This window comes from Pseudonocardia sp. NPDC049154 (assembly GCF_040648315.1).
Classification (GTDB): Bacteria; Actinomycetota; Actinomycetes; order Mycobacteriales; family Pseudonocardiaceae; genus Pseudonocardia.
Genome location: NZ_JBEZDN010000019.1, coordinates 1 through 55,832 on the forward strand (window position 1 = coordinate 1; position 55,832 = coordinate 55,832).

The window sequence follows — 55,832 nt, forward strand, 5'->3', positions numbered from 1 at the left end:
CCACCTAGATCTTTTATTTTTTTTGTCTCTTGTTTACTTAGTGTGGATATCCGTCGCCGCCGCCGGCCCCCCCGCGGCCCCGGGGGCCCGCACGACCCGACCGCCGCCGTGCGGGCGAGCGCGGCGAGCGCCGCCAGCCCGGGCTCACGGGCGAGGCCGACCTCGCCGACGGTGTCCAAGGCGCGGCGCAGGGGGCGGTGCCGGCCGGAGAGCAGCAGGGCGGGACCGGCGTCGCGCAGGATCTCGGTGGCGACGAGCGCGTCCCCGCTGCGGGCGGCGTGCTCGGCCGCGGCGTCGGGCCGGCCGGCGGCCGCGTACCAGCGCGCGGTGGCGGCCTCGAGCCGCGCCGGCGTCCCGGCCGCGTACCGGCGCAGCTCCCCGACCAGGTGGTCGCGCAGCAGCGGCTCCACCCGGTGGACCTCCCGGCCGCGGCCCGCGGCGCGCACGAGGCCCGTCCGGTGCTCGACGGCGTCGAGCACCCCGCCGGCGTCGGCCCGGCCGGTGAGGACCGCGGCGAGCCCGGTCGGCACCGGGTTGACCACCCCGACCCGGCGCAGCACGTCGAGCTCGGTCTCGTCGAGGCCGGCGAGCGCCTCGCCCTCGAGGTAGTCGGCGACCAGCGGGTGCTCGCCGGAGAAGCCCTGCGCGGCCTGGGGGTCGGTCGGGTCGGCGCAGGCCGCGGCGGCCAGCCGCACGGCGGCCGGCCAGCCCGCGGTGCGCGCGTGCAGCACCGTGACCTCGGCCGGCGTCAGCCCCGGCGCCACGGCGCGGAGCAGGTCCTCGGCCTCGTACGGGGTGAACCGCAGCAGGTCCGGGCCGATCTCGCGGAGCCGCCGCGCCACCCGCAGCCGGGCGAGGCCGAGCGGCGGCTCGCCCCGGTCGCACAGCACGACGGCCAGGTCCGGCCGCCGGTCGCGGAGGAAGGTGCGCAGCCCGTGCAGGCTGGCGGCGCCGGTCAGCTCGCCGACGTCGTCGAGCACCAGGCGCGGCGGTCGCGGCAGGACGTCGAGCGCGGCGGTCAGCGCGGCCAGGAACTCCGGGCCTCCGGCCGCGGGCCACCCGTGCCCGTCCCGCAGGCGGCTGGACGGCGGGACGGTGGGGCACCGGGCGAGGGAGGCCAGGACGGCGGACCAGAGCCGGCGCGGGTCCTCGTCCTCGGCGTCGAGCCGCACCCACGCCGTCCCGGGCCCCGGGCTCGCCCGCACCCAGTCCGACACGGCCAGCGTCTTGCCGAAGCCCGCCGGCCCGCGGACCAGGCCCACGTCGACGATCCGGTCGAGCGCCGCCCGCACCGCGGCCCGCGGGACGAGCTGCGGCGGAGGGGCGGGAACTCGAATCTTCGCCTCGGGCACCGGATGCATGGACGTCACCCCCGCGCAGGCCGGCACGCTTCTCGACCGGCGATGTCGGTCCATGCTGGACCGGCCGGTTCCGGCACGGCGCCCAGCGACGGGCCCCGGCACGGCGGGACGAAGGTCCCCCTTCAGGACCTTCCCCGGAGGAGCGGACGGCTCCGAACGGCCCAGTTCCGCGCGGTTCGTCCGGTTCGTCCGCTCAGCCGGGTCGTCGTTGCGCGGAATGCCCGCGGAGCACGCGGACCATGCCCGCGATCGCCTCGCCCGGGCCCGCCGGCGCCACGGCCGCGGGGGCCGCGCCCGGTGACTCGACGGGCACGCGCACGCGCAGCGCCCCGGGCAGCACGCGGAACCGCAGCGGGGGCGGCAGCCGCAGCGCCTCGCCGTCGACACCGACCTCGACCAGCGGTTTGTCGGAGTCGACCTCGAACTCCGGCGCGCTCCACTGCCGGTACCCGTGGAAGGAGCGCAGCCGCCCGGTCGCCTGCGCGGCCAGCATCTCGGTGACGTCCCGGCCCTTCTGCACCCGCACGGTGACGAGGCCGAGCACCCCGCCGTCGAGCCGCGCCCGGGTGCCGAAGCCGTCGAGCCGGTCCAACCGGTAGTCGCCGTTGGACACGAGCACCATGGCCACCGATCCGTCGACCTCGCCGTCCGGGCCGCGGAAGCGCAGGTGCGAGCCCTCGGCATCGGGTCCGAGCAGGTCGGGAGCCATGCGGGCGGTCGTCGCGAGCTTGGCGTCGCGATAGCCCTCGGACTGCACCACGCCCGCGTACACGCCGAGCGAGGCGTTGTTGACGAACACCCGGTCGCCCAGCACGGCCAGGTCGATGCGCCGCTCCAGGGCCGGCCCGAACGCGTCGAGCGCGACCACGACGTCCTCGCGGTCGAGGCCGAGGTCGAGTGCGAAGTGGTTGCGGGTGCCCGCCGGGATCACGACCAGCGGCACGTCGTGCTGCCGGGCGACGTCCGCGACCAGGGCCTGGGACCCGTCGCCACCGGCCATGCCCAGCACGTCGGCCCCCTCGGCGACCGCCGCCTCGGCGAGCGCCCGCAGGTCGTCGCCCGGCTCGAGGACGACGGGGGTGACGCCGCGCCGCAGGGCCTCCTCCTCGAGCCCGAACCGGGCGACCTTCCCGCCGCCCGAGCGCGGGTTCATGAGCAGCACCCCGTGCCCGGCCGCCGGGACGGACTTCATCCCCGACGGCTCGGGCACGAGGTCGCGGCCGAGGGCGACCCGGGCGAGGCTCGCCGCGACCAGGACCAGGACGACGACGGCCACGGTGCGCAGCAGCGACGCCGTCACCACCAGCAGGACCACGCCGACGAGGGCCAGCACCGCGACCGTGGAGGCCGCGATCCGCCACGCCCCGCGCCGCACGAGCGCGGTCCAGCCCGCGGCGACCGCCAGGCCCACCAGGATCGGGGCCGCGACGACCCGTAGCGGGTCCTGCAGGAGTGCCAGGATCACAACCACGACCGCGGCGATCGCCGCCAGCAACGCGCCCGCGGCCGCGAGCCGCCGCCCCGCGCCAGGTCGTGCGCCCTCTGCGGTCCCGGCCATGACCGGCCTCCCGTCATTCCACGAACCAGATCTCGGCCAGGTCGGCCGCGACCAGGCCGCGCTCGGCGGCGATCCGCTCCAGCGCCTCGGCGAGCATCGAGGAGAGGACCACCACCGTCTCCGTGAGGCCGGGTTCGCCGGCCTCGGCCAGCACCGCGGCGGCCACGGCGCGGGCCCGTTCGGTGCCCTGCTCGGCGTTGACGTCGTCCGACAGCACGGCCAGCACCGCCTCGAACGCCCACACCCGGGCCTGTGGCGGGGAGACCACGCCGAACACCTCGTCTCAGACGGCTTCGTGCTCCTCGACGAAGACCTCTCGCAGCTTCTGCTCCTGCTCGTGGGAGAGGTTCGTCGAGATCAGCTCGGCCTGCGTGCCGCGGAACTCGTCGAGCACCTTGTCCTGCACGACGCGCGAGGTCATGAGGAACAGCGCCGAGGTGCCGGGGGTGACCTTCTCGCGGACCTCCTTGATGAAGCGGTCGTCGATGCCGACGTCCGACATGGAGCCCGCGAGGGCGCCCATCGCCGCACCGACCGCCATGCCCAGCAGCGGGACGAAGAACAGCAGGCCGAACAACAGGCCCCAGAAGCTCCCGCCCAGCGCACCCGCGCCCTTCATGCTGTGCAGCTGCTCGGTCTTCGGCTTCTTGCGGTCCTCGGGCCACGAGACGAGTGCCGCGTCCTCGAGCGTCAGCAGCTCCTGCTTCTGCAGCCGTTCCACCAGGTCCAACGCGCGCCGCGCGCCGCCGGGGTCGTCGAACTTCCAGACGGTCAGGGTCGCCATGGATCCGCCTCTCCTCGATGTCGTCGGAAGAGCGACTGTCGTGGCCGCCGCCGGACCGGGCCTCACCCGCGGGGGGCGAACCTCGGCGGGTGCACGATGGGGCCATGCACTTCCGCCACCTCGGCCGCTCCGGCATGCAGATCTCCGAGATCACCTACGGCAACTGGCTGACGCACGGGTCGCAGGTCGAGAACGACGTCGCGACGCAGTGCGTGCGCGCCGCCCTCGAGCACGGGATCACCAGCTTCGACACCGCCGACGTCTATGCCAACGGGCGCGCGGAGGAGGTCCTCGGCGCCGCGCTCAAGGGCGAGCGGCGCGAGTCGCTGGAGATCTTCACCAAGGTCTACTGGCCGGTGGGACCGCGCGGGAAGAACGACCAGGGGCTGTCCCGGAAGCACGTCCTCGAGGGCATCGACGGGAGCCTGCGCCGGCTCGGGACGGACTACGTCGACCTCTACCAGGCCCACCGCTACGACCGGTTCACCCCGCTCGAGGAGACGATGCAGGCGTTCGCCGACGTCGTGCGGGCGGGCAAGGCGCTCTACATCGGCGTCAGCGAGTGGACGGCCGACCAGATCCGCCGCGCCCACGCCCTGGCCGTCGACCTCGGGATCTCCCTGGTCTCCAGCCAGCCGCAGTACTCGATGCTGTGGCGGATCGTCGAGGACGAGGTCGTGCCCACCTCCGAGGAGCTGGGGATCGGGCAGATCGTGTGGTCGCCGATCGCGCAGGGCGTGCTCACCGGCAAGTACCTGCCCGGCGAGGCCTGGCCCGAGGGCTCGCGCGCCACGGACGAGAAGGGCGGCGGCGACGCGATCAAGCGGTTCCTCGCCGACGACACCCTCGCCCGGGTGCAGAAGCTGCGGCCGATCGCCGGCGACCTCGGGCTGACGATGGCCCAGCTCGCCGTGGCGTGGGTGCTGCAGAACCGCAACGTCTCCGCCGCCCTGGTCGGCGCCTCCCGGCCGGAGCAGGTGGAGGAGAACGTGAAGGCCGCGGGCGTGCGCATCCCGGCCGACGCGATGGCCGCGATCGACGATGTCCTCGGCGAGGCCGTCACCCGCGATCCCGCGCTGGTCGCGCGCTCCACGCCGAAGCGGCGGCCCGTCTGATGGACCTGGGGATCGCGGGCCGCAGCGCCGTCGTCTGCGCCTCCACCCGGGGGCTCGGCCGGGCGTGCGCCGAGGAGCTGGCCCGGGCCGGGTGCACCGTCGTCGTCAACGGTCGGGAGCAGGCCGCCGCCGAGAAGGCCGCGGCCGAGATCGCCGCCGCGACCGGGGCCGAGGTGATCCCGGTGGGGGCGGACCTCGACACGCCCGACGGGCCGGACCGGCTGCTCGCCGCGGTGCCGCAGGTCGACGTTCTGGTCAACAACAACGCCGGGCCGCCCTTCCGGGACTTCCGCGAGGTCGACGAGCAGGCGCTGCTGGCCGGCGTCCGGTCCAACATGGCCACGCCGATCCGGCTGGTCCAGGCCGTCGTCGACGGGATGGTGGAGCGGAGGTTCGGCCGGATCGTCAACATCACCTCGGGCTCGGTGAAGATGCCGCTGGCCGGGCTCGACCTGTCCAGCGGCGCCCGGGCCGGCCTGACCGGGTTCCTCGCCGGCGTCGCGCGGTCGGTGGCGCACGCGAACGTCACGATCAACTTCATGCTGCCCGGCTCCTTCGCCACCGACCGGCTCGCGGCCGGGCAGAAGGTGGCGGCCGAGCAGCAGGGCGTCGGCGTGGAGGAGATCGCGGCCGACGGGCGCGCGACGATCCCCGCGCGCCGGTTCGGCGAGCCCGTGGAGTTCGGCGCCGCCTGCGCCTTCCTCTGCTCCGCACAGGCAGGCTTCATCACGGGCCAGAGCCTGCTGATCGACGGCGGCGCCTACCCCGGAGTGCTGTAGGAGGCACCGCCGTTCCTGATCGTCGGGAGTGGAGCGGGATCCGCGCTGAGCGCGGGTTCCGCTCCACGACCGCTGATCATGACCCGTCCTGCGGGTCGCGTCGGAGCGGTTGCTGCACCGCAACCCCTTCCCGTGGGCGCCGCCTGCCGATGTCCGAGGCCTCCGGAGTCGCCTGGGTCACATCCCGGGAATGGTGATCCAGGCCGCCCCGGTTGCCGCGGACATGAGGATCGGAATCATCGGGGCGGGGTACATCGGCGGCACGTTGACGCGGCGGCTCACCGCGCTGGGGCACGAGGTGCGGGTGGCGAACTCCCGCGCCCCGGAGACCCTGGCGGAGCTGGCCGCGGAGACGGGTGCGACGCCGGTGTGGGCCCGTGAGGCGGCGGTCGACGCGGACGTCGTGATCGTCAGCATCCCGCAGAAGAACACCCCGGACCTCGAGCCCGGCATCGTCTCCTCGGCGAAGCCGGGGGCGCCCGTGATCGAGACGAACAACTACTACCCGCAGCAGCGCGACGGCCGGATCGACGCGCTCGAGGACGGCACCCCCGAGAGCGTGTGGGTGGCCGGGCTGCTCGGCACGCCGGTGTACAAGGTGTTCAACGGCATCTACTGGAAGCACCTGCTCGAGCGGGGGAACCCGCGCGGCACCGAGGGCCGGATCGCGCTGCCGATCGCGGGTGCGGACGGCCCGGGCAAGGACACCGTCTTCGCACTCGTCGACGAGCTCGGCTTCGACCCGGTCGACGGTGGTTCGCTCGAGGAGTCGTGGCGTCAGCAGCCGGGCACCCCGGTGTACGGCAAGGATTACGACGTCGAGCGCACCCGCAAGGCCCTCGCCGAGGCCACCCGCGAACGCCCGGAGGAGTTCCGCGCCGCCTGACCGCGCCGGTTCGCGGGTCGCACACAACCGCGGAACGCGCGCGGAATGGCACTCGCGGTGCACGAATCACCACTCCCGCGTGACCGTCCTCGACTTTTCGGGGAATCCGTGGAGAATCGGGGCAACCCGCGAGTACGGCGATCGGACGTGAACGATGGCGAAGATAACGAATATCACCCTGGTGGACGACCTCGACGGCGGACAGGCGGACGAAACGGTCACGTTCACGCTGGACGGCAAGGAATTCGAGATCGACCTGAGCGCGAAGCACGCGTCGGAGCTCCGGGAGGCGTTCGCGCCGTTCGTGAGCGCCGCGCGCCGGTCCTCGTCCGGCCCCGGGCGCAGGAACTACGCTCGGGTTCCCTCCTCCCCGGGCAAGACCCGTGAGGAGAACGCCGCCATTCGTGAGTGGGCGGTCTCGGCCGGGTTCCAGGTCTCCGAGCGGGGCCGTATCCCGTCGAACGTGCTCGAGGCGTACGGGAATCGCGGCACCGCGGCTCCGGCACCGGAACCCGCGCCCGAACCGACGCAGGAAGCCACCTCGGAAGCCAGTGCGGAACCGCAGGCGGAATCCGAGGCGAAGCCGAAGCGGCGCACCCGCAAGAAGGTCGCCGCGGCGAGCTGAGGAACGGCGCCCGGGAACGCACCGAATGAAGGGCCTCCGACCGCGGGTCGGAGGCCCTTCCGCGTGCGGGGGTTGAGCGGCCCCGTACCGGTAATGCCCTTCCGGACGAGGGAAGGGAGCACGATGCCGGAGCGAGCAGGAGCGTCCGAGCGCACCGTGGTGGTGGTCGGCGCGTCGGGCAATGTCGGGACCGGGCTGCTGCGGGTGCTGAAGGACGTGCCCGACGTGCGGGTGCGCGCGGTGTGCCGGCGGCCGCCGCCGCCCGTCCCGCCCTACGACGAGGCCGAGTGGCACACGATCGACCTCACGACGGCGGACGCCGAGCGGCGGCTGACCGACGTGTTCACCGGCGCCGACGCCGTCGTCGACCTCGCGTGGGCCATCCAGCCGGTGCGCGACGAGGCGGCACTGCGGCGCACGAACGTCGACGGCACCGCGGCCCTGCTGCGCGCGGTCCGGCGGTCCGGGGTCGGCCATCTGGCGTTCGCGTCGTCGCTCGGGGCCTACGCGTCCGCCCCGCAGGACCCGGCCCGGCCGGTCGACGAGAGCTGGCCGGTCACGGGGCAGCCGCGCTCGGCGTACAGCCGCGACAAGATCATCGCCGAGCGGATGCTCGACGCGTTCGAGCGGGACAATCCCGGTGTGGCCGTCGCGCGGGTCCGCCCGACACTGGTGGTGCAGCGCGAGGCCTCGCGCGAGATGGCCCGGCTCTTCCTCGGCCCGATCGTGCCGCGGGCGTCGTTCGGGCTGCTCGCCGCCGGCAAGGTGCCGCTGTTGCCGGTCCCGAGCGACACCGTCCTGCAGTTCGTGCACGCCGACGACCTCGGCCGGGCGATCGTCGCGATCCTCGACCGCCGGGCGCGGGGCGCGTTCAACATCGCCGCCGACGCCCTCGACGCGCACGAGCTCACCGCACTGGTCGGCGCGCGGCCGATCCCCCTGCCGCACGACCTGGCGCGGATCGTGATCGGCCTGCTGTTCCGGCTGCACGCGCTCGCGCTGTCCCCGGGCTGGTTCGACGTCGCCGTCCGCACGCCGGTGATGGACACCGGCCGGGCCCGGCTGGAGCTCGGCTGGGAGCCGAAGGTCGGCACCGCGGAGAGCGTCCGGATCCTGCTCGACGGCCTGATCGACGACGCCACCACCCTGAGCCCCGCGCTCGCCGTCGGATGAACGGTCTGCTCGCCGTCGTCGAGGGGCTGCGGGAGCGCGCGGTCACGGACGACCCGGAGGCGGAGGCCGGCTGGACGGTCGACGAGCACGTGCACGAGCTGGGGACCGAAAGGCCGGGTGAGCCCGTACCGGACGGGATCTGGGAGCGGGCGACGGCGCTGGTGCGGGACTACGACTTCACGCCGCCCGAGCTCCTGCGCGCGGCGTACCTGCGCGACTCGGAGCTGCTCGGCCGGGACATCCTGCTCGACGGGCGGTTCGGCCCGCTGCGCTTCCTCATGGGCGTGCGGATCACCGAGGTGGTCGACCGCGCCGACGAGGACGGCTGGCGGATCTGGGGCTGGGCCTACGCGACGCTCGACGGGCACCTGCAGCGCGGGCAGGTGCTGTACCGGGTGGCCAAGCACCGGGCGTCCGGACGGGTCGAGTTCCGGGCGAGCGTGCGCTGGAAGCCCGATCCCCGGCTCGGCCCGGTCTTCGGGCTCGGCTGGGGTCTGTTCGGGCGGCGCAGCCAGCTGCGCTTCTACCGGCGGATCGGCGAGCGGGTGCGGGAGCGGGCGGTCCTGGAGCCGCCCGGGCGGCGCACCTCGGGAACGGGCCCGCTGGTGCTGGTCCCCGGCGACGCCCGCCCGGACCCGTGGGACCACGCGCGCCTCCGCGTCGCCCACCCCGTCCGCGGGCGACGGCTCCTGCCGCCGGCGGCCGACCGGACCTGACGACCGGCCGCCGGACGGGTCTCAGAGCGCGGCGCGCACCACGTCGGCCACCGGGGTGAGCGGGCGGCCGAGCAGCTCGGGCAGGTCGGTGCTCTCGATGTCGAGGTCCCCGCGGGCGATGCTCTCGTCGAGCGCGACCACGAACCCGGCCGTGCCCTCGTCGAGCCCCGCGCCGGTGAGGATGCCGGTCAGCTCGGCGGGGCTCACCGGCCGGTACTCGACCTCCCGGCCGCTGACCTCGGTGATCGTGCCCGCGAGCTCTTTGAACGTGAACGGTGTGCCGGCCAGCTCGTAGGTCCGGCCCGCGTGGTTCTCCCCGGTCAGCACGACCGCGGCGGCCTCGGCGTAGTCGCGGCGCGCGGCCCCGGCGACCCGCCCCTCCCCGGCCGCGGCGACGATCGCGCCGCGGGAGAGATAGTCGGCGAGCTGCGCGGTGTAGTTCTCGACGTACCAGTTGTTGCGCAGCAGCGTGTGCGGCACGCCGGAGGCGGCGAGCAGCTCCTCGGTGGCCTTGTGCTCGGGCGCGAGCGGGCTGCCGGTGGTGTCGGCGCGCGTGATGCCGGTGTACGCGATCAGGCCGACGCCGGCCTCCTTCGCCGCGTCGATCACGTTGCCGTGCTGCTCCGTCCGCTTGCCGACCTCGTTGCCCGAGACCAGCAGCAGCCGGTCGACGCCGGCGAGCGCGCTCCGCAGCGTCTCCGGCTGCGCGTAGTCGGCCGTCCGGACCTGGACGCCGCGGGCGGCGAGCGCCGCCTTCGCCGGGTCCCGGACGACCGCGATGACGTCCCCGGCCGGGGCGCCCTTCTCGAGCAGGGCCTCGATCGCCAGGGCGCCGAGGTGGCCGGTCGCTCCCGTGACTGCGTAGGTGGTCATGTGCCGTCGCCTCCTGAGTGGTGTGCGCTTCGATAGTACTAACTATTCGTAAGCGCAGTTGTTCCCGTCAGCGCGGTATCCTGAGAGCGTGACCACGCGAGTCCCGGACCCGGCAGCCGCCTGCGCCCCGTCCGACGAGCTCGTGACCACGGTGTTCGCCCGTCACTGCGCGTCGCGCACGGCGCTGGAGGAGATCGGGAGCAAGTGGGGCATCCTCGCGCTGCTGGCCCTCGGCGAGGGCGCCTACCGCTTCAACGCCCTGCGCCGCCGGGTCGACGGCGTGAGCGAGCGGATGCTGTCGCAGACGCTGCAGACCCTCGAGCGGGACGGGCTGGTCACCCGCGAGGTGCACAGCACGATCCCGCCGCGGGTCGAGTACTCACTGACCGGCCTCGGCGAGAAGGTGGCCGACAGCCTGCGCGGCCTCGCGGACCTGCTCGAGGGGTCGGTCGCGGAGATGTCCGCGGCCCGCGCGCGCTACGACGCCCGCACCGACTGACAACCGGTCAGGAGGACGCCCGGGCGGCCGAGGCCGCGAGCCACGAGGCGATCTGGGTGCGGGAGGTGAAGTCCAGCTTCCGCAGGATGCGCTCCACGTGCCCGTCGACCGTGCGCGGGGAGATCGTGAGCTCCCGGGCGATCGCCTTGTTGCTCAGCCCCGCGGCGATCAGCGCGGCGATCTCGTTCTCCCGCGAGGTCAGCGGCGAGGCCGGCGGCGAGGTGAGCGGCGAGGCCGTAGGCCCCGGACCGGCCGGCGCCCGGCCCGGCCCGCCGCGCACCCCGAGCTCGATCCCGAGCCGCACGGCCTCCTGCAGGCCGACCCGGCCGTACCCGGCACGGAGCTCCGCCGCCCGCGCCACGCCCAGCTCGCGGTCCACCAACCCGGCGTGGCGCCGGGCCTCCGCACCGGCGTGCGGGCCGAAGGCGTCGAGCGAGGTGCCGAGGCGCCGCCACACCGAGCCCGAGATGCCGGACAGCGCGGCGGCGTCGGCCGCCCGCCCCCCGGCCGCCACGATCCACGAGCACACCTCGATGCACAGCGCGGTGCACACACCGTCGCGGAAGTCCTGCTCGATCCGCATCGTCCGGGCCACGGCCTCCTCGGCCCGCGGGAGGTCGCCGAGGTGAAGGTGGCTGATCGCGGCGACCCAGTGGGCGTACCCGCGGTTCCACGACTCGCCGTCCGCCGACGCCCGCTCGACCACCGCCGCGCAGGTCCGCAACGCCTCCGCGGGCCGGCCGGCGTAGGTCTGGGCCATCGCGAGCTGGAAGGCGGCGGTGAGCTCGGAGCCGACGTCGCCGACTTCCCGGTGGATCGCGATCGCGCGCTCGTAGAGCCGGGCGGCCGCCGGCAGGTCGCCCTCGAACAGGTCCAGCAGGGCCCGCCAGTGCGCCGCGTGCCCCTGCATGGCGCGGTCCGGGAGGGCGTCCGCGATCCCGGTGCACTCGGCCAGGTAGGTCCGCGCGACGGCCCGGTCGCCCTGGATCAGCGCGACCCATGCGGCGGCCCACAGCGCGTGGCCGCGTTCGGGCAGGCCGGGGTCGAGCCGCTCGAGCAGGCGTTCCAGCCAGCGCCGCCCGTAGGTCAGGAAGCCGCCCGCGATCCAGTGGTAGCGCAGCAGCACGGCCAGCCGGGCACCCGCGGGCGCCTCGCCGGGGGTGTCGACGGACCAGGCGAGCGCGGCGATCAGGTTGGGGTGGTCCTCGCGCAACCGCGCCAGGTCGGCGGCCTGGTGCGGGCCGCACCAGCGCGCCACGGAGCTGCGGGCCCGGTCGATGAAGTGGTCGCGGTGCCGCCGCCGGACCACGCCCTCCTCGCCCGAGCCCGCGAGCAGCTCCGCCCCGTACTCGCGCAGGGTGACGAACTGGCGGTAGCGCAGCCGCTCCCCGTCCCGGTCCGCGACCACGGCGGACTTGCCGACGAGCCCGTCGAGCGCGTCGAGCAGGCGGTCCGCCGTCAGCTCGCCGAACCCGCACACGCCCTCGACGGTCTCCAGGTCCACGGCCGCCGGGAACACGGAGAGCCGGGCCCACAGCAGCCGTTCGTCCGGGCCGCACAGGTCGTGGCTCCAGTCGATCAGCGCGCGCAGCGACCGCTGCCGCGGGTCGACGGCGGGGTCCGAGCCCGCGAGCCGGGGGAAGCGCCGGTCGAGCCGCTCCACCACCTGCGACACGGACAACGACCGCAGCCGGACGGCGGCGAGCTCGATCGCGAGCGGCAGCCCGTCGAGCCGCCGGCACAGGGCGACGACGGCGGCCCGGTTCTCGGGGGTCACCGCGAAGTCCGGGAGCACCGCGCGGGCCCGGTCGACCAGCAGGCGTACCGCCGGGACGTGCTCCAGGGACGAGTCGCCCTCGGCGTCGGACTCCTCGGGGACGGCCAGTGGCGCGAGCAGGTGGACCTGCTCGCCGCGGACGCCCAGGGGCTCCCGGCTGGTGGCGAGCACGGTGAGCCCGGGCAGGGCGTCGAGCAGCCGGACGATCAGCAGGGCGCTGGCCTCGAGCTGGTGCTCGCAGTTGTCCACCACGAGTAGCGCCGCCGCGCCCGAGAGGTGGTCCACGACCCGGTCCACGGCGTCGCGGTTGGACTGGTCCGGCACCCCGAGCGCGGTGGCGACGGCCGGGGCCACCTGCGTGGGGTCGGTGACGCTGGCGAGCTCCACCACGAGCACGCCGTCGGGGAAGTCCGCGGCCTCGGCCACGGCGAGGGCCGTGCGTGTCTTGCCGACCCCGCCGGGCCCGGTGACGGTGACCAGGCGGCCGGCGTGCAGCTCGGCGTGCAACCGGTCCACCGCCAGACGGCGGCCGACGAAGCTGGTCAGCCGCGTGACCGCCGGTCGCAGACCCCGTCCCCGGAGGGCGGCGGGAACCCGCGCGTCCCCGACGACGTCCGCCATGACGCCTCCTGACCGTCGCGCTACGGGGATCACGAGCATCGCACGGAGGGACGCCCGGACGGGGGCACCCGCGCCCGGACGGGTGTACCCGGGTGGCCACCCCACGGGGTGTGCCGCCGGAGTGGGGTGATCTCGCGCTGTCGGGGCCCGCCCTGCCCCCGCCACTCTCGGCGGCAGCGCCCACCCCGCCCGACCAGGGCCTGCGCCCCCGGCGGACGGAGGCGCCCACCCGAACCCATCCAAGGAGGCTGGATCCCGTGGTGACTTCCCCTGCCCCGGACACGCGCGACGCGATCGTCGTCGGAGCCGGGTTCGCCGGCCTGTACGCGGTGCACGTCCTGCGCGACGACCTGGGTCTCGACGTGATCGCGTTCGACGCCGCCGGCGACGTCGGCGGCACGTGGTACTGGAACCGCTACCCCGGCGCCCGCGTGGACATCGAGAGCGTCCACTACTCGTACTCGTTCGACGACGACCTCCAGCAGGAGTGGCACTGGAGCGAGCGGTTCTGCGCCCAGCCGGAGATCCTGCGCTACCTCGAGCACGTGGCCGAGCGCTTCGACCTGCGCCGCAGCATCCGGTTCCGGACCCGGATCACCTCGCTCACCTGGGACGACGGTGCGTCGCTGTGGACGGCCACCACCGACACCGGCGAGACCCACCGCGCCCGGTACGTGATCTCCGGCGCAGGCACGCTCTCGGTCCCGAAGAAGCCGGAGTTCCCGGGGATCGAGGACTTCGCGGGCGAGGTGTACACGACCGGCAACTGGCCGCACGAGGAGGTCTCCTTCGCGGGTAGGCGGGTCGGGATCGTCGGGGTCGGCTCGTCGGGCATCCAGGCCATCAGCGAGATCGCGAAGACCGCCGGGCGCCTGACCGTGCTGCAGCGCACGCCGAACTACGCCACCCCCATCGGCAACCACCCGACGGACCCGGCGCAGGAGGCCGCGGAGAAGGCCGGGTACGCCGCGATCCGCGCCGCCTCCCGCGACCACTTCCTCGGCGTCCCGTACTCGGACGTGCAGCCCTCGGCCCTGGCGGTGACGCCCGAGGAGCGGCGGCGGGTGTTCGACGACCGGTGGGACCGCGGCGGGTTCCGCCTGTTCATCGACTCCTTCGGCGACATCCTGTTCGACCGGGCGGCCAACGACACGGTCGCGGAGTACATCCGGGACCGCATCCACGAGCGCGTCGACGACCCCGCGGTCGCCGACCTGCTGGCCCCCGAGGGCTATCCGTACGGCACGAAGCGCCCTCCGCTGGAGACCGACTACTACGAGGCGTACAACCGGCCGACGGTCAGCCTCGTCGACGTCCGCACGAACCCGATCGACGCCGTCACCCCGCGCGGGGTCCGGCTCGCCGACGGCACCGAGCACGAGTTCGACGTCCTCGTCCTGGCCACCGGGTTCGACGCCTGCACCGGGCCGCTGCTCGCGATGGGCGTCACCGGCCGGGACGGGCTGCGCCTCGCCGACCACTGGGCCGACGGGCCGCGCACCTACCTCGGCCTGATGGCCGCCGGCTTCCCGAACCTCTTCATGATCACCGGTCCGCAGAGCCCGTCGGTCCTCTACAACATGCCGCTCGCGATCGAGGACCACGTCGACTTCACCGCCGACGCCCTCCGACACCTCCGCGCGACCGGGCGGGCGGTCGTCGAGCCCACCGCCGAGGCGGAGGAGGAGTGGGTCGCCCACACCGAGGAACTGGCCCGGGCGACCCTCCTGCCCGACTCCCCCACCTCCTGGTACATGGGCCGCAACGTGCCGGGGAAGCCGCGCCGGGTCCTGGTCTACCTGGGCGGGGCGCCGGCCTACCGCGCGAAGTGCGACGAGGTCGTCGCGCGGGGGTACGAGGGGTTCCGGCTGTCCGCCGGCGCCGACCACACCGCCGACCGCGCGGTCGCGCAGGCCTGAGAGGACCGACGATGCCTCTCGACCCCGCCGTCGCCGCCCTGCTCGACGGGCTCGCCCGCACCGGCTTCCGCTCCTTCGAGACGATCGGGGTGGATGCCACCCGGCAGGCCGTCGACTCGTTCACGGCGCTGCAGAAGCCGCCGCGCGAGGTCGCGGCCGTCGCCGACGTGTCCTACGGCCCCGATCCCGCCCACCGCGCTCGGGTCTACGTGCCGCCGGGCACCGGGCCGTTCCCCGTGGTGGTGCACGTGCACGGCGGCGGGTTCGTCGCCGGCGGCCTCGACGTCGTCGACGAACCCGCCCGTGCCCTCGCCCTGGACGCCTCGGCCGTGGTCGTGTCGGTGACCTACCGGCGCGCCCCCGAGGCGCGGTTCCCCGCGGCGCACGACGACGTCGTGGTCGCCCTGCGCTGGACCGCGAAGGAGATCGCCGCGCACGGCGGCGACCCCGACCGGATCGCGGTCATGGGCGACAGCGCCGGCGCGAACCTCGCCGCGGCCGCGGTCCTGCGGGCGCGCGACGACGGCGAGCCCCCGGTGCGCTCCCAGGCGCTGCTGTACCCCCTGGTCTCCCCGACCGCCGACACCGCCTCGCGGCGGGAGTTCGCCGAGGGCTACCTGATCCATCTCGACGCGCTCGCCTGGTTCGGCGCGCAGTACGTGCGCGGACCCGCCGATCTCGCCGACCCGCGGCTGGCCCTCGACACCGGCGACCTGGCCGGGCTGCCGCCGACGCTGGTCGTGACCGCCGAGTTCGACACGCTCCGGGACGAGGGCGAGGCGTTCGCGGCGCAGCTGCGGGCGGCCGGGGTCCCGGTCACCACCCGCCGGGTCGAGGGGCTCGTGCACGCGCTCTACTGGGCCTCCGCCGCGGTGCCCCGCAGCGCCGAGATCCACGCCGCCGTCGTCGCGCACCTGCGGACGACGCTGTGAGCGTCTAGAAGAACCCGTCCCGCACGACGGGCGGGGTCCGCGGCGACCAGCCCAGCTCGGTCGAGATCGCGGTGGCGGTCTCGACCAGCAGGGGCACGGTCTCCTCGCGGAGGCGCTCCGGGGCGAGCCGGCCGGCCGACGTCGAGGAGGCCAGGGCGGCGACCACGGCGCCGGTCCGGTCCCGCACGGGCGCCGACGCGGAGAGCAGCCCCTCCTCCAGCTCGCCGTCGACCATCGACCAGCCCTGCCCGCGGACCTCGGAGAGCGCCATCCGTAGCTCGGCCGGGTCGGTGATCGTCCGCGAGGTGTGGGCGCGCAGCGGCGCCTCCTCGAGGAAGCGGGTGATGCGGGCCGGGCCCGCCCAGGCGAGCAGCACCCGGCCCATGGACGTGGCGTGGGCCGGGACGCGGGAGCCGACCGCCACGTTGATGTTCATGATCCGCCGCACCGGCACGCGCGCGACGTACACGGCGTCGAACTCGTCGAGCTCGGCCAGCGAGGCGGACTCGCCGGTGCGTTCGGCCAGCCGGAGCAGGTGCGGCTGGGCGAGCTCGATGCGGGCGTTGGTGGCGGTGTAGTGCTGCCCGATGGTGAGCACCCGCGGGGTCAGCGACCAGCGGGTTCCGTGGTTCTCGACGTAGCCGAGCCGCTGCAGCGTGAGCAGCAGGCGGCGCACGGCGGGGCGGGAGAGCCCGGTCTTCGCGGCCAGCTCGGCGAGGGTCGGGGTGGTCATCTCCTCGTCGAAGGCGAGCAGCACCGCGAAGCCCCGTTCGAGGCTCTGGACGTAGTCCCGTTCGGTGCCTTCCGCACTCACAGGTCCCCATCCTTCCGTACCGCTCTCGGGAACGAGGGCTTGACCGCCCGACGTGTCCTGAGGCACTCTCCAACCCGTTGAACGCAAAGCGTGCAGCTTGTACGCAGAGCGTACGCCCACCGCACAGGGAGGTGCGCGATGACGGTTCCGCCCCGGGAACTGCGCAACGCCTTCGGCCGGTTCGCCACTGGTGTCACCGTGGTGACCTGCCGGAACGACGAGGGGACCCCGCACGGTGCCACGGTGAACGCCTTCACCGCGGTGTCGCTCGAACCGGCGCTGTGCCAGGTGACGCTGACCCGGAAGTCTCGGGCGTGCGGCTACCTGGACGGGGCGCCGTTCGCGGTCAACGTGCTCGGGTCCGGCCAGCTCGACACCGCGTGGCACTTCGCCGGCCGCCCGGCCGACCCGGGCCCCGAGTGGGCCGACGGCCCCACCGCGCCGGTGCTCGTCGGCTCGGCCGCCGTGTACTCCTGCCGCCCCTGGCGGACCTACGACGGCGGCGACCACCTGATCGTCGTCGGCGAGGTCGAGCACATCGACGTCGCCGACTCCGAGCCGCTGCTCTTCTACGCCGGCGCCTTCCGGGAGATCGGCCCGAAGGAGACCGGCACCCACTGGGGCGGCTCGCTCGACTGTCCCGAGGCCGGATGGTTCGACGCCTCGACGACCTTCACCCCGCTGCCCTCGCACGCCGCCTGACCCCCTCAGCCCGACCCGTTTTCACCGCAGAAGAAGGGCCAGACATGACGCTCCAGCAGGACCGCACCGAGGCCGTCGCTCCCACCGCGACCGCCCCCATGACCGGCGACGAGTACATCTCCTCCATCCAGGACGGCCGGGAGGTGTGGGTCTACGGCGAGCGCGTGAAGGACGTGACCACCCACCCCGCCTTCCGCAACCCGGTCCGGATGACCGCGCGGCTCTACGACGCCCTGCACGACCCGGCCACCCGCGACAAGCTGACCGTGCCGACGGACACCGGCAACGGGGGCGTCACCCACCCGTTCTTCCGTTCCCCGCACTCGGTCGACGACCTGCTGGCCGACCGCCGCGCCATCGAGACCTGGTCGCGGATGACCTACGGCTGGATGGGCCGCTCCCCCGACTACAAGGCCAGCTTCCTCGGCACCCTGGGCGCGAACAGCGAGTTCTACGCGCCGTTCGAGGACAACGCGCGGCGCTGGTACCAGGAGTCGCAGGAGAAGGTCCTGTACTGGAACCACGCCATCATCAACCCGCCGGTCGACCGGAACCTCCCGCCGGACGAGGTCGGCGACGTGTTCATGAAGGTCGAGAAGGAGACCGACGCCGGCCTGATCGTGTCCGGCGCGAAGGTCGTCGCCACCGGTTCGGCCATCACGAACTACAACTTCATCGCGCACTACGGGCTGCCGATCAAGAAGAAGGAGTTCGCGCTCATCTGCACGGTGCCGATGGACGCGCCGGGCATCAAGCTGATCTGCCGCACCTCCTACACCCAGCAGGCCGCGGTGATGGGCAGCCCGTTCGACTACCCGCTCTCCTCGCGCATGGACGAGAACGACACGATCTTCGTGTTCGACAAGGTCCTGGTGCCGTGGGAGAACGTCTTCCTCTACGGCGACATCGAGAAGATCAACGGCTTCTTCCCGGTCTCCGGGTTCATCCCGCGCTTCACCTTCCACGGCTGCATCCGGCTCGCCACCAAGATCGACTTCATCGCGGGTCTGCTGCTCAAGGCCCTGGAGATCACCGGCAGCAAGGACTTCCGCGGCGTGCAGACCCGCGTCGGCGAGGTGGTGGGCTGGCGCAACACGTTCTTCGCGCTCGCCGACGCCATGGCCCGCAACCCCGACGAGTGGACCAACGGCGCGCTGCTGCCCAAGCTCGACTACGGCCTGACCTACCGGATGCTCATGATCCAGGCCTACCCGCGGATCAAGGAGATCATCGAGTCCGACGTCGCGTCGGGCCTGATCTACCTCAACTCGCACTCCATCGACTTCAAGACCCCCGAGGTGCGGCCGTACCTGGACAAGTACGTCCGCGGGTCGAACGGCTACGAGGCCGTGGACCGGGTCAAGGTCATGAAGGCGCTGTGGGACGCGGTCGGCTCGGAGTTCGGCGGACGCCACGAGCTCTACGAGCGCAACTACTCCGGCAACCACGAGAACGTGAAGGCCGAGCTGCTCTTCGCCGCCGAGGCCCAGGGCACCACCGCGCACATGAAGGGCCTGGCCGAGCAGTGCCTGGCCGAGTACGACCTCGACGGCTGGACCGTCCCCGACCTCATCGGCAACGACGACGTCTCCTTCCTGAAGAACCGGGGCTGAGCCATGACCACCACTCCTGATCTGGCCACGCAGCCCTCTCCCACCGCGGCGGGCTCCGGCGCCAACGCCTCCGAGGCCTTCCGCGCCAGCAGCGAGCGCCGCGGCTCGGCGGCCACCTCCACGGAGCGCGCCGACCGCGTCATCCGCCGCACGCTGGAGGCGATCCACCAGGTCATCCGCGAGGAGGAGGTGACCTACCCCGAGTTCCAGGCCGTGAAGCGCTGGCTCATGGACGTCGGCGAGGGCGGCGAGTGGCCGCTGTTCCTCGACGTGTTCGTCGAGCACGAGGTCGAGAAGGTCGCCGCCAGGACCCAGCACGGCAGCGCCGGCACCATCGAGGGCCCGTACTACCTGCCCGGCCAGCAGCGGCTCGGCCCGGTCGCCACCCTGCCGATGCGCGCGGACGAGAAGGGCGAGAAGCTCGTCTTCTCCGGCCAGGTCCGCGACCTCGACGGCCGCCCGCTCGCCGGCGCCGAGGTCGACTTCTGGCAGGCCGACGCGGACGGCTACTACTCCGGTTTCGCGCCGCACCTGCCCGACGGCAACCTCCGCGGCCTGATCGTCACGGACGACGAGGGCCGCTTCGCGATCACCACGATCAAGCCCGCGCCGTACCAGATCCCCACGGACGGCCCGACGGGGGCGATGATCGCCGCCGCCGGCTGGCACCCGTGGCGGCCCGCCCACCTGCACCTGATGGTGCGGGCCGAGGGGCACCGCCAGATCACCACCCAGCTCTACTTCGCCGGTGGCGAGTGGCTCGACTCCGACGTCGCCTCCGCGACCAAGGACGAGCTCGTCCTCGACCCCCGGCAGCAGTCCGACGGCAGCTGGACGACGGTCTACGACTTCGTCCTCGAGCCCGCCTGAGGTCCGTCCGATCCGGTGTCCACCCGGCCCCGCGTGCCCGGGGCCGGGCGGGACCGCCGTCCGGGAAGGAGACCGCCATGACGGTCACGCTCGAACGACCCCCGACCGGGAACGCGTCTACGACCGTGTCCGGCGGGTACTGGCGCGGCCTCGACGAGGTCCCCTGGTGGTGGGGACGGTCCGTGGTCACCCTCGGGGTGTTCGACGGGCTGCACCGCGGGCACGCCCGGCTGCTCGACCGGGCGGTCGGGCTGGGGCGGCGCCGCGGGCTCCCGGTCGTGCTCACCACCTTCGACCCGCACCCGGCGACCGTGGCGGGTCCCGCCCGCGACACCACCCCGGTCGTCACCCTGGAGCGGCGTGCCGAGCTGGCCCGCGCGCATGGCGCCGACGCCGTGCTCGTGCTGCCGTTCGACGGCGAGGTCGCCCGCACCCCGGCCGTCGACTTCGCACGGGACGTACTGGTCCGCGCCCTGCGCGCCACCGACGTCGTCGTCGGGGAGAACTTCCGCTTCGGGCACCGCGGGGCCGGCGACGTCCGGCTGCTCCGCCGGCTCGGCGCCCGGCACGACTTCACCGCGCACGGTGTCCCGCTGCTGCCCGGCTGCTCGTCCACCCGCGTCCGCGCGCTCGTCGCGGCGGGGGACCTCCTCGGGGCCCGGAACGTCCTCGGCCGCCCGCACCGGGTGCTCGCCCTGGCCGACGGACCCCGGCTGACGGTTCCCGCGGACGTGGCGTTGCCGCCCGCCGGCCGCTACCGGGCCCGCGTCGGCGCCACCTCGACGGTGGTCGAGGTGCGGGGCCGGACGCTGCTGGTCGCCGGTCGCCCGCAGGGGATGGTCGCCGTGGACCTCCTCGAGCGGATCCCGTGACGTGAACCTCGATCCGTAACGGCTCCCGCCGCGGCCCGACAAGCAGAGGGCCCACGGAAGGGGAACGCGTGTCGGAGACCCGAGCCGCCGGCGGGCGCCCCGCCGGACACCTCGACCGGGTGCGGCAGCCGCCGCCCCCGCCGGTGGTGCCGATCGTCCTGCTCGGCGTGACGGTGGCGGCGCTGGTCGGGCGGTACGCCTTCGAGCTCGTCCTCGGCACCAACGAGGCCGTGCAGACCTGGTCGACGGTGTTCGTGGCGATCGTGCTGCAGGCCGTGCCGTTCCTGGTGCTGGGCGTGGTGCTGTCGGCGGCGATCTCGGCCTTCGTGCCGGAGGGCGCGCTCGCCCGGGTGCTGCCGCGCCGGCCGGCCGCCGCGGTGCCGGTCGCCGGGGTCGCCGGCGGCGTGCTGCCCGGGTGCGAGTGCGCGTCCGTCCCGGTGGCGGGGCGGATGATGGCCGGCGGGGTGGCCGCGCCGGCGGCCCTGGCCTTCCTGCTCTCGGCCCCGGCGATCAACCCGATCGTCCTGGTGGCGACGGCCGTCGCCTTCCCGCAGAACCCGGAGATGGTGGTGGCGCGGGCCGTCGGCTCGCTCGCGGTGGCCCTGGTGATGGGGTGGTTGTGGTCGGCGCTGGGCCGGCCGGAGTGGCTGCGCCCGCCGCGGCCCGCGCACCGCGAGGGCGGCACCCGCGGGGAGCGGTTCCGCACCACCCTGCAGCACGACTTCCTGCACGCGGGCGGTTTCCTCGCCGTCGGCGCGCTGGCCGCCGCGACCCTCAACGTCGTCGTCGACCCGGCCTGGACCACGGGGATCGGCGGGGTCCCCGTCGTCTCGCTGCTGGTGCTGGCCCTGCTCGCCGTGGTCCTGTGCGTGTGCTCGGAGGCCGACGCCTTCGTGGTCGCCGGGCTGTCCGGGTTCTCCCTCACCGCGAAGCTCGCGTTCCTCGTCGTCGGGCCGGTGGTCGACCTCAAGCTGGTGGCGATGCAGGCGGGCACCTTCGGCCGCCGGTTCGCCCAGCGCTTCGCGCCCGCGACCTTCGTGGTCGCGGTCGTGGTGAGCGCCGTCGTCGGCGGGATCCTGCTGTGAACCGCCTCGTGGGGCCGATCCTGCTGTTCGTGCTCGGCGCGGTGGCGGTGCAGTTGGTCGCCTTCGGCAACCACGTCGACTACGTCCGCCCCGGGCACGGACCGCTGCTCGCGATCGCGGGCGGGCTGCTGATGGCGGCCGGGCTGTGGGGTGTCCTCGCCGGCCTGCGGGCCGGCCCCGGTGGGTCGGCGCAGGAGTCCGCGGGGGCCGCGCGGCTGGCCCGGGCACGGGTGCACACCCGGGGCCCGCTCGCCGCGGACCGCGAGACGCTCGAGCGGCTCCGCGCCGACGAGCAGGCCGAAGGGCACGACCACTCCCGGGTCCCGGGCGTCGGCTGGCTGCTGGTGCTGCCGGTGTTCCTCGTGCTGCTCGTGCCGCCGCCCGCGCTGGGCGCCTTCGCCGCGGACCGTGCCGGCGCCGAGGTGCCGCGCCCGGCGGCGGTGGCCACCGAGGCCCTCGCGGGACCCGACCCGGTCCCGGTCGAGCTGCACGACTACGCCGAGCGCGCCGCATGGGACGACGGCCGGACGCTGGCCGGCCACACCGTCGTGCTCACCGGGTTCGTGACGCCGCGCGAGGAGGGCGGCTGGTACCTGAGCCGGATGGTGATCAGCTGCTGCGCCGCCGACGCCCGCAGCTACCTCGTCGAGACGGCCGGCGCCCCCGCGGACCGGGTGCCCGCCCGGAACTCCTGGCAGCAGGTCACGGGCACCTACACCCCGGGCGACGGCACGCACACCGCGCGGATCACCGCGCTGGAGGTCCGGCCCGTCGCCGCCCCGCAGGATCCCTACGAGCTGCCCTGACCGGCACTGACCAGCACTGACCAGCGCCGATCGGTGGGCCCGGTCCGGTGCGGTGTGACCCCGGTCCTACGATCCGGCCGTGTCCTCCCTCCGCACCCGGGCCCGCGACGCCGACCGGAACGCGCTGTGCAACGCCCTCGACACCGCCTACGCGGAGGGGCAGATGGACGGGGGCGAGCACCGCGAGCGCACCGCCACCGCGCTCCGGGCCACCACCCTCGGCGAGCTGAAGGCGCTGGTCGCGGACCTGCAGCTGGAGCGCCCGATCGCGTTGCTGCCGCCGGACCGGCCGCAGCGCTCCCGCGGGACGCGCTGGGCCGGCGTGCTGGTCGCGCTGGCGCTGCTCGGCGTCGGGTTCGGGGTCGGGCACGCCGTGGCGCGGTCGAGCGCCCCGGCCACGGTCGCGGCCGGGGAGACCGTCGCGGCGGGGCGTCAGGTCGCCCCGGTCGTCGTCACCCCGGCCGGGCTGCACACCCCGGAGGGCTTCGGCCGCCTCGTCGACGACCTCCGCTCCCGGCTGGGCTCCGCGGTCGTCGCCGACGCGACGATCTACCCGGACTACGCCGTGCTGACCGTGCCCGTCGAGGGCTCGCCGGGCCGCGCGCAGTCCTACACCTACCGCGGCGGCCTCGACGGGCCCAGCCCGGCGGGCACCCGGGACGCCGACCAGCCCGTCGTCGACCTCGCGACGATCGACGCCGCGACCGCGCTCGGCCTGGTGGCCGGGGCGCCGGAGAGCCTGAAGGTGGCCGACCCGACCAGCCGCTACCTGATCATCGACGACGAGGGCGCCGGCCCGCGGCTCGCCGTCTACGCGTCGAACGAGTACGGCGAGACGGGCTACCTCGAGGCCCGCCCGGACGGCTCGATCGTCGCGGTCCACCCGCACGAGGCACGCTGAGCCGTCCCGGACCCGGGTCCGGACGCCCGCCCGACCGACGACGGTCTCGTTCGCGCGGATGTGTGCACTTGCCAGTTAAGTACGTCTGCGGTTACATGTCGCCCGTGGACGCGTTCTCGGTGCTGGCCGACCCCCTGCGCCGGCAGGTCGTCGAGCTCCTCGCCGAGGGGCCGGTCACGGCGGGCGACATCGCCGTCCGGTTCCCCATCACGCGGCCGGCGGTGAGCCGGCACCTGCGGGTCCTGCGGGAGTCGGGGCTCGTCGAGTCCGCGGTGCGGGGCCAGCACCGCGTCTACACGCTCCGCCGCGCGGGGCTCGCCGAGCTGGACGCCTGGCTCGACCGGTTCCGCCCGCTGACCGCGGACGACGCCGCGGCGGCCGGTCCCGCCGCGCGGCTCGACGCCCTCGACACCGAACTCCACCGCGGCCGTCGCGCCCGGCGCGCCGCCGACCCGACGGGAGAGCACCGTGGCACTGCCTGACCCCGACGACCGCCGCACCCTGACCCTGCGCCGCACCTATCCCGACCCGGTCGAGGAGGTGTGGGCGGCGTTCACCGACTCCGCCCGGCTGGCCCGCTGGTTCGGCTCCTACACCGGCACCGGCCGCCCCGGCGGCACCGTGGAGCTCACGATCACCGGCGAGGTCGACGCGGGCGGCGCGGTGACCGAGCCCGTCACGGTCACCATCCACGAGTGCGCCGCGCCGCACCGGCTCGTCGTCGAGGTCCCCGAGGGGCCGGAGGGCCGGTCGTGGGTCATCGAGGTCGGCCTCGCCCCGGCCGGCGGGGGCACCGACCTGGTCTTCACCCAGCGGCTGGTCCCGGGGCTCGACCCGACGGACGTCGAGGCGGGCTGGAACTGGTACCTCGACCGGCTCGAGGCCTCCCTGCACGGCACCGGGATGCCGGACTGGAGCGCCTACGCCCCCGGCTGATGCTCGTCGACCGGGCGGACCGGCAGGGCGAGGATCTCGTCGGCGAGGCGCGGCACCAGCGCCTCCCGGCCGAAGCGGTGCCCGAACTCGGCGTAGGCGACCAGCTCGCGATGGAGGAGCTCGCCGACGCAGCCGGGGTAGAGCCGGCGCGCGTGGTGGGCCGCGGCCCGGAAACGGCACCGGTCGTGCTGCGGGATGTCCGGGGCGGTTCCGTCGAGCCCGGCCGTCCCGGTGACCAGGCGGATCGTCATGGAGGAACTGTGCGCGTCCGGACGGGTCCCGCGCGACGGGGAGAACTACGTACACGAAAGGCGCGAACGGACGTATCCGGCGGGCGTCCCTGACCGCTCCTGTCATGGTTGGGGCGTAGGCAGGGGTCATGAGCGAACGGATCGTCGTCACCGCCCCCACCGGTCACGTCGGGAGCCGGGTCGTGCAGCTGCTGCTGCAGGCCGGGGCCCGGCCGACCCTGCTGGTCCGCGACCCGGGACGGCTCGATCCGGCCGTGCGCGCCGCCGCCGACGTCCGGCAGGGGGACCTCACCGATCCCGGCTTCGTCCGGGAGGCCGCGGCGGGGGCGGAGGCCGCGTTCTGGCTCGACGTCACCCCGCACACCGCGGACGACCCGGTGCAGGAGTCCGCCGCGCTCGGCGAGGTGTTCGCGGCCGCGGCGCGCGAGGTCGGCCGGAACGTGTTCCTGAGCAGCGGCGGCGCCGAGCTGCGGTGCGGCGCCGGGCACATCGACGGGCTCGGGCGCGTCGAGGAGCTGCTCGACACGACCGGTGCCGCGGTGACCCACCTGCGCTGCGGCTACTTCTGCACGAACCTCCTCGCCGACCTCGACGGGCTGCGGCAGGGCGTCCTCGCCGCCGCCCGCGCCCCGGAGGAGCCGATGGCGTGGGTGGACCCGCGCGACATCGGGGAGGTCGCCGCGGCACGGCTGCTCGCGCGGGACTGGTCGGGCCGGGTCGTCCAGGGCGTGCACGGCCCCGAGGACCTCACGTACTCGCAGGTCGCGGCCATCCTCACCGCGGTCCTCGACCGGCCCGTCACCTACCACCGCCTCTCCGACGACGACGTCCGCGCCGCCCTCCGCGCGGCCGGCCTCGGCGAGGGTGCGGTCGAGGGGATCGTCGGCATGACGGCCGGGACGCGGGGCCTCCGGCCCGACCCGCCCCGCACCGCGCTCACCACCACCCCCACCACCCTCGGCGAGTGGGCGCACCGCGTCCTGCGGCCACTGATGGAGTGAGGTCGGCCCGTCAACCCGCCGGACGGGCGGCGTAGCGCTCCTTCAGCTCGCGCTTGAACAGCTTGCCCGTGGCCTGGCGCGGAAGCCGGTCGGCGAAGTCCAGGGCACGCGGGCACTTGTAGGTCGAGAGCTGCTGCCGGCACCAGGCGAGCAGCTCTTCGGCGAGCTGCGGGCCGGGAACCCGCCCCGGCTGCACCTGGACGACGGCGTGGACGACCTCCCCCAGCTCGTCGTGCGGAATGCCGAACACGGCGGCGTCGGCCACGTCCGGGTGGCCGACCAGGACGTTCTCCGCCTCCTGCGGGTAGATGTTCACGCCGCCGGACAGCACCAGGTCGGACCGGCGGTCGGCGAGGAAGAGGTAGCCCTCCCGGTCGACGTGGCCGAGGTCGCCGACCGTGGTCCAGCCCCGCTCGTTGCGCGAGCCCGCGGTCCTGTCCGGGTCGTTCAGGTACTCGAACTCCAGACCGCCCTCGGACCAGATCGTGCCGACCTCGCCGGGCGGCAGTTCCGTCCCGTCGTCGTCGAGGACGTGCGGCCGCCCGACCAGCGCACGTCCGACGGAGCCCGGGTGGGTGAGCCACTCCTCGGAGTCGATCGCGGTGAACAGGTAGTTCTCGGTCGACGAGTAGTACTCGTGCACGATCGGCCCGAGCCAGTCGATCAGCGCCCGCTTGGTCTCGGCCGGACACGGGGCCGCCGCGTGCACGACGACCTGCAGCGACGACAGGTCCCGCGCCGCCCGGACCTCCGGCGGCAGCTTGAGGATCCGGATCAGCATCGTCGGCACCATCTGGGTGTGGGTCACCCGGTGACGCTCCACGAGCTCGAGCGCGGTCGCGGCGTCGAACCTCTCCATGATCACGACCGTGCCGCCGTACCGGTGCACCGTCATGCAGAACCGCAGCGGCGCGGCGTGGTAGAGCGGGGCGGGCGAGAGGTAGACCGCCTTCTCGTCGAGACCCCAGCGCTCGTGCAGCAGGGTGGCGACACCCGGAGGGGTGCCCAGCGGGGCCAGCGGCAGGGCCGCGGCGACCCCCTTCGGCCGGCCCGTCGTGCCCGAGGAGTAGAGCAGGTCGACGCCCTCCCGTTCGTCGAGGACGACCGGTGGAGCGGCGGCGACCGCCGACGCCAGCTCCTCGAAACCCTCCTCCGCCGGACCCGTGGTGAGCCGGAGCCCGACCTCGGGCGCCTCGCGCAGCGCCGCCGCCGCCCGCTCGGTGTACATCGGGCTGACGACGAGCGCACGGGCACCGGAGTCGCGGAGGATGTAGGCCGCCTCCGCCGGCTCGAGCCGGACCGGCAGCCCGACGTACCGCAGGCCGCTCCGCTGCGCCGCCCAGGCCACCGGCAGGTAGTCCGCGGTGTTCTCCATCAGGATCGCGACACAGTCGCCGTGCCGTAGCCCGCGCGACCGGAGCAGTGCGGCGATCGCCCGGGACGAGTCGACCAGCTCGCCGTAGGTCACGACCCGACCGGTGTCGGCCATGACGTACGCCGGGCGCCCGGGATCGGTCCGCGCGGTCGCGTCGGGGAAGGGTGTGTCCGAGGTGGATGTCTGCACGGGGGCCTCCGGCCTCAGCGGGCGGCGGTCGCCTCGGCGCCGGTGGCGGCGGCCGGGACGGCGGTGGAGTGGTAGCGCCGGCGGCTGATGAGCTGCAGGCACAGCAGCGCGGCGGCGGCGAGCACGACGATCAGCACGCCGACCCGCCAGGCGTTGGCGGGATCGCCGTTGATCAGCGCGACGGTGACGAACGGCGCGAAACCGCCCACGATCGCGGAGATCTGGTAGCCGAGCGAGGCCCCGGAGAAGCGGATCTCCGGCGGGAAGAGCTCGGCGAAGAGCGTGCCCTGGGTGCCCGTCTGCAGCGCCATCGCGACGACGGCGCCCACCACGGCCACCGCGAACGGCCAGATCCGGTCGGGCCCCGACGAGGCGATCAGCAGCCACATCGGCACGGCCCACACCAGCATCGCGGCCGAGCCGAGGCCGAAGACGAGCTTGCGGCCGATCCGGTCCGACAACCAGCCGAAGAACGGCACGAGCGGGATCATCACCACGCAGGCGATCAGGATCCAGGTCAGCACGGTGGACCGGGCCACGCCGAGATAGGTCGTCACGAGCTGCACCGAGCCGGTGATCGTGGCGTAGAAGAACACGATACCGACGGTGTTCGCGCCGGCGGCGGTCAGGATCGCGCCCGGGTTGCGGCGCAGGACCTCGAACAACGGCGAGCGGCGCACCTGGGGGGTCGCGGCCCTCGCGGCGGCCGCCCGGAACTCCGGCGTCTCCTCCAGGTAGCGGTGGATGGCGAAGGCGATCGGCAGCATGACCAGGCTGACCCAGAACGGGATCCGCCACACCCAGGTGACGAACGCCTCGGGGGACGCGAAGGCGGTGGCGAGCAGGAACGCGACGTTGCCGAGCACGACCCCGATCGGGACGCCGAGCTGGGCGAAGCTGCCGTAGTAGCCACGCAGGTGCGCGGGCGCGTTCTCGGTCGCGACCAGGACCGCCCCGCCCCACTGTGCGCCGACGGCCAGGCCCTGACAGATCCGCAGCGTCACGAGGATGGTCGGCGCGAGCCACACCGCCTGCGTGGACGGCACGAACCCGATCAGGGAGGTGGCGACGGCCATCAGGACGAGCGCACCGACCAGCACCGGCTTGCGCCCGTACTTGTCGCCGAGCTGACCTGCGACGATGCCGCCGATCGGGCGGGCGATGAAGCCGACCGCCACGGTGGCGAACGAGTTCAGCGCGGAGACCACCGCACTGTCCGTCGCGAAGAAGGTCGTGTTGAACACCAGCGCGGCCGCGGTGGAGTAGATGAAGAAGTCGTACCACTCGAGGGAGGTCGAGAGGGCCGCGGCCACGGACGCCCGGGCGGAACGGCGGGGCGGCGCGGCCTCGGGGCGGGCCGCGTCGGCTTCTGACTGCATTGTCGTCTCCAGGGTGCAGACCGCGGCCGAAGGCGCGAGGTCGGTCAACTCTGACTGATGGGGTGCCCACAGGCCCGTGCCGACGTCTCGGTGGGCCACCCCGTCACGGTCGATCGACCGGGATTCGCAGGTCGGGCGCTGACCTGCCGGGGCGCGGCGCGACAGAGGCTACGACGACGATCGGCCGACAGTCAATGCTGACTGCCGCGCGGTTTCTCCGAAGGGTCAGATCTCGAGGAGCACCCGCGCGACGTCCGTCCAGTGCGCGAGGTGCGGGTCACGCCGGGGGTCGCGGTGGTCGAACGAGTAGGTCAGCGCCGCACCCCGCATGCTGGTCACCAGCATCTCCCGGAGCTGGGGGTAGCGGGGGTGCCCGGCGAGCTCCGGACCCCACATCCGGTCCACCCCGGCCCGGATCACCCCGCCGAGGCGCCGCTCGGCCGGGAGCAGCGCGGCGGCGATCCGGTCGTTCGTCCGGGCGGCGGTCCAGATCTCCATCGCCGCCCAGAAGTGCGGCTCGTGGAAGGTCAGCCACATGAACTCGACGACCTGCGCGACCCGGACCGACCCCGGGACGTCGGCGGTCAGGTGGGTGTCGATGCGTTCGACGGTCTCCCGGATCCGCTCGTCGGCCAGGTACTCGGCGGCCGCGAGCAACAGCGCCTCACGGGAGGGGAACCAGTGCAGCAGCCGACCCCGCGAGATTCCCGCCCTGGCCTGGATCCGCAGCGTGGTGGCGGCGCTGAAGCCCTCCTCGACCAGGCACGCGACCGCCGCGTCCAGGATGCGGGTCCTGCTGTCGACCGCCGGCGGCGACGGTGCCGCCCGGTCGACGTCCGAGGTGGGCGTCACACCTGCAGCGTAGGCGAGGGGCACCGAGCAGTCACGCCTGACGGTCCGCGTGCACCCACGTGTGTCCGTTCCGTCGGTACCCCTCGCTACGCTCCCGGGCGTGATCGGGAGGGGCGGTGGCTGACGCGGAGGACGTGCGGCGGCTGGCGCTGTCCCTGGAGGGCGTCGAGGAGATCGACAGCGAAGGGTTCGACTTCCGCGTGCACGGGCGCGGGTTCGTCTGGTCCTACCCGGAGCGGGTGCCGGGGCAGCGGCGGGTGATCCGCACGGACGTCGCGGTGCTGTACGTGGGCGACGAGGCGGAGAAGCAGGCGCTGCTGCTCGGGGAGCCGGACCTGTTCTTCACCACGCCGAGCTACGACGGGCTGCCGCTGGTGATGGTGCGGCTGGAGAAGGTCGATCCGGACCGGCTGACCGAGCTGGTCGTCGACGCCTGGCGGATGCGCACGGAATCGTGACGCCTCAGGGCCGGGCGAACTCCCAGACCACCACACCGGGCAGGCCCACGAACGCGGCCCGCGTCGCCTCCGGCACGAGCTCGACGGTCGGGGTCACGGCGGCCTCGGGCGTGAGCACCGGCTCCTCGGCGCCGCACACGACCAGCCCCGCCGCCAGCGCGGCCCGCGCGTAGTCGGTGACCCGGTGCCGGTGCAGCCGCATGTAGGCACGGCCCGCGTCGCTCGGGAACTGCGCCTGCCAGCCGAGCTGCACGAGAAACGGATGGACGTCGCTGATCAGGATGCGCCCGCCCGGCCGGACCACCCGCGCCAGCTCCGCGACCGCCGGCTCCAGGTCGGGCACGTGGACCAGGGCCAACGCGCACACGGCCGTGTCGACCGACGCGTCGGGCAGGGGCAGGTCCGTGAGCGTGCCCTCGAGGAACCGTCCGCCGGGGATCTTCGCCCGCGCCCGCTCCAGCATGTCCGGGGACTGGTCGACGCCGACCACGGCGTGCCCCCGCTCCGCCAGCCGCACGGCGTGGCGCCCGGTCCCGCACGCGGCGTCGAGCACCTCACCGGTGGGCCAGGCGTCGAACCGGCGCCGCATCGGCGGCTCCTCGATGGAGAACAGCCGCAGCGGGCCGTCGTAGCTCGGCGCCCACCTCGCGTACCCCTCGCGCAGGTCGAGCTCCACCCCCAGCGGCCCCTGCAGCGACGGGTCCCGCTCCAGCCGGCCGAGCACGTCCCGGGTCTCCGCCATCCGCGTCGCCCGGGCCGTGGCCGCGTCGGTGCCGTCGGCGTGGAGCAGCCGCAGCAGCGCGAGGCCCTCCACACCCACCGTCAACTCGCCCAGCGTCGGGTCGGTCACGCGCCCACGCTACCGAGCGGGCGCAAGGGGCCCAGGGCTCAGAACACCGTGCCCGCGTCCCGGGCGACGAGCGCGGTGTGGCGATCCACCACGCCTGCTCACGGAGCGCGATCATGAAGCTCCCGGGTCACCAGGTGTCGATGTTCGGCCGCACCTTCTCCGGCTGCGGCCCGACCTTCCGCTCCGGGAACGAGGAGACGATCCAGCGGCGGGTGTCGGCGGGGTCGATGACGTCGTCGATCTCGAAGACGGCGGCCACCGACAGCGCCTTGCCCTTCTCGTACTCGGCGGCGACGTACTTGCGGAACAGCTCCTCGCGCTCGGCCGGGTCGGCGACGGCCTCCAGCTCCTTGCGGTAGCCGAGCCGGACCGCACCCTCCAGGCCCATCCCGCCGAACTCGCCCGTCGGCCACGCCACCGCGAACGCCGGGGCCTTCAGCGAGCCGCCCATCATCGCCTGGGCACCGAGGCCGTAGCACTTGCGCGTGACCACGAGCCCGATCGGCACGGACAGGTTGGCGCCGACGGAGAACATGCGGCTGAAGTGCCGCACGGTCGCGTGCGTCTCGGACTCGGGGCCGACCATGAAGCCGGGGGTGTCGCACAGGGACACCACGGGCAGCCCGAAGGCGTCGCAGAGCTGCAGGAAGCGGGCCGCCTTGTCCGCGCCGTCGTGGTCGATCGCGCCGCCGAGGTGGGTGGGGTCGTTGGCGATCAGCCCCATCGGCCGGCCCTCGACGCGGATCAGGGCCGTGATCATCCCGGGCGCGAAGCCGCGGCGCAGCTCCAGCACCGAGTCCTCGTCGGCCAGGCCCTCGATCGCCGCCCGCATGTCGTAGACCCGCACCCGGTTCTCGGGGACGACGTGCCGCAGCGCCCGCTGGTCCGGCGCCTCCCACTCGCGCACCGGCCCCTGGAAGTACGACAGGTACTGCCGGGCGACGCGGGTGGCCTCGGCCTCGTCGGGCACCAGGACGTCGACCACGCCGTTGGGGACCTGCACGGACATCGGCCCGACGGCGTCGGGCGCGACCACGCCCAGCCCGCCGCCCTCGATCATCGCGGGCCCGCCCATGCCGAGGCTCGTGCCCTCGACGGCGATGATCACGTCGCACAGCCCGGCCAGCGCGGCGTTGCCGGCGAAGCACCGGCCCGCGACCACGCCGACGAGGGGCACCCGGGCGGAGAGCCGCGCGAAGAGCTGGAAGGCCGGGACGTCGAGCATGGAGGCCCAGCTGCCGTCCGTGTCGCCCGGCCGGCCCCCGCCGCCCTCGGCGTAGACGACCAGGGGCCAGCGCCGCCGCTCGGCGAGCTCGAAGACGCGGTCCTTCTTCTTGTGGTTGGTGTGGCCCTGGGTGCCGGCGAGCACGGTGTAGTCGTAGGACAGCACCACCGCGTTGGCGTTCTCCTCGCCGACGAGGTCGCGGTTGATCGTCGCGGTGCCGGCGAGCATGCCGTCCGCGGGCGTGCGCTCGATGAGGTCGTCGAGGGACCGGCGCAGGCGCTGCGCGGCGATGGCCAGCGGCCCGTACTCGACGAAGCTGCCCTCGTCGCACAGGTCCGCGAGGTTCTCCCGCGCGGTCCGCAGCCCGGTGCGGTGCCGCTTCTCCACGGCCGCCCCGCGGTGCTCGTCGAGCCCGAGGGCGTGCCGCTCACGCACCTCGGCGAGGTCCGGGCGGACGTGGTCGAGGTCGACGACGGCCGCGGCCTCCGCCTCCTCGGCCGCCGCCGCGTCCGTGGTGAAGGCGAGCAGGGCGTCCCCGGGGGCCACGGTGTCCCCGGCCTCCACGACGACGGCGCCGACCCGGCCGGCCGCCGGCGCGGCCACGACGTGCTCCATCTTCATCGACTCGACGACGACGAGCGTCCGGCCGGCCCGCACGAGCTCGCCCTCGGCGACCTCGACGGCCACGACGGTGCCGGGCGCCTCGACCCGCACCGCCTCCCCGTCGACCTCGCGGCGCTGCTCGGGCGCGGTGTCCGCCGCGGCGGTCTCGACGTACCGGTGCGGCCGGGTGGCGGCGAGGATCTCGGCGAGGTGGGTGTCGAGGAAGTCCGTGGTCAGCTCGCCGGCGGCGAAGGCGGGGTGCCCGACGATCCCGGCCAGGACGTCGACGTTCGTCTCGACGCCGCCGACGTGCACCTCGGAGAGCGCCCGGCGCGTGCGGGCCGCGGCGGTGCCGAAGTCGGCGGAGTGCACCACGAGCTTGGCGATCAGCGGGTCGTACCGGGGGCTCGTGCGGTAACCGGTGTGCCCGGCGGCGTCGACCCGGATCCCGCGCCCGGCGGGCAGCTCGAACGCGGTCAGCACACCGGCGGACGGTGTGGTGGTGCCGTCGGGGTTGGTGCGCTCGAGGGTGATCCGGGCCTGCAGCGCGGCGCCCCGCGGCTCCGGCGCCTCGTCCTGGGTCAGCCCCAGCTCGGCGAGCGTGGCGCCGGCCGCCAGCCGGATCTGGGTCTGCACGAGGTCGACGCCGGTGACCTCCTCGGTGATCGTGTGCTCGACCTGCAGGCGGGGGTTGACCTCGATGAACGCGATCCGGTCGCCGCCGACGAGGAACTCCACCGTGCCCAGGCCGGAGTAGGACACGGACTCGCCCAGCCGGACCGCCGCCGCGAGCAGCCGCGCGCGCACCTCCGGGTCGAGCCCGGGGCTCGGCGTCACCTCGACGATCTTCTGGTGCCGGCGCTGGATCGAGCAGTCCCGCTCTCCCAGCTGCGTGACCGCACCGGTGCCGTCGCCGAGGATCTGCACCTCGACGTGCCGGGCCCGGGTGAGCAGCTCCTCGACGTAGACGCGGTCGTCGCCGAACGCCGCGCCGGCCTCGGACGCGCAGCGGGCGAGGGCCTCGTCGAGCTGCGCGGGATCGGTCACGCGGCGCATCCCGCGGCCGCCACCGCCGGCGACCGCCTTCACCATGACGGCGCCGGTGTCCGCCAGCAGCGCCCGCGCGCCGTCCCGGTCCGCGGCGGCGAGCACCGGGAGCCCGGCGGCCTCGGCGAGGTCGCGGGCCCGCGTCTTGTCCCCCAGCGCCGCGAGGATCTCCGGCGAGGGCCCCACGAAGCGGATCCCCCGCTCCGCGCACGCCTGCGCGAACCGCGGGTTCTCGCTGAGGAACCCGTAGCCGGGGTGGATCGCGTCGGCGCCGGCCTCCTCCGCGGCCCGCAGGACGTCGACGTCCAGGTAGCCGGCCACACCCGCCCCCCGCAGGGCGACGGCCGCGTCGGCCTTCGCGACGTGCGGGGCGTCGGGCTCGTCGGTCGTGTGCACCGCGACGGACGGCAGGCCGAGATCGGCGGCGGCCCGGGCGATCCGGACCGCGATCTCGCCGCGGTTGGCGATCAGGAGTCGGGTGAACACGCTGGTCGGGACCTCGGCCTTCGCTCGTCGGCGCGGTACCGGGCGACCCTGCCCGGTACCGCGTTCACGAGGCCGACTGTTATTGACGCTGGCGTCACTGTCAACGGCGGCGGTCAGAGCGGGAGCGGTCCGATCCGCGCCTCGGCGCCGGCGAAGCGGCGGCGCGACTCCCGCTGCGCAACCCGGTCACCGGTCCGTTCGAGCCAGCGCCGGCCCGGCCGGACGCGAGCGACCAGGGCGGACTCCACGAGGTTGGCGACGACGATCGGCGGGACCGCCCACGCGGCGGTCACGGGCAGCGCGAGGTCGTGCAGGCTCTCCCGGCCCAGGAACCACCGCAGCATGCTCAGCGTCCGCGCCCGCTCGTACCGGCCGCGCAGGGTGGCGAACCGGCCCTCGTGCCCGGTCAGCGTGCCGTCGACGAGGGCCGCCGCCAGCGCGGCGCCGGCGGGCGTGGGGCCACCCTGGGCCAGCAGCACGTGGCGGTTGAAGACGTTCTGCTCGCGTTCGGTGTCGAAGAGCCAGTCCTCGTCGACGCCGATCAACCAGCCCACGTACTTCCACAGGTGCATGACCGCCCGCGACTCCGCCCGGGACACCAACCGGCCGAGGGCGCGGACGCCGAGGAGCACGGTGCTGCTGAACAGGCCGAGCGTCGCCGCCTGGTCGCTCTGGTTGACCGGCAGGCCGTACCGCGCGACGTCCCACCGGCCGTTGCGCTCGAACCGGTCGTTCACCAGGGCGTGCATGGCCCGCACGTGCACGGTCAGCCGCCATCCCTCGCCGTCGCGGCGCATCCCGCCGGGCGCGCACACGGCGTCGACCCAGGTCTGCGTCTCGCCGAGCCGCCGCTGCGCGGTCGACCCCGTGAGGCCCCCGGTCTCGACCAGCAGGTCCGCCGGCCCGACGAACCGGTAGCCCCCGATCAGCGAGAGCTGCAGCAGCACGTCGTCCCGGCTGCGGCCGAGCCGGCGGAAGGCCCGGGCACCACGCTCGACCAGCGCGGGGTCGACCCAGTCCGGCACCCGGTCCACGACCGCGAAGAACTCGCGCAGCGCAGCGGGCGCCTCCCCGACCGCGTCGATGCCGTCCCGCAGGGCCCGGTCGAGCTGCGCCATCGTCACGCGCTCGGGACCCTCGCGCGGCCGGCGCATCGCCGCGGCGAGCCGGGCGCCGAGCTCGTCCCGCGCGAACATCCGCCGCCCCAGCAGGTCGAGCAGCTCCTCGTCGACCGCGGCGCTGCGCGTGACCAGCCGCAACGGGCGGGCGATGCGGGCGTTGCGTTCCGGCGCGCTCGCGAACCGGGACGGATGCGGGCGGGCGCCCTCGGCCTGTGGGAGCATGCCGGCGATGCTGACACGAATAATTGCTCGCGTTCAATTCGCGTAGGGGCTGCCGACGATGACCGGACAGCAGCGGATGCGCCGCCGGCCGCGCCAGCCGCGGTCGCGCGAGATGGTCGAGCGCCTCGTCGCCGCCGGCCGGGACGTGCTGGTGGAGCGCGGGTACGACGCCGCGACCACCAACCACATCGCCGCGGCCGCCGGCGTCAGCCCGGGCTCGCTCTACCAGTACTTCCCCGACAAGACGGCGGTGCTCGCGGAGGTCCTCGACCGCTACTCCGCGGACCTGGTCGCTCGCGTCTCGCGCGCGTTCCTCCGCGCCCTCGGCGCGCCCACCCGCGAGGCCGTCCGGGCGACCGTGACCGCACTGCTCGACGCCTACGAGACGAACCCCGCGCTGCTGCGCGTGCTGGTCGAGCAGGTGCCGCGCACCCACGACAGCGCGCGGGCGACCTTCGCCCGCCGCATGGACGACATGCTCACCGCGGCGATCCTGTCCGACCCGGCGCGCGATCCGGCCCGGCCCGGCGAGGCGGCCGCGTGGATCCTGGTCCGGACCGTGGAGCACGTCAGCATCAGCTACGTCCTGGAGCGCCCGCCGCTCGACCGCGACACCGTCGTCGACGAGCTCACCGAGCTGATCACGGGATACCTGGACCGGGGCCGACGGAGCGCCTGACGCTCAGCGGTGCGGGCGCGACACCGCGCGCAGGTCCTCCGCCAGCAGCTCCGGCTGCTCCGGCGCCGCGGAGTGCCCGCAACCGGCGCAGGAACCCGGAGACGAGCCCACGCGGTGAATGGTCTGGTGGACGAGACCGAGAGCACCTGAGGTGACCCCTACTACTGCGCGTGAACGCTCCGGCCGGATCCTGGCCGCATCCGACCTTGCCGCGCGGGGTCGCCGGACTGGACGCTGGCCGGGTGGTCGCCGGTGCGCTCTTCGCGCTGACCCTGCCCGGGCTCGTCTGCCTCCTGGTCCTGCTGGTGGCGCTGGAGCGGTTCGGGCTCTGGGCCCGCGGTCGCAGCCTGCTGTTCTGGCGCCGGACCCGCGAGCGGTCCGGCCCGCAGTCGCTCCCGTTGTCCGGCACCGGCTTCGAGGAGGTGGACGCCTTCTTCACCGGGGCGAAGCGCGCCGAGCTGGAGGAACGTCACTCCCGGTCCCTGTGCGCGACGACGAGGCGGACGGCGCCCCGCCGCGCACCGCGGTCGACCTCGACGCCGGGATCGTGACCGTCGTCCGTCCGCCCCGCCGCTGATCGGGAACACGCGCGGAGCCCCGGGTCCCCCGTCCGATCGACGAGTCGGACGAACCAGTATCCGGGGCAGGACTCGCTCGTTGCACCGCCAGCGGGCAGCCGGCCTGCTGGATGCGTTCCTCACGGCATCGCCCTTCCGGGGCCGGCACCCGCGTCATCCCGTCGAGGGATGGTGGCGGTGACCCGTGATCACGGGCGGAGGCGCGCGCACCTCCTGCCCGTGATCGCCGCCCCGCCTACGCCACACCGGCGGCGCCGAGGTGGTGCCCCGCACCACGAGCTGCGGCGGGAGGGCGGTCCGGACCGCGATCGTCGAGCACGACCTGTACCCGGCCCCGCCCGGTGCCCCGCTGCCGATCGCCGCGCGCACCTGCCGCTACTACACGGAGCAGGGCCTGACCGGCGGCCGCTGAAGCGTGCCGTGCGGCGCCGGTCTCACCCCGGCCGGACGAGGCCGGCGGGGCGCGGTGCCGGCAGGGTGCCGCGCCTCACCGGGGCAGCCGAGCCTCGGACGGAGCACGGGAGGGGCCATGGCGGACCACCCTCGGAGCACGCGTGGCGGGGCACCGCGAGCGGGCGAGGACCGCCCTGCTCCAGAACGAGGGGCGCTGGCTGATGGGCCGGTTCGCGCCGCGGGAGCTGCTCGAGGGCATCGGCGACTATCTGCACCGGGCGGCCCCCGAGCGCGAGGAGGACCTGATGGCCGCGATCCGCGCCCGGGCCGAGGAGCTGGCCGAACAGGACGCGGACCTGCCGGTGGACGGGCCGTCGCGGGGGATGCTGGCGCTCAGCTCGGTGGTGCTGGCGGCCTTCGAGACCCTACTGCCCCTGTTCGACGGCGACCGGGTCCGGACGGTCCGCTACCTGCAGCGGGTGTTCGGGGCGATGCTGCGCCGCACCGTCGACGCAGCGTTCGGCGCGCTGGCCCGCCGCGAGGACCCGCTCGGAGCCGTCGACGACGCCTGCCGCGCCGACTTCGCGATGTACGGCGACTACTACGAGACCACCTTCGAGCGGACGGACGACACCTTCGAGACGTATCCGCCCTGCCCGAATCCGCTCTGCCCGTGGCCCCCCTGCGCGTACCCGGCCTGCGGCCCGGCGGTTCCGGACGGCGCGAACCGCTCCTTGAGCTTGTCGAACAGGCCCACCTGACTTCTCCTTCTCCACGGACCACGGCGCTCGGCACCCCACCGGACGAACCGGGCGAAACGGGCACGATCACTCAACGCCCGCGGTGCCGGTCCCTCGCCGGGATCACGCGGAGGCCGGGCGGTGATCGTCGTGGGAGGCGTCCGCCGCGTGCGAGGATCGGCGGCATGGCCACGACCTTCGCCGTCATCTACACGTACACCGACGACACCGAGCTGCGGGACGCCACCCGTCCCGCGCACCGCGACTACCTGCGCGAGTTCGTCGACAGCGGGTCCCTGCTCGTCGCCGGCGCCTGGGCGCCCGCGGAGGCCCCCGGCGGCCTGCTGATCTTCCGCGCCGAGGACAAGTCGGCGGTGCAGGCGATCGTGGACAAGGACCCCTTCACGACGGCGGGCGTGGTCTCCGCCGCCGACATCCGCGAGTGGGCCCCGCCGCTCGGCCCGGTGGCGGGCGCGCTCACCGGCCAGGCCTGACAGGCCCGGAGCGCGTGCCGGGTCTGTCCCGGCCCGGCACGCGGCCGGTGGATCTCAGCCCGGCACGCGCCGGGTGGCCGCGGGCCGGCAGGGCGGGGCGGTGGGCCCGCGGCGCAGCGGACGCGGCCGGCGGAGCCCGGCGGCCACCTCGCGCAACGGGCGCGGCGCGATCCCGCGGGCCGCGTCGAGCCGGCGGGCCTTGCGCCGCGTCGCGAGGATGCCCACGACCGCGAGCGCCCAGATCGGGTACTGCAGCAGCCAGGCGACCCGGAACGCCTCCGCGGTGAAGCCGCCGAGCGCGGTGAGCACGGCGCCGACCGCCGCGAGCAGCACCAGCGAGGCGCTGTAGCCGGCGATGTTGACCATGCCCTGGGCCACGGCGAGGTTACCGCGCGGGTTGGTGGTCCGCGCGATGTCGAACCCGACGACCGAACCCGGACCGCCGACGGCGAGCACCAGGATCAGCAGCACGAGCAGCCAGAACGGCGCCGGGCCCGGCAGCGCGAGCACGACCGTCCACACCGTGACCGTCGCGGCGATCACGCCGAGCAGCAGCCATGACCGGCGCATCGGGTGCCGCGCCGTCAGCATCCCGACGACCGGGCCCACGCAGACGGACGCGACCACCAGCAGCGTCATGAGCGCGCCCGCGGTCACGGCGTCGAGGCCCTGCGCGGACACCAGGTACGGCAGGCCCCAGAGCAGCGAGAACGTCATCATCGAGAACTGGGTGCCCAGGTGCCCGAAGAACCCGAGCCGGGTGCCGGGCCGCCGCCACACCGCGCGGACCTGGGCGAGCAGCTCCCGCGCCGGCACCGGGTCGGGGGCCGGGGCGCCGCCCGGGCCGTTGCGCACGACCGTGCCCGCGACCACCGCCGCGAGCACGCTCCCCGCGGCCGCGACCGCGAAGGCCGTGGACCAGCCGGTCGCGTGCAGCAGCAGGAGCAGCGGCAGCGTCGAGAGGATCTGACCGAGCTGCCCGACGATCGTGGTCACCTGGGTCAGCAGCGGGACCCGGCGGGCCGGGAACCAGCGCGGCACCAGCGCCATCACCGCGGCGAACACCAGGGCGTCGCCCGCCCCGACCGCGACGCGCGCGGTCGCCGCGGCCGGCACGGACCCGGCGAAGGCGAGGAGGGCCTGGCCGCCGCCCAGCATCAGCCCGCTGACGGCGAGGACGAGCCGGGGGCCGAACCGGTCGACGAGCAGGCCCGCCGGGATCTGTCCTGCGGCGTACACCCCGACCTGGAGCAGCACGAACAGCGACAGTTCGCTCGGCGAGATCCCGAAGCGGTCCGCCGCGTCGAGCCCCGCGGCCCCGAGCGACGTCCGCTGCGTCACGGCGAGGACGTACGCGAGCAGCGCCGCGATCCAGATGAGCCGAGCCCTGCCCCCTCCGCCTGCTGCGCGTCCCGCGGTCGTCCCGTCCACCGTGTCGTTCCGTCCACCCTCGGTGGCGCGCATCCGGCTCCCCTCGCTCGACTCGGCCCGCCTCATCTTGGCAACCGGTTGCCAGGAATTGCCAATCGCGTGCCAGACTCCGGGCATGGATCACAGCGACGGCGCCGGGAGCGGCCCGTCCCGCCCGGTCACGATCTACGACGTGGCCCGCGAGGCCGGGGTCGCGACGTCGACCGCCTCGCGCGCGCTGTCCAACCCCGGCCGGGTGAGCGAGCGGACCCGCGCGCACGTCGAGGAGGTCGCCCGGCGGCTGGGCTACCGGCCGAACCGCATCGCCCAGGCCCTGCCCTCGGGCCGGACGAGGATGCTCGGCCTGGTCGTGCCGGACATCGCCAACCCGCACAACGCTCGGCTGATCCGCGGCGCCGAGGCCCAGGCGGCCGCCGCCGGCTACACCCTGGTGATCGCGGACAGCCAGGAGCAGCCGGAGCTCGAGGCCGCGCACGTGGAACGGCTCGCCCCCTTCGTCGACGGGTTCGTGCTCTCGTCGCGCGTCGACGACGCCGGCCTGCACGGGCTCCGCGACCGGCGCCCGGTCGTGCTGTTCAACCGCACGCTGCCCGAGCTGCCCAGCGTGTGCGTCGACTTCGACGACTCGGGCCGCCAGGTCGTCGAGCACCTGGCGAGCCTCGGCCACCGCACGGTCGCCTACCTGCGCGGACCCGCGACCTCGTGGGCCGACGCGACCCGCCGCGCGGCGCTCGCGGTGCACTGCGCCGGCCACGGGGTCGCCCTGACGCTGCTCGGCCCCTTCCCGCCGACGCTCGAGGCGGGCGCCGCGGCCGCCGACGCCGCCCTCGCCACCGACGCCACGGCCGTGATCGCCTTCAACGACCTGCTCGCGATCGGCGTCCTGCAGCGGCTGGAGCACCGCGGCGTCGCGGTCCCGGACGCGCTCAGCGTGGTGGGCGGCGACGACATCTTCGGCGCGACCTTCTGCCGCCCGCCGCTCACCACCCTCGCCAGTCCCGCAGACCAGGCCGGCCGCACGCTCGTCGACATGCTGACCGGCCGGATCGACGCCACCGAGGTCGTGCTGCCCGCGCCGCTCGTGGCCCGGGACTCGACGGGACCCGTCCGGGGCTAGGCCGTGTCTCCCAAACCGCCACCACCGCTCCCGGCGCCCACGCCGTCCCCGCCGGCGTTGCCGGGCCACCCGAATACGCCCGGTATGAGGGCGGCCCGGCGGCCTTGCCGGGAACGACGTGGATCACCGGGCCCGGCGGCGCCAGGTTGAGAGACACGACCTAGGCCGTCCGCAGCCGGCCGCGGTCGATGACCACCGCGCCGTCGCCCGCCCGCGTGGTGCGGAAGGTGGCGCCGCCGGTCTCGTCCCGCCAGATCGCCACGGTCAGCCGGTCGCCGGGCAGGACGGGCGCGGTGAACCGGCACTCCATGGAGCCGAACCGGGCCGGGTCGCCCCCACAGACGGTGTGCAGCAGGGCCCGGGCGGTGAAGCCGTAGGTGCACATGCCGTGCAGGATCGGCCGGTCGAAGCCGCCGCGGGCGGCGAAGCCCGGGTCGGTGTGCAGCGGGTTGCGGTCCCCGGTCAGCCGGTAGATCAAGGCCTGGCCGGGGCCGGTGGCGTAGTGCACCTCGTGGTCGGGCGGGCCGTCCGGCGCCGGGAGCGCCGCCGAGCCGCCCCGCGGCCCCCCGAACCCGCCCTCGCCGCGGATGAACGCCGAGCCGACGGTCGTCGCGAGCCGGGCGCCGGTGGCCGCGTCGACGGCCTCGCACGTGGTCTCCACCAGGGCTCCGCTGCCCTTGTCGAACACCCCGGTGACCTCGGCGGTGACCCGCACCCGGCCCGCCACCGGGAGCGGGGCGTGCAGCCGCACGGCCTGCTCGGCGTGCACCAGCTTCGTGTGGTCGATGTCGCCGAGGGGCACGGCGCCGACGCGGGTCATGATCGCGGCGTAGGTGGGCAGCACCGCGGTGGTCACGCCCTCGGTGTTGTCCGTGGTGAAGGCCAGCTCGTCGAGCGGGTCGTCCTGGCCGGCGCCGACGGCGAGGGCGTAGAGCAGCACGTCGTCGCGGTCCCAGGAGAACTCGGCGGGCTCGCTGCGGGTGCCGAGCAGGTCGGGGGCCAGAGGCATGGGAATCTCCTTTGATTCAGCTGCCTCAAAGCCTAGGGCGGGAGACTGGCCGCCGGAACCCTCAGGCGAGCCGCGGGGCGAGCAGCTCGACCCCGGGCCCGCTCAGCCCGGTCAGCGCGGCCGGTCGTCCGGCGGCCGCGAGCAGCAGGTCCGCGACCGTGCCGTGCACCGCCGGCCCCTCCCCGCTCGACCACGCCGCGTCCGTCGCGACCAGTTCGAGGCCCGCCACCCGCTTCGGACCGCCGAGGAAGCGGTTCGCCGCGACGTAGACCAGCGACGGCAGCGCGACGACGGACGGGATCGTGGCCCGCGTGGTCGTCGTCAGGTGGGCGACCACCTCACGCACGGTCCACTCGGTGCACAGCGACGGGGTGCGCCAGGCGGCGTCGTCGAGCTCCTCGACGTAGGCGCACAGGTTCAGGCGCTCGGTCCGCACCGCGGAGTCGATCTCACCCGGGATCCGGCGTGGTGGCGTGCATGGCGTCGTCCTCCGAGGTCCGTGATCACGTCGCGTGGAGGACCGTGGAGGCGCACGGAACTCATCGCCGAGCGGCGCCGGGGTCAGAAGTTGCCCCGCCGGGCCTGCTCGCGCTCGATCGCCTCGAACAGCGCCTTGAAGTTGCCCTTCCCGAAGCCCAGCGAGCCGTGGCGCTCGATGAGCTCGAAGAACACCGTCGGGCGGTCGCCGAGGGGCCGGGTGAAGATCTGCAGCAGGTAGCCGTCCTCGTCCCGGTCGACAAGGATCCCGCGGGACTGCAGCTCCCCGATCGGCACGCGGACCTCGCCGATGCGGGCCCGCAGCGCGGGGTCTTCGTAGTACGAGTCGGGGGTCGGGAGGAACTCGATCCCTCTCGCGCGCAACACGTCCACGGTCCGCAGGATGTCGTTCGTCGCCAGCGCCAGGTGCTGGACCCCCGACCCGCCGTAGAAGTCGAGGTACTCGTCGATCTGCGAGCGCTTCCGCCCGACGGCCGGCTCGTTGAGCGGGAACTTCACCCGGTGGTTGCCGCTGGCCACGACCTTGCTCATCAGCGCGGAGTACTCGGTGGCGATGTCCTCCCCCACGAACTCGGCCATGTTCGTGAAGCCCATGATCCGGTTGTAGAAGTCGACCCACTCGTCCATGCGCCCGAGCTCGACGTTGCCGACCACGTGGTCCAGGGCCTGGAACAGCCGCCGCGGCGCGCCCTCGGGCGTCACGTGGGTGGAGGTGCGTGCGACGTAACCGGGCAGGTAGGGGCCGGAGTAGCGGGAGCGGTCGACGAGGGTGTGCCGGGTCTCGCCGTAGGTGGCGATCGCGGCGATGCGGACCGTGCCGTGCTCGTCGGTGACGTCGTGCGGCTCGACGAGGATCGTCGCGCCCTGCGCGCGGGCGTGGGTGATGCAGCGTTCGACGTCCGGCACCTCGAGCGCGATGTCGACGATGCCGTCGCCGTGCCGGCGGTGGTGGTCGAGCAGCGGGCTGTCCGGGTGGACGCCGCCCCGGAACACGAACCGGACGGCGCCGGAGCGCAGGACGTAGGCCTGGTGGTCGCGGTTGCCGGTCTCGGGACCCGAGTACGCGACGAGCTCCATCCCGAACACGACCTGGTAGAAGAGCGCGGCCTGGGTGGCGTTGCCGACCGCCCAGACCACGGCGTCCCAGCCGGTGACGGGGAAGGGATCGCCCTCGCCGTCGTACTCCACGAGGCCGACCAGCTGGCGGAGCTGGTCGAGGTCCAGGTCGGCGAGGCGCTCCTGGCTGGTGAGGGTCTGGCTGGGGAGAGACTGATCGACGGTCACGACGGGCCTCCTCGTGCGGCTCTGCACACGAAGGACACCTCTCCGGCGGATCCCTCGCAACGGAGCCGACCCGAGCTGGCCGTTCCGCCCATCTCGACCGGTCGCGGGGCCCCGCAGCTGTACAGTCCGCCCACATGGAACTCGACGCGCTCGACGTCGACCTGCTCGCCGCCCTGCGCGCGCACACCCGCGTCGGGGTCCTCGAGCTCTCGCGCACCCTGCAGGTCGCCCGCGGCACGGTGCAGGCCCGCCTCGACCGGCTCGAACGCGCCGGCGTGATCACCGGGTACGGCCCGGAGATCGACCTCGCCGCCGCCGGGCACGGCGTGCAGGCCTTCGTCAGCCTGGAGATCGCGCAGGGCGCTCTCGACGACGTCGCCGCCGAGCTGGCCGCCCAGCCCGCCGTCCTCGAGGCCTACGCCACCACCGGCTCGTCCGACGTGCTCTGCCGGCTCGCCGCCTCCTCGCACGAGGACCTCCAGCAGGCGCTGCTCGCGCTCAACCGGTCCCCCTCGGTGGGGCGCTCGACCAGCGTGGTCGTGCTCTCGGTCGTCGTCCCGCCCCGCACGGGCCCGCTGCTGGGGAGCGCCCCGCGCCCCGCCCCACCCCGCGCCCCCGCCTACCGCCGCGAGGACTGATCGACTCAGCCGGGTGGGGCGAGGGCGAAGCGCTTGTCGAGCCAGCCCTCGATCTCGGTGGCGGCGAGCTCGTTGCCCGTCGGTTCACCCTCGGCGATGGCGCCGCCGAAGTGCAGGCCACGCACGGAGGCGACCGTGAGGTCGTCCGACCCGAGGGCGGCGATCATCCGGCGGGTGTCGGACGGGAAGGCGGCCTGGTCGCCGGTGAGTTCCACGAACAGGGCGGGCACGGTGACGCCGGGGGCGCAGCGGACGAAGTCGGCGTTGGTGCTGAGCCCGGACCAGGTCGACAGCCAGGCCTCCGGGGTGGTGAGCCGCCCGAAGCCGACCTGGCCGTAGTTGATCAGATCGGGGCGCCTGCCGAACAGCGAGCCGTAGGGCCGCTCGCTCGGGTCGAGCGAGAGGTCGACGGTGCGGGGGTCGGCGTCCGTGCGGAACACCGTGAGGACCCGCGGGGCCAGCGCACGACGACGGTCCGCCGCGTTCCCGCTGGCCTTGGCGGCGGCGCGCGCCTCGGCCGTGCGGGCCAGGTGCTCCCGCGCCACGGCGTCGATCCGGGCGACGCGGTCGCGCTGCGCCGCCCGGTACCGCTGCAGGAACTCCGTGGAGTACGTCGCGCTCGTCGGCGGCTCGGCAAACCCGTTGCCCGGGGAGAACGGGTCCAGCTCCGGGACGACGGAGAGCGGGTCGGACTCGTCGGCGACGGACGGGTCGATGCAACCCAGCAGGAGCGCGCCCTGGCCCGGGTGCGGGGCCAGGAAGACCGCGCCGTCGGTCCCCGGCATGGTCGCGTCGGCGAGCCTCGTCGGCCGGCCACCGGGGGTGGTCGCGATCCGGTCGCCGGGTGCGAGCGCGGCCTGCTCCAGGTAGAAGGCGTAGAGGGTGCCGCCGCCGGAGTGCCCCAGCACGACGACCGACTCGAAGCCCCGCTCGCGCAGGAAGACCTGGCCCGCGGCGACGTCGAGCAGCGCCTGCTCGTGGACCAGCGTGAGGTCGTTGTTCACCGAGCGGGTGTGCTGGGTCCACACCGCCGCACCTGCCTGCAGCAGCAGCGGGACCAGCGGGTGGTGCGTGACGTCCTGGCGCGGGTGCATGAGGCAGACCACCGTCCGGGCCCCGGGCACCGTGGCCAGCACACCGCGCACGGTCGCCCCGTCGGCGGTGGTCAGCTCGTGCACCGTGGTGACCGTGGAATCCGGCCGCTGCCCCGCCGCCAGGTAGCGGCCCGCGCCCAGGCCCCCGGTCGACGCGGCCCCGCTCACACCGGCTCCACGCGGAGCGCGTCCTTGTCGTGCTGGGTGATCCGGCTGTCCCGGGCCACCCCGCCGACGCAGGAGTACCAGACCGCGTGCCGGCAGCCCGTCGCGCGGCGGTCGATCACGATCGGCCCGGCCGCGCTGATCTCGAAGTACGGTCCGATCTGCCCGACGGTCACGGCGGGGTCCTCGGCGGCGACCTTCGCGACGGCGGTGTGCTCCGGGACGTCGAGCACGTAGAGCGTGGTCACGAGGTCACCGGCTCCCAGTCCGCGGCCCGCTCCACGATCAGCTCGGCCTTGCGCGCGAGCAGCTTGCCGAAGGTCGGCTCGGGCTCGGCGACGACGTCGAGCAGCGCGTCGATCGTGAGGTTCGCGTCGAGGTCCTCCTGCGGCGTGACCGGCCGCATCGCCCTCGTGATCTCGAACATGTAGCCGTTCGGGTCGTGCGTGTAGATCGACTCGATCGTCTCGTGCTGGATCTGCATCTCGACGGGCCAGTCGCTGGCGTCGAGCCGGCGCCGGTACTCCAGCAGGTCCTCCTCGTCGTCCACGTGGATGGCGAGGTGGCGGGAGCGGACGAAGTACTCGGGGACGTCCGCACCGAAGCGGGCGTAGACGTCCCCCCTCTCCCCCTCCGCACCGCCGACCGAGGTCTCGGTGCCGAAGTAGTAGAAGAACGCGATCCGGTCGGAGTTGCCGATGTCGAAGAAGAAGTGGATGAAGTCGGGGTGGTCCTCCGGCCCCCAGCCCGCCGCGCAGATCGAGTGCACGACCGGGAACCCCAGGACGTCCCGGTAGAAGCGCACCGTCGCGGCCGGGTCGAAGGTCGGGAACGCGACGTGGTCGACCCCCTGCACCCGGTGGTCCCGCTCGCTCATCAACAGCCTCCTCGTGTCGGACACCGTCGACGGTACGCGTCTGTCGACGAATGAGTCAACAGTTCGACGCATCTGACGAATGCGGGCTCGGACACAGGAAGGGCCCCTCCACCTGCGGCGGAGGGGCCCGTGGGTCGGCGGGATCAGAGGTCGAGGATGCGTTCCAGGTGGTCGAGGTCCTGGCGCAGCAGCTTCAGGGCGGCGGCCGGCCCCTCGGCCTCGGGAGCCTGGTGGTCGGGGCGGACCAGGGCGGCGACGGCCATGTCCGCCAGCTGGTCAACCACGCCCTCGGCGGTGTCCCTGCCGCCGGGGTGGAACCACCAGGCGACCCAGTTGCACATGCCGAGCACGCCCAGCGCCGCGACCCGGGCGTCGACGGGCCGGAACCGGCCCGCGCGCACGCCGTCGTCGATCACTCCGGCGATGACCTTGAGCACCGCGCGGCGGCTCTCGTCGTAGGCCGCGGTGAGCTCGGCCGGGAGCTCGGCCTCGGAGCGGATGAGCAGCCGGAACCGCGCGGGCTGCGTGGTCCGCCTCCCGACGATCACCTCGACGATCCCGCGCAGCCGTCGTACCGGGTCCTCGTCCCGCTCGACGAGCGCGTTCAGCTCGTCCAGCGGGCCGTTGGTGACCTCGGTGACGAGCTTGGCCAGCAGCTCGTCCTTGCTCTTGACGTAGTAGTAGAGCGCGGGCCGGGTGATGCCGAGGGCGTCGGCGATGTCCTGCAGGCTCGTGCCGGCGAAGCCGCGCTCCGCGAAGAGCCGGGTGGCGTGCTCGTAGAGCTCGTTCTCGACCAGCTCGCGCCGCGCCGTGCCGGCCCGCCCGCCCTTCCGGCCCGCCCCCGGTTCGCTCATGCGCCGATCGTAGGTGCAGGTGGCGCGTGCACGGCCGACCGTTCGACACCGGCGAGCAGCCTTCCCGCCCCCGGAAGCACCGGATCGAGGCCGAGCCCGCGCAGCAGCGCGTACGCCCCGGCGGTGGCCGCGGACAGCACCGGGAGCCCGAACTCCTCCTCGGCGGGCGCGACGAGGTCCAGCGACGGCATCTGCACGCACGCGGAGATCACCAGGGCGTCGGCGCCGGTCAGGTCCAGCCCGCGGGCCGCGCCCAGCACCCGGTCGCCGGGGATGCAGCCGACCTCGGCGTTGTCCCCGACCTCGAGGGCCGCCCAGTCGACGACGGCGAAGCCCTCCGCCTCGAGGTAGGCGACGACCTGCTCGGCCAGGGGCCGCAGGTACGGCGTGACCAGCGCGATCCGCCGCGCGGCCAGCGCCTGCAGCCCCTCGACCAGCGCGCCCGCACTCGACAGGACCACCGCGTCGGGGAGCTGCGCGCGCACCTCCTTCTCGACGCGCCGGTGCTCCCCCGGCCCCTGCGCCATCAGCGCGACGAGGCAGGCGTAGAGCAGGGCGTCGACGCGGGCGTCGGCCAGCTCGTCGACGCACCGCTCGCGCTGCGCGTTCATCGCCCTGAGCTCCTCCGGCGACACCTGGTGCATCCGCATCCGGCTGGAGTGGAAGGAGAACCGCTCGGGGTGCCGGGCGAGCAGCGCCGGGATCTCGGTCTCGACGGTCACGTTGGAGCTGGGGACGACCAGCCCGATCCTTCTCATGAACCCACCTTGGAAGCGATGTCGGCCGCCAGGGCCTTCTTGTCGGTCTTGCCCACGAGCGTCCGCGGGATCTCCGCGAGGTGCTCGATCCGCTCGGGCCACTTGAACTTGGCGACGCCCAGCCCGGCGAAGTGCTCCTGCACCTCGGGCAGGGTCAGCCCCGGCCCGTCGACCACCACGTACGCGCAGGTCCGCTCGCCGAGGCGCGGGTCCGGCATGGGGACCACGGCGGCGCCGGTGATCCGCGGGTGGCGGAGCAGCAGCAGCTCCACCTCCTCGGCGTTGATCTTCTCGCCGCCGCGGTTGATGAGGTCCTTGATCCGGCCCTCGATCGAGACGTACCGCCGCCCCTCGATCTCGACCAGCGCGGCGAGGTCGCCGGTGCGGTAGAAACCGTCGCCCGTGAAGGCGCGGGCGTTGTGCTCCGGGGCGTCGAAGTAGCCGCGCAGGGTGTAGGGCCCGCGGCAGCACAGCTCGCCCACCTCGCCGGGCGGGACCTCGTCCTCCGTACCCGGTTCGACGATCCGCACCTCGTCGTGCGAGGAGAGCGGGGTGCCGACGGTCGTGGCGCGGGCCTCCCGGGGCGCGTCCGGCCGGGTGGTGAGGAAGAGCCCCTCGCCCATCCCGAACAGCTGTCCCGACCAGAGCCCGCGGGCCTCCAGGCCGTCGAACAGGGCGGGCGGGACCTTGCTGCCGGACAGCACGACCTGGGTCACGGCCCCGACGGCCGCGGGGAAGTCCGGGTGCTCGACGGCGCGGTAGTGCCCGTGCCCGAGCAGGACGTGCGTCGCGCCCTCGCGCGCCATCAGCGGCAGGGCCTCGTCGAGGTCGGGGGTGCCGAGAACCAGGCAGGCGCCGACGCTGTGCGGGCCGTGGACCGCGCAGACGATCCCGGCGTTGTGGATGATCGGGATGAGGTGCGCGATGCGGGTGTCGGCGGTCCAGCCCCAGGACCGCGCGTACTCCGCGGCGTTGTACCAGTACTCGGCGTGCAGCCGCGGGATCACCTTGGGCACGCCGGTGGTCCCGCCGGAGAGCTGGAAGGCGGCGACGGCGTCGGGCTCCAGGCCGGCCTGGACCCGCTCGACGAGCGCCCGGGCGGTCCCGGGTTCGACGTCGGCGCCCAGGGCCGCCAACGCCCTGCCGCGCGGGTCGTCGCCGATGACCAGGACGTGCCGCAGGGTCGGGTGCCCGTCCCGCTGCTCCTCGGCGAAGCCGACCAGGTCGAAGCCGCGCGTACCCGCCTCGACCAGGTGCGCGACGGCCCCGACGCGGCGGCTGATCTCGCCGATCTCGTGTCCCCGGTGCGCGGCCAGGGTGGCGACCGGGACCAGCCCGGCCTTCAGCACCCCGTACCAGGCGACGACGGCGTCGAGCCGGTTCGTGACCTGGAACAGCACCGGGTCGCCGGGCCGCAGCCCGAGCCCGGCGAGCCCGGCCGCGAGACGGTCGGTGCGCTCGTCGAGCGCCCGGTAGGTCAGCCGGCCGTCGAGGGCGACGACGGCCTCCCGGTCCGGGTGCGCGAGGGCCACCCGGCGGAACTCGGTGGCGATGGTGGCGGTGCCCCACAGCCCGGCCTCGCGGTAGGCGCGGACGTCGGCCTCGGGGTACGGGACCAGGGGGGCCTGGGCGAGGGTCACGGCGTCTCCTGCGTGTCGGTGAGCACCACCAGGTCGGTGCGGCCGCTGACCAGCCCGGCCGCCAGATCGTCGCGCAGCGCGGCCGGTCCCTCCACCGCCGTCGGCACGCCGGCCTCGAGACCGATCCGCTCGGCCAGGTCCAGCCTGGTCAGCAGGGCCGGGCGATCGGGCGGTCCGGTGAGCCGGACCCCGCCGGTGCCCCGCGCCCGCGCGACGAGCGCGTCCCCGGCCGCGGACCAGGGGTCGTCGAGCGCGCAGTGCAGCGGGACGAGGTCGGCGACGCGGTCGCGGGTCGGCGGGTGGTCGAGGACCCAGGAGGTGATGCCCTCGGGAGTGACGTCGGCGGGCTCGCCGGCGTACTGCTCCAGCGCCGCGCCGACGACGTCCGGGCTGGTCTGCGCGAACCGGTCCAGCGGCACGTTCCCGGCCCGGGACATGTAGGCGACCATGAGCCGTTCCACGGGCAGGTGCAGCCGGGCGGGGAAGGACTCCCACCACAGCTGGCTGCGCCGGGCGAGCTCCTGCAGCCGTTCGACGGCGGGCCGGCGCACCGCCTCGTAGCGGGCGAACGCCGCCGCCCGGTCCGGCTCGGCGCGCAGCGCCTCGACCAGCCCGATCGCATCCTCCATCGCCAGCTTCGTGCCCGAGCCGATGGAGAAGTGCGCGGTGTGCGCGGCGTCGCCCAGCAGCACGGTGTTCCCCGCCGACCAGCGGTCGCAGCGGACGGTGCGGAAGCGCAGCCACCGCGTCCGGTTGCCGATCAACGGCTGCCCGCGCAGCTGCGCGGCGAAGACCTCCTCGAGGTGGCGCAGCGAGGTCTCGTCCGAGGCGTCGAACGGCGTGCTGTCCGTGGTCGCGTCGAACCCGGCCCGCCGCCACGTCTCCTCGTCCGTCTCGATGAGGAACGTGCTGCGGCCGCCGGAGTAGGGGTAGGCGTGGGTGACGAACACCCCGTGCTCGGTCCCGACCGGCGCGAAGACGGCGTCGTCGAGGGCGAAGTCGGTGCCGCACCACAGGTAGAGACCCCGGCCGACCTCGATCCGCCCGCCGAACGGCCCGTTCTCGCGGGTCGCGCTGCTGACGCCGTCCGCGGCGACCACCACGTCCGCGTCGAGCTCCTCGGCGGTCCGGCGCGCGCCGAACTCCAGCGCCACCCCGGCCTTCTCGGCGTGCCGCTGCAGCACGGCGAGCAGCTCGGTGCGCGCGATGCCGATCAGCCGGTCGTTGCGCACCCGGGTCGTGTGCGGGCCGACCTGCATCGTCATGTCGTGCCGCAGGCCCGCGGCGACGAGGTCCCGCAGCGTGTCCGGGTCGGCGGCCTCGAGCTTGCGCTGCGTGCCGGCGGCGAGGCCCACGCCGAAACCGAAGGTGGTGTCGGGCTCGCCCTGCTCGTGCACGACGACCTCGCAGGACGGATCCGCGAGCTTCAGCAGGCGGGCGGCGTAGAGCCCGCCCGGCCCCCCGCCCAGCACCGCGACGCGACGTGGCTGCATCTGCTCCCTCTCCGTACCAGACTCTTTGACTTTGTCGTCGACTATTCGACGACATGGAAGCCAGAGAAGTCAAGGTTGACTACCGTCGGATGTGTTGAATAGTCTACGCATCCGTCAGCCACCCCTGCGCGAAGGAGCGCCAGCCATGGCCTATGTCATCGGCGTGGACGTGGGCGGCACGTTCACCGACGCCGTGCTCGACGACGACGCCGGGACCGTGCTCGCCGCGAAGTCCCCGTCCACCCCGCCGGACTACTCGCAGGGCGTCCTCGACGTCCTGCGGCTGCTGGCCGACCAGCTCGGGAAGAGCCTGCCCGAGATGCTGGCGGACACCCACCACATCGCGCACGGGACGACGTCGTCGCTCAACGCCCTGGTCATGGGCAACGTGCCGCCGGTCGGGTTCCTCACCACCAAGGGCCACCGGGACTCGATCTTCATCATGAACGTGGAGGGCCGGTACCTCGGCCGCTCCCCGCACGAGCTGCAGCACGTCCTCGGGCAGAGCAAGGACCACGCGCTGCTGCCGAAGCGGCACGCCCTCGAGGTGACCGAGCGGATCGACCGGGACGGCACCGTCGTCGTCGGGCTCGACGAGGACGAGGCGCGCGCCGCGATCCGGGCCCTGCTGGCGGACGGGGTGCGCGCGATCGCCGTCTCGCTGCTGTGGTCCTTCCGCAACCCGGTGCACGAGCGCCGGCTGCGCGAGCTGATCGCGGAGGCGGACCCGGAGGTCTTCGTCGCGCTGTCCTCCGAGGTCAGCCCCCGGATCCGGGAGTTCTCCCGCAACGCCACCACGATCATGAGCACGCAGATCGGGCCCGGTCTGCGGGACTACCTCGGCACGCTGGAGTCCTCGCTGCGGGACAACGGTCTCGTCGGCCCGCTGCTCGTCATGCAGTCCAACGGCGGCGCCGTGGCCGCCAAGGAGGCGCCGGCGGCCGCGATCAGCACCGTCGGGTCCGTGCTCACCGGCGGCGTCGTCGGGTCGGTGGCCCTGGGCCGCCAGCTCGGCCACCGCAACATCATCTCCACGGACGTCGGCGGCACGACCTTCCTCGCCGGCCTGGTCGTGGACGGCGAGCCCGTCCGCGACACCACCACGGTGATCAACCACCACCCGATCAACGTCCCCACGCTGCGCGTCGACGCGATCGGCTCCGGCGGCGGCGCCATCGCCTGGCTCGACGCCGGCGGCAATCTGCGGATCGGCCCGCGCAGCGCCCAGGCCGTCCCCGGCCCCGCCTGCTACGGCAACGGCGGCACCGAACCCACCAACACCGACGCGAACCTCGTGCTCGGCATCCTCCCGGAGCGGGGCCTGCTCGGCGGGCGCAAGCCGCTCTCGCTCGACCTCGCCCGGCAGGCCATCGACACGCAGATCGCCAAGCCGCTCGGGCTGACCGTCGAGGAGGCCGCGGCGGCGATCTACACGGTGCAGAACGCGCAGACCGGCGACCTGCTGCGCAAGACCGTCGTCGAGGCCGGGCACGACCCGCGCAACTTCGTGCTCTACGCCTTCGGCGGGGCCGGCCCCGCGCACTGCGCCGGGTACGCCGCCGAGGTGGGCTGCGACGAGGTCGTGGTCCCGCTCGGGCCGGTGGCGAGCGCGTTCTCCGCGTTCGGGCTGGCGTCGTCGGACATCGTGCTGGCGGCCGAGCTCTCCGACCCGACGATCGTGCCCTTCGACCCGGCCCGCGCCGAGCGGAACTTCGCCGACCTGGAGCAGCGGGTCCTCGAGGGGCTCGACCGGCAGGGGGTGCGGTTCGAGACCGTCGAGCTGCACCGCGAGATCGACATGCGGTACACGATGCAGCTCGCCGAGGTCACCGCGCCGGTCGCGAACGGCCCGCTGGACATGACCGCCGTCGAGGCGGCGGCCGGCGCCTTCGAGAAGCGCTACGCCGAGCTGTTCGGCAAGGACGCCGGGTTCCGTGAGGCGGGCATCCAGGCGATCACGTTCCGGGTCAGGGGGGTCGGCGTGCTGCCGTTCAGTCCCGAGCTGCCCTCCGTCCCGCGGGCCGAGGGCCCGGCCGAGCCCGCGACCATGCGCCCGGTCCAGCTCGACGCCCGCCTCGGCTACGTCGGCACCCCCGTCCACGACTACGCCGCGCTGCGGGCGGGCCACGTCCTGACCGGCCCGGCGATCGTCGAGGTGCCGACCACCACGGTCGTCGTCCCGGGCGGGACGACCGGCACCGTCGACCACCTCGGCAACCTCACCATCCGCAGGAGTGCTTGAGATGACCATGCCGATCCCCGGCTCGGAGGCCTTCTCCAGCCGCCCCGTCGACCCCGACGAGCTGGCCCGCTCGCTGCCGTCGTCGCTCCCGGTGCACAGCGTGAGCCAGGAGCAGATCGACGCCCTCGACCCGCTCACCTACGAGGTCATCCGGCACCGGCTCTGGTCGGTGACCGACGAGATGGGCGAGGCGCTCAAGCGCATGTCCGGCTCGCCGATCGTCACCGACGCCAACGACTTCGACTTCGCCATCTCGGACGAGCTGGGCCAGGAGGTCCAGGTCGGCCTCTACAACACGATGCTCGTCGGGGCCGTGGACCTGGCGATCTACTGGACGCTGCGCAACCGGGCCGACAACCCCGGCATCGAGGCCGGCGACATGTTCCTGTGCAACGACCCGTGGGTCGGCGGCGGACTGCACCAGAACGACGTGATCGTCTACCAGCCCGTCTTCCACGACGGGAAGCTCTTCGCCTGGACCAGCGCCATCGCCCACCAGCCGGACCTGGGCGGCGTCGGCCTCGGCTCGTTCTCCCCGGCGGCGCAGGACGTCTTCTCCGAGTCCCTGCCCACCCCGCCGGTCAAGGTCGTGCGCGAGGGCCGGCTGCAACGCGACGTCGCCGACCTCTGGGTGCGCCGCTCCCGCGTCCCGATGCTGGTCGGGCTGGACCTGCGGGCCAAGATCGGCGCCAACAACGTCGGCGCCGAACGGCTGCACGCCCTGATCGCGCAGTACGGGCCGGACACGGTCAAGGCCGTGATGAAGCGGATGATGTCCGACGCCGAGACCCGCCTGCGGGACAAGCTCTCCGCGCTGCCGGACGGCTCGTGGACCGCCACCGGCTACCAGGACCAGTCCCACGAGGGCGACCGGAACCTGCACAAGATCACGGTGACCACCACGAAGACCGGTGACCGGCTGACCTTCGACTTCACCGGCACGGACCCGCAGGCCGGGGTCATCAACTGCACCTACGCCGGCATGCGCGGCGGGGTCATGCTCGCACTGCTGCCGATCCTGGCCAACGACATCCCGTGGTCCGCGGGCGGGCTGATGCGCTGCTTCGACCTGGTCGCCGAGGAGGGCACGCTCAACAACGCGACCTTCCCCGCGGCCGTCGGGCGCGGGCCGATCGGGCCGGCCTGGCTGACCGGCAGCCTCATCGCCGAGTGCCTGTCGCAGATGCTCGACCGGGACCTGGAGCTGGGCAAGAACGTCCAGGCCACGTGCTGCGGCACCTGGGACACGGCCGTGATCGCCGGGCTGGACGAGCGCGGCGAGCAGCCCGCCCCGTTCCTCTCGATCATGATGGAGCCGATGGCCGGCGGGTACGGCGCCCGCCCGCACGCGGACGGCGTCGACACCGGCGGGCTGTTCTGCATCCCGATGGGCCGGGTGCCGGACGTCGAGATGACGGAGTTCCTCTACCCCGTCCTCACGCTGTGGCGGCGCGAGGTGCCGGACTCCGGCGGGCCCGGGCGGCACCGCGGCGGGCTCGGCGCCTCGATCGCGATCACCCCGCACGGCACCAGCCTCCCGATGGGCCTCGTGCTCGCGAGTGCGGGCAAGGCCGTGGCGCAGAACGCCGGGCTGTCCGGCGGACACCCCGGCAACAGCGGGCTCGACGTCGTCGCGCGGCAGAGCAGGGTGGCCGAGCTGCTCGGCTCCGGCCGGATGCCGTCCTCGCTGGAGGAGGTCGGCGACACGCTGGAGCCCGGGCAGAACTACGCGTCGAGCTACCTGGCGCCCGGCGAGGTCTTCGCGATGACCTGGCAGGGCGGCGGGGGCTACGGCGACCCGCTGACCCGCGACCCCGAGGCCGTGGCCCGGGACCTGCGCGAACAGAAGATCACCGCCGACGCGGCGACCGGCGTGTACGGCGTGGTCCTCGCGGACGGGACGGTCGACCCGGTGGCGACGGCGGCCGAGCGGGAACGGCTGCGCGGGGTCCGGCGCGACCGGTCCCGGGTGGCCGGCGAGACCCGCGGCAAGGCGGACCTGTCGTCGGTCAAGCGGGTCGACGACAACCTCGTCGAGGTCGGCTCCGCGGTCGCCTGCGCGCACTGCGCCGAGATCCTCGGGGACACCGGGGAGGGCCCGCTCGCCCTCGCGGTCTACGACGGGCCGCCCTCCGACGCCGGGCCGCAGATCATCGCGCAGGCGGCCGACTACGTCGACGCGCCCGTCGTGTTCCGGCAGTACAGCTGCCCGTCCTGCTGGACGGCGCTGTCCTCCGCGGTGGTCCCGGCCGACCACCCCGGCCGGGCCGCCACCCTCGGCCGGCTCACGGTCACGGCCGGCTGACCGGCGGGTGGGCGAGCGGCGCTCCCTCCCGCTCGCTCACCCGTTCCGCCCCTGCCGTCCACCGTTCGGGGGCCTCCGCGTCCCCCGGGGCGTCGGCCGATCACCCGGTCCCGGCGGCCGGCACGCCGCAGCACCCTTCGGGAGACCCCGGAACCACCGGGCAGACGCCACGAAGGGACCCCTGACGATGAACACGCGATTCGCGGTCGCCGCCACCGGCGGGCTCGCCGTCCTCGGACTCGTCGGACTGGCCGGTGTGGCCGGGGC

54 protein-coding genes and 1 pseudogene (1 of these 55 running past the window's edge) are annotated in these 55,832 nt (G+C 74.3%); 30 read left to right on the plus strand and 25 right to left on the minus strand.

Annotated features, from left to right (window positions below):
* The 4 genes and pseudogenes from AB0B41_RS12640 to AB0B41_RS12655 form a co-directional block, all read right to left on the minus strand.
* Positions 1-1,361 (minus strand): annotated as a pseudogene (locus AB0B41_RS12640) (hypothetical protein); the annotation flags it as partial.
* Positions 1,362-1,554: 193 nt separating this feature from the next.
* Positions 1,555-2,919 carry a diacylglycerol kinase family protein gene (locus tag AB0B41_RS12645; RefSeq protein ID WP_358202169.1) on the minus strand — a complete coding sequence of 455 codons (1,365 nt, stop codon included), beginning with the start codon at positions 2,917-2,919 and terminating at the stop codon, positions 1,555-1,557.
* A 13-nt stretch (positions 2,920-2,932) separates the two neighbouring features.
* Entirely contained in the window at positions 2,933-3,187 is a 255-nt protein-coding gene (locus AB0B41_RS12650; RefSeq protein ID WP_358202172.1) for a hypothetical protein, read from the minus strand.
* Between the two features lie 15 nt (positions 3,188-3,202).
* Entirely contained in the window at positions 3,203-3,703 is a 501-nt protein-coding gene (locus AB0B41_RS12655) for a DUF1269 domain-containing protein (protein WP_358202174.1), read from the minus strand.
* Positions 3,704-3,807: 104 nt separating this feature from the next.
* Here AB0B41_RS12655 and AB0B41_RS12660 point away from each other — a divergent pair, with 104 nt between their 5' ends.
* The 6 genes from AB0B41_RS12660 (at position 3,808) to AB0B41_RS12685 (ending at position 8,997) form a co-directional block, all read left to right on the plus strand.
* A complete protein-coding gene (locus AB0B41_RS12660) occupies positions 3,808-4,818 on the plus strand; it encodes an aldo/keto reductase family protein (protein WP_358202177.1) in 1,011 nt (336 codons plus the stop codon).
* Positions 4,818-5,597 carry an SDR family oxidoreductase gene (locus AB0B41_RS12665; protein WP_358202179.1) on the plus strand — a complete coding sequence of 260 codons (780 nt, stop codon included), beginning with the start codon at positions 4,818-4,820 and terminating at the stop codon, positions 5,595-5,597. Before AB0B41_RS12660 ends, AB0B41_RS12665 begins: the two co-directional genes overlap by 1 nt.
* A gap of 223 nt (positions 5,598-5,820) precedes the next feature.
* Positions 5,821-6,483, plus strand: a complete 663-nt coding sequence (locus AB0B41_RS12670) for an NAD(P)-binding domain-containing protein (RefSeq protein WP_358202183.1) — start codon at positions 5,821-5,823, stop codon at positions 6,481-6,483.
* A 154-nt stretch (positions 6,484-6,637) separates the two neighbouring features.
* Positions 6,638-7,108 carry an Lsr2 family protein gene (locus AB0B41_RS12675; RefSeq protein WP_358202185.1) on the plus strand — a complete coding sequence of 157 codons (471 nt, stop codon included), beginning with the start codon at positions 6,638-6,640 and terminating at the stop codon, positions 7,106-7,108.
* A 123-nt stretch (positions 7,109-7,231) separates the two neighbouring features.
* Positions 7,232-8,281: an NAD-dependent epimerase/dehydratase family protein gene (locus tag AB0B41_RS12680; RefSeq protein ID WP_358202188.1), complete on the plus strand. Its 1,050-nt coding sequence runs from the start codon at positions 7,232-7,234 to the stop codon at positions 8,279-8,281.
* Complete coding sequence (locus AB0B41_RS12685) at positions 8,278-8,997, plus strand: DUF1990 family protein (protein WP_358202190.1); 720 nt, start codon at positions 8,278-8,280, stop codon at positions 8,995-8,997. The genes AB0B41_RS12680 and AB0B41_RS12685 overlap by 4 nt, the downstream gene beginning before the upstream one ends.
* A gap of 21 nt (positions 8,998-9,018) precedes the next feature.
* On the opposite strand, the gene AB0B41_RS12690 is transcribed toward AB0B41_RS12685, so the two are convergent.
* On the minus strand, positions 9,019-9,870 hold the full coding sequence (locus AB0B41_RS12690; protein ID WP_358202193.1) for an SDR family oxidoreductase: 852 nt from the start codon (positions 9,868-9,870) through the stop codon (positions 9,019-9,021).
* An 88-nt stretch (positions 9,871-9,958) separates the two neighbouring features.
* Between AB0B41_RS12690 and AB0B41_RS12695 the strand changes: the two genes are divergently transcribed.
* Positions 9,959-10,369 (plus strand): helix-turn-helix domain-containing protein, encoded by a 411-nt coding sequence (locus AB0B41_RS12695; RefSeq protein ID WP_358202195.1) that lies wholly within the window; start codon positions 9,959-9,961, stop codon positions 10,367-10,369.
* A 7-nt stretch (positions 10,370-10,376) separates the two neighbouring features.
* On the opposite strand, the gene AB0B41_RS12700 is transcribed toward AB0B41_RS12695, so the two are convergent.
* The gene (locus AB0B41_RS12700) at positions 10,377-12,767 is read right to left on the minus strand and encodes a LuxR C-terminal-related transcriptional regulator (protein WP_358202197.1); all 2,391 of its coding nucleotides are present in this window, start codon (positions 12,765-12,767) and stop codon (positions 10,377-10,379) included.
* 257 nt (positions 12,768-13,024) lie between these two features.
* Here AB0B41_RS12700 and AB0B41_RS12705 point away from each other — a divergent pair, with 257 nt between their 5' ends.
* Both AB0B41_RS12705 and AB0B41_RS12710 read left to right on the plus strand, forming a co-directional pair.
* On the plus strand, positions 13,025-14,686 hold the full coding sequence (locus AB0B41_RS12705) for an NAD(P)/FAD-dependent oxidoreductase (protein WP_358202199.1): 1,662 nt from the start codon (positions 13,025-13,027) through the stop codon (positions 14,684-14,686).
* A gap of 11 nt (positions 14,687-14,697) precedes the next feature.
* Positions 14,698-15,618, plus strand: a complete 921-nt coding sequence (locus AB0B41_RS12710; protein WP_358202202.1) for an alpha/beta hydrolase — start codon at positions 14,698-14,700, stop codon at positions 15,616-15,618.
* Between the two features lie 4 nt (positions 15,619-15,622).
* On the opposite strand, the gene AB0B41_RS12715 is transcribed toward AB0B41_RS12710, so the two are convergent.
* On the minus strand, positions 15,623-16,432 hold the full coding sequence (locus tag AB0B41_RS12715) for an IclR family transcriptional regulator C-terminal domain-containing protein (protein WP_358202204.1): 810 nt from the start codon (positions 16,430-16,432) through the stop codon (positions 15,623-15,625).
* A 138-nt stretch (positions 16,433-16,570) separates the two neighbouring features.
* Here AB0B41_RS12715 and AB0B41_RS12720 point away from each other — a divergent pair, with 138 nt between their 5' ends.
* The 9 genes from AB0B41_RS12720 (at position 16,571) to AB0B41_RS12760 (ending at position 24,217) form a co-directional block, all read left to right on the plus strand.
* Positions 16,571-17,134 (plus strand): flavin reductase family protein, encoded by a 564-nt coding sequence (locus AB0B41_RS12720; RefSeq protein WP_358202206.1) that lies wholly within the window; start codon positions 16,571-16,573, stop codon positions 17,132-17,134.
* Between the two features lie 44 nt (positions 17,135-17,178).
* Positions 17,179-18,747, plus strand: a complete 1,569-nt coding sequence (locus AB0B41_RS12725; protein ID WP_358202209.1) for a 4-hydroxyphenylacetate 3-hydroxylase N-terminal domain-containing protein — start codon at positions 17,179-17,181, stop codon at positions 18,745-18,747.
* A gap of 3 nt (positions 18,748-18,750) precedes the next feature.
* Positions 18,751-19,617 carry a catechol 1,2-dioxygenase gene (gene catA / locus AB0B41_RS12730; RefSeq protein WP_358202211.1) on the plus strand — a complete coding sequence of 289 codons (867 nt, stop codon included), beginning with the start codon at positions 18,751-18,753 and terminating at the stop codon, positions 19,615-19,617.
* Positions 19,618-19,694: 77 nt separating this feature from the next.
* Positions 19,695-20,489: an adenylyltransferase/cytidyltransferase family protein gene (locus tag AB0B41_RS12735; RefSeq protein WP_358202213.1), complete on the plus strand. Its 795-nt coding sequence runs from the start codon at positions 19,695-19,697 to the stop codon at positions 20,487-20,489.
* 173 nt (positions 20,490-20,662) lie between these two features.
* Positions 20,663-21,574, plus strand: coding sequence for a permease (locus tag AB0B41_RS12740; RefSeq protein ID WP_358202376.1), 912 nt, complete (start codon positions 20,663-20,665; stop codon positions 21,572-21,574).
* Positions 21,571-22,380 carry a TIGR03943 family protein gene (locus AB0B41_RS12745; protein WP_358202216.1) on the plus strand — a complete coding sequence of 270 codons (810 nt, stop codon included), beginning with the start codon at positions 21,571-21,573 and terminating at the stop codon, positions 22,378-22,380. The genes AB0B41_RS12740 and AB0B41_RS12745 overlap by 4 nt, the downstream gene beginning before the upstream one ends.
* Before the next feature lie 79 nt (positions 22,381-22,459).
* Positions 22,460-23,281 carry a DUF1707 domain-containing protein gene (locus AB0B41_RS12750; RefSeq protein WP_358202218.1) on the plus strand — a complete coding sequence of 274 codons (822 nt, stop codon included), beginning with the start codon at positions 22,460-22,462 and terminating at the stop codon, positions 23,279-23,281.
* A gap of 95 nt (positions 23,282-23,376) precedes the next feature.
* A complete protein-coding gene (locus tag AB0B41_RS12755; protein ID WP_358202220.1) occupies positions 23,377-23,763 on the plus strand; it encodes a metalloregulator ArsR/SmtB family transcription factor in 387 nt (128 codons plus the stop codon).
* On the plus strand, positions 23,750-24,217 hold the full coding sequence (locus AB0B41_RS12760; protein WP_358202223.1) for an SRPBCC family protein: 468 nt from the start codon (positions 23,750-23,752) through the stop codon (positions 24,215-24,217). Before AB0B41_RS12755 ends, AB0B41_RS12760 begins: the two co-directional genes overlap by 14 nt.
* On the opposite strand, the gene AB0B41_RS12765 is transcribed toward AB0B41_RS12760, so the two are convergent.
* The gene (locus AB0B41_RS12765) at positions 24,202-24,468 is read right to left on the minus strand and encodes a hypothetical protein (protein ID WP_358202225.1); all 267 of its coding nucleotides are present in this window, start codon (positions 24,466-24,468) and stop codon (positions 24,202-24,204) included. The two genes, AB0B41_RS12760 and AB0B41_RS12765, sit on opposite strands and share 16 nt — an antisense overlap.
* A 128-nt stretch (positions 24,469-24,596) precedes the next feature.
* On the opposite strand from AB0B41_RS12765, the gene AB0B41_RS12770 reads away from it, so the two are divergent.
* Complete coding sequence (locus AB0B41_RS12770) at positions 24,597-25,469, plus strand: NAD(P)H-binding protein (RefSeq protein WP_358202228.1); 873 nt, start codon at positions 24,597-24,599, stop codon at positions 25,467-25,469.
* A 10-nt stretch (positions 25,470-25,479) separates the two neighbouring features.
* Here AB0B41_RS12770 and AB0B41_RS12775 read toward each other — a convergent pair whose 3' ends face one another.
* From AB0B41_RS12775 to AB0B41_RS12785, 3 genes are all read right to left on the minus strand, one after another.
* Positions 25,480-27,033, minus strand: coding sequence for an AMP-binding protein (locus tag AB0B41_RS12775; protein WP_358202230.1), 1,554 nt, complete (start codon positions 27,031-27,033; stop codon positions 25,480-25,482).
* A 14-nt stretch (positions 27,034-27,047) separates the two neighbouring features.
* Entirely contained in the window at positions 27,048-28,412 is a 1,365-nt protein-coding gene (locus tag AB0B41_RS12780) for an MFS transporter (protein WP_358202232.1), read from the minus strand.
* Between the two features lie 225 nt (positions 28,413-28,637).
* On the minus strand, positions 28,638-29,264 hold the full coding sequence (locus AB0B41_RS12785; protein WP_358202235.1) for a helix-turn-helix domain-containing protein: 627 nt from the start codon (positions 29,262-29,264) through the stop codon (positions 28,638-28,640).
* Positions 29,265-29,380: 116 nt separating this feature from the next.
* Between AB0B41_RS12785 and AB0B41_RS12790 the strand changes: the two genes are divergently transcribed.
* A complete protein-coding gene (locus AB0B41_RS12790) occupies positions 29,381-29,722 on the plus strand; it encodes an MmcQ/YjbR family DNA-binding protein (protein ID WP_358202237.1) in 342 nt (113 codons plus the stop codon).
* 4 nt (positions 29,723-29,726) lie between these two features.
* Here the strand turns inward: AB0B41_RS12790 and AB0B41_RS12795 are convergent, their stop codons facing one another.
* From AB0B41_RS12795 to AB0B41_RS12805, 3 genes are all read right to left on the minus strand, one after another.
* Positions 29,727-30,572 carry a class I SAM-dependent methyltransferase gene (locus AB0B41_RS12795; protein WP_358202239.1) on the minus strand — a complete coding sequence of 282 codons (846 nt, stop codon included), beginning with the start codon at positions 30,570-30,572 and terminating at the stop codon, positions 29,727-29,729.
* A gap of 127 nt (positions 30,573-30,699) precedes the next feature.
* Positions 30,700-33,933, minus strand: coding sequence for a carboxyl transferase domain-containing protein (locus tag AB0B41_RS12800; protein WP_358202242.1), 3,234 nt, complete (start codon positions 33,931-33,933; stop codon positions 30,700-30,702).
* Between the two features lie 113 nt (positions 33,934-34,046).
* Positions 34,047-35,276, minus strand: coding sequence for an oxygenase MpaB family protein (locus AB0B41_RS12805; RefSeq protein WP_358202244.1), 1,230 nt, complete (start codon positions 35,274-35,276; stop codon positions 34,047-34,049).
* Positions 35,277-35,334: 58 nt separating this feature from the next.
* Between AB0B41_RS12805 and AB0B41_RS12810 the strand changes: the two genes are divergently transcribed.
* The 5 genes from AB0B41_RS12810 (at position 35,335) to AB0B41_RS12830 (ending at position 38,160) form a co-directional block, all read left to right on the plus strand.
* Entirely contained in the window at positions 35,335-35,955 is a 621-nt protein-coding gene (locus tag AB0B41_RS12810) for a TetR/AcrR family transcriptional regulator (RefSeq protein ID WP_358202246.1), read from the plus strand.
* 118 nt (positions 35,956-36,073) lie between these two features.
* A complete protein-coding gene (locus AB0B41_RS12815; protein ID WP_358202249.1) occupies positions 36,074-36,532 on the plus strand; it encodes a DUF6191 domain-containing protein in 459 nt (152 codons plus the stop codon).
* 263 nt (positions 36,533-36,795) lie between these two features.
* Complete coding sequence (locus AB0B41_RS12820; RefSeq protein ID WP_358202251.1) at positions 36,796-36,945, plus strand: hypothetical protein; 150 nt, start codon at positions 36,796-36,798, stop codon at positions 36,943-36,945.
* Between the two features lie 142 nt (positions 36,946-37,087).
* On the plus strand, positions 37,088-37,687 hold the full coding sequence (locus tag AB0B41_RS12825) for a hypothetical protein (protein WP_358202253.1): 600 nt from the start codon (positions 37,088-37,090) through the stop codon (positions 37,685-37,687).
* 164 nt (positions 37,688-37,851) lie between these two features.
* Positions 37,852-38,160, plus strand: a complete 309-nt coding sequence (locus tag AB0B41_RS12830) for a YciI family protein (RefSeq protein ID WP_358202255.1) — start codon at positions 37,852-37,854, stop codon at positions 38,158-38,160.
* Between the two features lie 54 nt (positions 38,161-38,214).
* On the opposite strand, the gene AB0B41_RS12835 is transcribed toward AB0B41_RS12830, so the two are convergent.
* Entirely contained in the window at positions 38,215-39,624 is a 1,410-nt protein-coding gene (locus tag AB0B41_RS12835; RefSeq protein WP_358202257.1) for an MFS transporter, read from the minus strand.
* Positions 39,625-39,706: 82 nt separating this feature from the next.
* On the opposite strand from AB0B41_RS12835, the gene AB0B41_RS12840 reads away from it, so the two are divergent.
* Positions 39,707-40,708: a LacI family DNA-binding transcriptional regulator gene (locus AB0B41_RS12840; protein WP_358202259.1), complete on the plus strand. Its 1,002-nt coding sequence runs from the start codon at positions 39,707-39,709 to the stop codon at positions 40,706-40,708.
* A 160-nt stretch (positions 40,709-40,868) separates the two neighbouring features.
* Here the strand turns inward: AB0B41_RS12840 and AB0B41_RS12845 are convergent, their stop codons facing one another.
* The 3 genes from AB0B41_RS12845 to hppD all read right to left on the minus strand — a co-directional run bounded on the left by AB0B41_RS12845 (position 40,869) and on the right by hppD (position 43,499).
* Complete coding sequence (locus AB0B41_RS12845) at positions 40,869-41,717, minus strand: MaoC/PaaZ C-terminal domain-containing protein (protein WP_358202261.1); 849 nt, start codon at positions 41,715-41,717, stop codon at positions 40,869-40,871.
* Positions 41,718-41,778: 61 nt separating this feature from the next.
* Positions 41,779-42,153 carry a maleylpyruvate isomerase N-terminal domain-containing protein gene (locus tag AB0B41_RS12850; protein WP_358202263.1) on the minus strand — a complete coding sequence of 125 codons (375 nt, stop codon included), beginning with the start codon at positions 42,151-42,153 and terminating at the stop codon, positions 41,779-41,781.
* Positions 42,154-42,278: 125 nt separating this feature from the next.
* Positions 42,279-43,499, minus strand: a complete 1,221-nt coding sequence (hppD, locus tag AB0B41_RS12855) for a 4-hydroxyphenylpyruvate dioxygenase (RefSeq protein WP_358202265.1) — start codon at positions 43,497-43,499, stop codon at positions 42,279-42,281.
* Between the two features lie 134 nt (positions 43,500-43,633).
* On the opposite strand from hppD, the gene AB0B41_RS12860 reads away from it, so the two are divergent.
* Positions 43,634-44,137 (plus strand): Lrp/AsnC family transcriptional regulator, encoded by a 504-nt coding sequence (locus tag AB0B41_RS12860; RefSeq protein WP_358202267.1) that lies wholly within the window; start codon positions 43,634-43,636, stop codon positions 44,135-44,137.
* Positions 44,138-44,142: 5 nt separating this feature from the next.
* On the opposite strand, the gene AB0B41_RS12865 is transcribed toward AB0B41_RS12860, so the two are convergent.
* The 7 genes from AB0B41_RS12865 to AB0B41_RS12895 form a co-directional block, all read right to left on the minus strand.
* On the minus strand, positions 44,143-45,399 hold the full coding sequence (locus AB0B41_RS12865) for an alpha/beta hydrolase (RefSeq protein ID WP_358202270.1): 1,257 nt from the start codon (positions 45,397-45,399) through the stop codon (positions 44,143-44,145).
* Complete coding sequence (locus AB0B41_RS12870; protein ID WP_358202272.1) at positions 45,396-45,644, minus strand: hypothetical protein; 249 nt, start codon at positions 45,642-45,644, stop codon at positions 45,396-45,398. Before AB0B41_RS12870 ends, AB0B41_RS12865 begins: the two co-directional genes overlap by 4 nt.
* On the minus strand, positions 45,641-46,273 hold the full coding sequence (locus tag AB0B41_RS12875; RefSeq protein WP_358202275.1) for a VOC family protein: 633 nt from the start codon (positions 46,271-46,273) through the stop codon (positions 45,641-45,643). The genes AB0B41_RS12870 and AB0B41_RS12875 overlap by 4 nt, the downstream gene beginning before the upstream one ends.
* A gap of 143 nt (positions 46,274-46,416) precedes the next feature.
* The gene (locus AB0B41_RS12880) at positions 46,417-47,127 is read right to left on the minus strand and encodes a TetR/AcrR family transcriptional regulator (RefSeq protein WP_358202277.1); all 711 of its coding nucleotides are present in this window, start codon (positions 47,125-47,127) and stop codon (positions 46,417-46,419) included.
* Positions 47,124-47,885 (minus strand): maleate cis-trans isomerase, encoded by a 762-nt coding sequence (locus tag AB0B41_RS12885; RefSeq protein ID WP_358202278.1) that lies wholly within the window; start codon positions 47,883-47,885, stop codon positions 47,124-47,126. The genes AB0B41_RS12880 and AB0B41_RS12885 overlap by 4 nt, the downstream gene beginning before the upstream one ends.
* A complete protein-coding gene (locus AB0B41_RS12890) occupies positions 47,882-49,525 on the minus strand; it encodes an AMP-binding protein (RefSeq protein WP_358202280.1) in 1,644 nt (547 codons plus the stop codon). Before AB0B41_RS12890 ends, AB0B41_RS12885 begins: the two co-directional genes overlap by 4 nt.
* Positions 49,522-51,018, minus strand: a complete 1,497-nt coding sequence (locus tag AB0B41_RS12895; RefSeq protein WP_358202282.1) for an FAD-dependent monooxygenase — start codon at positions 51,016-51,018, stop codon at positions 49,522-49,524. Before AB0B41_RS12895 ends, AB0B41_RS12890 begins: the two co-directional genes overlap by 4 nt.
* A gap of 145 nt (positions 51,019-51,163) precedes the next feature.
* Between AB0B41_RS12895 and AB0B41_RS12900 the strand changes: the two genes are divergently transcribed.
* The 3 genes from AB0B41_RS12900 to AB0B41_RS12910 all read left to right on the plus strand — a co-directional run.
* Positions 51,164-53,260: a hydantoinase/oxoprolinase family protein gene (locus AB0B41_RS12900; protein ID WP_358202285.1), complete on the plus strand. Its 2,097-nt coding sequence runs from the start codon at positions 51,164-51,166 to the stop codon at positions 53,258-53,260.
* Between the two features lies 1 nt (position 53,261).
* On the plus strand, positions 53,262-55,565 hold the full coding sequence (locus tag AB0B41_RS12905; RefSeq protein ID WP_358202287.1) for a hydantoinase B/oxoprolinase family protein: 2,304 nt from the start codon (positions 53,262-53,264) through the stop codon (positions 55,563-55,565).
* 187 nt (positions 55,566-55,752) lie between these two features.
* Positions 55,753-55,832 carry the 5' portion of an SH3 domain-containing protein gene (locus AB0B41_RS12910; protein ID WP_358202289.1) on the plus strand. The gene runs 241 nt beyond the window's last position, so only the first 80 of its 321 coding nucleotides appear in the window; its start codon is at positions 55,753-55,755; its stop codon lies off the right edge, out of view.

Bases quoted from the DNA above. Each gene is read 5' to 3' on its own strand.
- AB0B41_RS12645 (WP_358202169.1), bottom strand. From the start codon at position 2,919: ATGGCCGGGACCGCAGAGGGCGCACGACCTGGCGCGGGGCGGCGGCTC.
- AB0B41_RS12655 (WP_358202174.1), bottom strand. From the start codon at position 3,703: ATGGCGACCCTGACCGTCTGGAAGTTCGACGACCCCGGCGGCGCGCGG.
- AB0B41_RS12660 (WP_358202177.1), top strand. From the start codon at position 3,808: ATGCACTTCCGCCACCTCGGCCGCTCCGGCATGCAGATCTCCGAGATC.
- AB0B41_RS12665 (WP_358202179.1), top strand. From the start codon at position 4,818: ATGGACCTGGGGATCGCGGGCCGCAGCGCCGTCGTCTGCGCCTCCACC.
- AB0B41_RS12670 (WP_358202183.1), top strand. From the start codon at position 5,821: ATGAGGATCGGAATCATCGGGGCGGGGTACATCGGCGGCACGTTGACG.
- AB0B41_RS12675 (WP_358202185.1), top strand. From the start codon at position 6,638: ATGGCGAAGATAACGAATATCACCCTGGTGGACGACCTCGACGGCGGA.
- AB0B41_RS12680 (WP_358202188.1), top strand. From the start codon at position 7,232: ATGCCGGAGCGAGCAGGAGCGTCCGAGCGCACCGTGGTGGTGGTCGGC.
- AB0B41_RS12685 (WP_358202190.1), top strand. From the start codon at position 8,278: ATGAACGGTCTGCTCGCCGTCGTCGAGGGGCTGCGGGAGCGCGCGGTC.
- AB0B41_RS12690 (WP_358202193.1), bottom strand. From the start codon at position 9,870: ATGACCACCTACGCAGTCACGGGAGCGACCGGCCACCTCGGCGCCCTG.
- AB0B41_RS12700 (WP_358202197.1), bottom strand. From the start codon at position 12,767: ATGGCGGACGTCGTCGGGGACGCGCGGGTTCCCGCCGCCCTCCGGGGA.
- AB0B41_RS12710 (WP_358202202.1), top strand. From the start codon at position 14,698: ATGCCTCTCGACCCCGCCGTCGCCGCCCTGCTCGACGGGCTCGCCCGC.
- AB0B41_RS12720 (WP_358202206.1), top strand. From the start codon at position 16,571: ATGACGGTTCCGCCCCGGGAACTGCGCAACGCCTTCGGCCGGTTCGCC.
- AB0B41_RS12725 (WP_358202209.1), top strand. From the start codon at position 17,179: ATGACGCTCCAGCAGGACCGCACCGAGGCCGTCGCTCCCACCGCGACC.
- catA (WP_358202211.1), top strand. From the start codon at position 18,751: ATGACCACCACTCCTGATCTGGCCACGCAGCCCTCTCCCACCGCGGCG.
- AB0B41_RS12735 (WP_358202213.1), top strand. From the start codon at position 19,695: ATGACGGTCACGCTCGAACGACCCCCGACCGGGAACGCGTCTACGACC.
- AB0B41_RS12755 (WP_358202220.1), top strand. From the start codon at position 23,377: ATGTCGCCCGTGGACGCGTTCTCGGTGCTGGCCGACCCCCTGCGCCGG.
- AB0B41_RS12765 (WP_358202225.1), bottom strand. From the start codon at position 24,468: ATGACGATCCGCCTGGTCACCGGGACGGCCGGGCTCGACGGAACCGCC.
- AB0B41_RS12770 (WP_358202228.1), top strand. From the start codon at position 24,597: ATGAGCGAACGGATCGTCGTCACCGCCCCCACCGGTCACGTCGGGAGC.
- AB0B41_RS12780 (WP_358202232.1), bottom strand. From the start codon at position 28,412: ATGCAGTCAGAAGCCGACGCGGCCCGCCCCGAGGCCGCGCCGCCCCGC.
- AB0B41_RS12805 (WP_358202244.1), bottom strand. From the start codon at position 35,276: ATGCTCCCACAGGCCGAGGGCGCCCGCCCGCATCCGTCCCGGTTCGCG.
- AB0B41_RS12810 (WP_358202246.1), top strand. From the start codon at position 35,335: ATGACCGGACAGCAGCGGATGCGCCGCCGGCCGCGCCAGCCGCGGTCG.
- AB0B41_RS12815 (WP_358202249.1), top strand. From the start codon at position 36,074: ATGGTCTGGTGGACGAGACCGAGAGCACCTGAGGTGACCCCTACTACT.
- AB0B41_RS12830 (WP_358202255.1), top strand. From the start codon at position 37,852: ATGGCCACGACCTTCGCCGTCATCTACACGTACACCGACGACACCGAG.
- AB0B41_RS12835 (WP_358202257.1), bottom strand. From the start codon at position 39,624: ATGCGCGCCACCGAGGGTGGACGGAACGACACGGTGGACGGGACGACC.
- AB0B41_RS12840 (WP_358202259.1), top strand. From the start codon at position 39,707: ATGGATCACAGCGACGGCGCCGGGAGCGGCCCGTCCCGCCCGGTCACG.
- AB0B41_RS12845 (WP_358202261.1), bottom strand. From the start codon at position 41,717: ATGCCTCTGGCCCCCGACCTGCTCGGCACCCGCAGCGAGCCCGCCGAG.
- AB0B41_RS12860 (WP_358202267.1), top strand. From the start codon at position 43,634: ATGGAACTCGACGCGCTCGACGTCGACCTGCTCGCCGCCCTGCGCGCG.
- AB0B41_RS12875 (WP_358202275.1), bottom strand. From the start codon at position 46,273: ATGAGCGAGCGGGACCACCGGGTGCAGGGGGTCGACCACGTCGCGTTC.
- AB0B41_RS12880 (WP_358202277.1), bottom strand. From the start codon at position 47,127: ATGAGCGAACCGGGGGCGGGCCGGAAGGGCGGGCGGGCCGGCACGGCG.
- AB0B41_RS12885 (WP_358202278.1), bottom strand. From the start codon at position 47,885: ATGAGAAGGATCGGGCTGGTCGTCCCCAGCTCCAACGTGACCGTCGAG.
- AB0B41_RS12895 (WP_358202282.1), bottom strand. From the start codon at position 51,018: ATGCAGCCACGTCGCGTCGCGGTGCTGGGCGGGGGGCCGGGCGGGCTC.
- AB0B41_RS12900 (WP_358202285.1), top strand. From the start codon at position 51,164: ATGGCCTATGTCATCGGCGTGGACGTGGGCGGCACGTTCACCGACGCC.
- AB0B41_RS12905 (WP_358202287.1), top strand. From the start codon at position 53,262: ATGACCATGCCGATCCCCGGCTCGGAGGCCTTCTCCAGCCGCCCCGTC.